Origin of the sequence: Pseudomonas sp. BN607 (assembly GCF_029871175.1) — a bacterium.
Taxonomy (GTDB): Bacteria; Pseudomonadota; Gammaproteobacteria; order Pseudomonadales; family Pseudomonadaceae; genus Aquipseudomonas.
This window is the reverse complement of record NZ_SSOE01000068.1, coordinates 1-54,708: the sequence shown is the minus strand read 5'-3', so window position 1 is coordinate 54,708 and position 54,708 is coordinate 1. Positions and strand designations below refer to the sequence as shown.

Genomic DNA, 54,708 nt, shown 5'->3' with positions numbered 1-54,708 from the left:
AGGCCGGCCACGGTCAGCACCACGCGCTGACAGCGCTCGGCCACGGCTTGGTGCAGCCAGCCGGCCAGGTCGACATAACGCCGGGTCAGCTCGCCCATGGGCACCACGCCCAGGCCGGTTTCGTTACTGACCAGAATGAGGCTGCCGGGCAACTGTTCCAGGCAAGCCAGCAAGGCATCACGCTCCTCGGCCAGGCGCTGTTCGTCTTCGAGCATCAACAGGTTGGTCAACCACAGGGTCAGGCAATCGACCAGCAAGCAGCGCCCTTCGTCCGCCTCGGCGCGCAGCACGGCAGCCAAGGCCAGAGGCTCTTCAATCAACCCCCAATCAGCAGGGCGACGCTGGCGGTGCAGCTGAACGCGTTCGTTCATTTCACCATCCAGCGGCTGACTGGTGGCAATGTAGGTCACGGGCAGCCCGCTGGCACTGGCCAGCTGTTCGGCCAGGCGGCTCTTGCCGGAACGCGCGCCGCCAAGGATCAGGTTAAGCATTTCAGGCCACCCCACACAGCTGGCGCAGGCGCGCGGTGTCCAGGTGCGTTTCCACCAGGTCGGCCAGGCGCTCGATGTCGCGCTCGCGCAGGGCCTCGTAATCAATCATCTGCACATCCTCCAGGCCAGCCCAGCGCAGCAACGCAGCGCACGACTGGCTACCTTCGAACAGACCATGCAGGTAGGTGGCAAGCACCTGCCCGTCGGCACTGATGGCGCCATCGCAGCGGCCATCTGCCAACTGCATGGCAGGCCGCTCCAGAGCCGGGCCGGTGGTGACTCCGGCATGGATCTCGTAACCGCTGACCGGCGAGGCTTCAAGGTTGAGCGTGCCCGCCACGTTGCGCAGCTGCTTCTCTGCTTCAAGCACCGTGGTGTAATCGAACAGGCCCAGCCCCGCGCTTGAGCCAGCAGCCCCCTCCAGCCCGAGCGGGTCATGCACCGCGCGGCCAAGCATCTGCAGGCCACCGCAAATACCGATCAGCTTGCCGCCATAGCGCAGATGCCGATCGATGGCCTTGTCCCAGCCGCGCTCGCGCAACTGCGCCAGATCGCCCCGCACACTTTTGGAGCCTGGCAGGATGATCAGGTCGGCAGCGGGGATCGGCTGGCCCGCGGCGATGAACTGCAGGTCTACCTGCGGGTGCAGGCGCAGTGGGTCGAAATCGGTGTGGTTACTGATACGCGGCAATACCGGCACGATCACCTTGAGCACGCGTTCGTGCTTCGCGCCCTGGCGCATGTCGATACCGTCTTCGGCCTCCAGGTGCAGGTCGGTGACGTAAGGCAGTACGCCCAGCACCGGTTTGCCGGTGCGCTGCTCCAGCCAATCCAGCCCCGGTTGCAACAGCGCGATGTCGCCACGGAAGCGGTTGATCACAAACCCTTTCACCCGAGCCTGCTCACTGGGCGAAAGCAGCTCCAGGGTGCCCACCAGATGGGCGAACACCCCACCACGGTTGATATCGGCGACCAGGATCACCGGGCAGTCCACTGCTTCGGCAAAGCCCATGTTGGCGATGTCGCCAGCACGCAGGTTGATCTCCGCCGGCGACCCTGCGCCTTCAACCATCACCACCGGCCAGGCGGCACTCAGGCGCTGGTGCGAGGCCAACACTGCCTGCATGGCGATCGCCTTGTAATCGTGGTAGGCCACTGCGTTCATGCTGGTAACGGCGCGGCCTTGGATGATCACCTGGGCGCCGGTATCGCTGTTGGGCTTGAGCAGCACCGGGTTCATGTCGGTATGCGGCGCCAATCGGCAGGCCTGGGCCTGTACCGCCTGGGCGCGGCCGATTTCACCGCCATCGGCGGTCACGGCACTGTTCAACGCCATGTTCTGCGGTTTGAACGGCACCACACCGATACCCTGGCGCAACAGCCAGCGGCACAGCGCGGTCACCAGCGTGCTCTTGCCGGCGTCGGAAGTGGTGCCTTGCACCATGAGGGTGGTCATGCCGTTTCCTTTTGATAGGCCGCCAAGGCCAGCGCCAGGCGCTGCTCATCCACTTCAGAGGCAGGCAGGCCCAGGCGCACCGCCGCAGGGTGTTCGAACAGGCGCACCAGGATGCCGCGGCGGGCGAGAAAGTCGTGCAATCGCGCAGCACGTTCGCTGCGCACGTACTGGAACAGGTCGCAGCCACCACTGGGCGCCAGGCCAGCACCGCTCAGCATCGCTGCGAGCCGGTGGCTGGCCGCGGCACAGCGTTCGATCTGCGTACGCTGCGCAGCCTGATCAGCCAGGCTGGCCTGTGCCAGCACCCGGGTCGGGCCATTCACCGTCCATGGCCCAAGCCATTCGGCCAGCCGCAGCAGCAGGCTGTGCTCGGCAGCGACGAAACCAAGGCGTACCCCGGCCAGGCCGAAGAACTTGCCGAACGAGCGCAGCACAATCAGGCCCGGGCGCTCGGCGCAGTCCATCACGCTGCCTGCCGGGGTGTTGTCCATGAAGGCTTCATCAACTACAAGCCAGCCACCCCGCGCGGCCAGACGAGCATGCCAGGCCAGCAGGCGATCACGCGGCACTCGGTGCCCGGTGGGGTTGTTGGGGTTGACCAGCACCAGCACGTCGAGGCTGTCGAGCGCCGCCTCAACCTGGCTTTCGCCCAGCTCCACCAGCTGATGCCCTGCGCGCTGCCAGGCATACGGATGCTCGGCATAACAGGGTGAAAGCACCCCGACCCGGCAGGCTGCGCGCATCAGCGGCAACGCCTGGATAGCCGCCTGCGAGCCGGCCACCGGCAGCAACTGGCTGGCGCCATAATAGGCACGCGCGCTGTCTTCCAGGCCGTCCTCGGTTTCCGGCAGGCGGGCCCAGGCATCGAGTGGAATTGCCGGAATCGGGAACGGCCAGGGCGCAATGCCGCTGGACAAGTCGAGCCACTGCTCGCGGGCAATTCCGTATTGGCGCACCGCGCGCAGCAGGCGACCACCGTGTTCAAGCATTGATATAAGCCCCCAGGCAGATCACCAGCAGCCACAGCCAGACGCCGCGCTGCACCAGGCCCCAACCGCGTTCGATGGCGTCGGCATCGGCCATCGGCCCTTCACCCAGGCGAGGCCGCTCGTGCAATTCGCCGTGGTAAACCGCCGGGCCGCCGAGCTCCACGCCCAGCGCCCCGGCGCCGGCAGCCATCACCGGCCCGGCGTTGGGGCTGTCCCACAGCGGGCCCTGCCTGCGCCAGCAGGCCAGGGCCAGGCGGGTCTTGCCGAGCAGCGCATAGGTGAGCGCCACCAGCCTTGCGGGAATATAGTTGAGGACGTCGTCGATGCGCGCCGCACACCAGCCAAAGCGCTCGAAGCGTTCGTTGCGGTAACCCCACATGGCATCCAGGGTATTGCTCAGGCGGTACAGCACCACGCCTGGTGCGCCAGCCACGACAAACCAGAACAGCGCAGCGAACACGGCATCACTGCCGTTCTCCAGCACCGACTCGGTGGCCGCCCGGGCCACCGCCGGCTCGTCCAGTTCGCGGGTTTCGCGGCTGACCAAAAAGCCGACCCGGCGCCGCGCTTCCTCCAGGTCACCCTGCCGCAAGGCGTTGGCTACCGGCAGCACATGCTCGCCCAGGCTGCGCAACCCCACCGCACAGTACAACGCCAGCACATCCACCAGCCAGCCGACATACGGCAGCCAGGACAGCACCAGCGCCACCAGGGTCAGCGGTAATACCGCCAGAACCCAGGCGCTCACGCCATGACTGCGCCAACCACGACCGCCAGCATTCAATCGGCGCTCGAGGTTGCTGGCCATCTTGCCGAAGGCCACCAGTGGATGGCGCCGCTGCGGTTCACCCAGCAATGCATCCAGGGCCACCCCGGCCACGGTCAGCAAGGCCACGCTCATTGCTGCTCTCCCCATTGGTTCTCAAACAGCATTTCACTCAAAGGCCGTGCTTCGGCCCAGTTTTCCTGCACCAGCATCGGCACTGGGTAAAACTCGGTGACCGGGCCCAGGCACAGCACCGCGACCGGCTTGGCACCCGCAGGCATACCCAGCAGCGCCGCCAGTTCAAGCGGGTCGAACAGCGACACCCAGCCCATCCCCAGCCCTTCGCCACGGGCTGCCAGCCACAGGTTCTGGATGGCACAGGCCAGCGAGGCCAGGTCCATTTCCGGCAGGGTGCGGCGGCCGAAAATGTGCGGTTCGCGGTTGTCCATCAAGGCTGCCACCAGCAGTTCGGCACAGTCGTTGATGCCTTCCACCTTCAGCTTCATGAAGTCGTCGGAGCGTTCGCCCAATGCCGCGGCAGTGCGCACGCGCTCCGCCTCAACCAAGGCCTGGATCTGCCCACGCAGCTCGCGCCGGGTAATGCGGATGAAGCGCCAAGGCTGCATGAGCCCGACGCTGGGCGCCTGGTGCGCAGCGGCCAGCAGGCGACCGAGCAAGGCAGGCTCAACCTGGCCGCCAGCGAAGTGGCGCATGTCGCGGCGCTCGCCGATGACGCGGTAGATCGCGGCGCGTTCGGTGTCGCTGAAGGCGTGTTCGCTCATGGTCGCAACAGCGCCGCCGCCGCATCCGGGTTGGAAGGGAAGTAGAAGTGCACGTAGGAGGCAGTCAACCGCCCCAGACGGTACACCGCTTCGTTGCCGCGTCCGCCATTGGGGCTCAGGCCGCGGGCAATCGGCTCCAGCCCGGTGCTGGTCAGCGAATGGTGATAGGTGTGCCCGCGCAAGGTACCTTCCGGTAACACCACCGCCTGCAGCGCCAGGGCCGCGAGGCGCTTCTGCATGGTCGCCTCGCCCGACAGCAGGCCAAGCAGTTCGGCGCGTTCGCCCGCCACATCGGTCAGGGCATCGAGCAGGTACAGCATGCCGCCGCATTCGGCCAACAACGGCTTACCCTGTGCGTGGTGGGTGCGGATCGCCTCGCACATCGATGCGTTCGCTGCCAGCGCCCGGTGATGCAGCTCCGGGTAGCCGCCCGGCAGGTACAGGCTATCGACCTCCGGCAGCTCGCGGTCGTGCAACGGCGAGAAGAATTCCAGATGGGCGCCGAGGTTGCGCAGCAGGTCGAGGTTGGCGCCATAGGTGAAGGCGAACGCCTCGTCCCGCGCCACGCCGATTCGCACACCGGCCAGCGCGGCCACGCAGGCTTGAGGCTGCGGTGCGGCAAAGCTCACCGGCGGCGGCAAGGCGGCGTCACAACTGCCACCTAGCGCCTCGGCAGCAGCATCCAGGCGGGCATCCAGGTCATTCAGCTCACTGGCCTGGACCAGCCCCAGGTGGCGGCTGGGCAGCTCGATGCCGCGCTCGCGGGACAAACCGCCATACCAGCGCAGGCCCTCGGTCAGGCTGCCCTCCAGCAATTGTGCGTGGCGCAGGCTGCCCACCCGGTTGGCCAGCACGCCGGCAAACGGTAAGTCGGCCTGGTAACGCGCCAGGCCCAGGGCCAATGCACCGAAGGTCTGGGCCATGGCTGTGCCATCGATCACCGCCAGCACCGGTACGCCAAAATGGCGCGCCAGGTCGGCGCTGGACGGGGTGCCATCGAACAGCCCCATCACGCCTTCGATCAGGATCAGGTCGGCCTCCCCGGCGGCTTCCCACAACAGCCGGCGGCTTTCCTCCGCGCCGATCATCCACAGGTCCAACTGGTACACCGGCGCGCCGCTGGCCCTTTCCAGGATCATCGGGTCAAGGAAATCCGGCCCGCACTTGAACACCCGCACCTTGCGCCCGAGATTTCGGTGCAGGCGGGCCAGTGCGGCAGTAACCGTTGTCTTGCCCTGGCCAGAAGCGGGTGCCGCGATCAACACGGCAGGGCAATGGCGCGCCTGGCTCACAGTTCGACGCCCTTCTGTGCGCGGATGCCGGCCTGGAAGGCATGCTTGAGCATGCCCATCTCGGTCACGGTGTCGGCCAGTTCGATCATCTCAGGCTTGGCTGCACGGCCAGTGACGATCACATGCTGCATCGGCGGGCGGGCCTGGATGTCGGACAACACCTGATCGAGGTCGAGGTAGCCATGCTTGAGCGCAATGTTCAGCTCGTCCAGCACCACAAACTGTACGTTCGGGTCCTGCAGCAGCTGGCGCGACACCGCCCAGGCCGCTTCGGCCGCAGCGATGTCGCGTTGACGGTCCTGGGTTTCCCAGGTAAAGCCTTCGCCCATCACGTGGTAGCGCACCTGCTCGGGGAAGCGCCGGAAAAACAGCTCTTCGCCGGTGCTGTTGCGGCCCTTGATGAACTGCACCACGCCGCACTGCATGCCATGGCCCAAAGCGCGCGCGAGCATGCCGAAAGCCGAGCTGCTCTTGCCCTTGCCATTGCCGGTTAGCACCAGCAGCAAGCCGCATTCGTTGGGGGAGTTGGCGATACGTTCGTCGATGACCGCCTTCTTGCGCTGCATACGCGCCAGGTGGCGTTCGTCGCGTTCGGTGGATTCGCTCATCAGGGTTCTCCGCTGGCTGGCACCGCGGCAACGCGCGACGACAGGTAATAGGCAGGCAGACGGAGAGCGCGCAGGGGCCATGGCAAGCGCCACGGTGCACCGCGCATCACCCTCCGTGATGCCGTTGGCAGATATCAGGCCGGTCTCCGGGCTTGTGAGCGGGCCTTGGCCCTGGCCTGCGCGCCTTCCCGGGTGTTGGCACCCAGTGGCCATGCGCGGCCGCGACTCACCTACCGTTGCGGGGGCAGCGCCGGAATCGCGCCACGCTGGCGCCCACCGGCTTCCCAGTTTCACCCTGCCCAGTCGAGGCTGGCAGGGCACCTGAAACACGCGCGAAGGTTAGAGGGTTGCACCCATAGCGTCAATCCAAGCGGCCCGTTTGCTGTCGAACAGGCGTTTTGCTTGACGGCGGGGGGCGGTATCACCGTCAGCATTCATTTTTTCAAAGGGAACCGGCGCTTTGGCTTTTGGGCTTTTGGGCTTTTGGGCTTTTGGGTTGTGGGCTTTCACATCACGCAGACATTCATTCGCGATAGTGGCGCCTACTCACCTTTCCGCCCTTACGGCGGGTCCCTTTTTGTCGTGGCAAAAAGGAACCAAAAACCGTCCGCTCCCATCATCCGGCCCCTACGCTACGCTCCGGGGTCCCCTCGCTACGGGCATGCTCCCGGGAGTACGCGCCGAAGGCCCCATCCATGGGGCCTCAGCGCTTGACGGGCATCCATGCCCGTCACCTCCCTCCGCATGCCCTTCGCTCGGCCTACTGAAGTCGCAATCTGTGTCGCCTGGGCTACCGCGCGCTTAGAAGCAAAAGCAACAGCTAGAGCCCCGCCGGCCCTGTGGCTTGCGATCGCTTGGCGCTTTTCGCTTTTCGCTTTTGATCTTGCTTCTAAGCGCGCGGTAGCTCAGGCAACGCAGATTGCGACTTCAGGAGGCCGGAGCGAGGGAACCCCGGAGCGCAGCGTAGGGGCCGGATGATGGGAGCGCAGCGTTTTTTGGTTACTTTTTGTCGCGTTGACAAAAAGTGACTCGCCGTAAGGGCGAAAAGGTGAGTCAGAGTCGCCATCGCAAATGGACTATGCGCGCCATTAAAACCAGCACTTTCCCGATTCAAGCTTCAAGGCGTGGTGAGCCAGCCTGTCAACCGAACCTGCCGCCCGCCCCTCAGGGGTTCTGAGCCAGGTGCCCTTGCGGGATCACCCGCTTGGCCTGCAGGTAAGCCTTGGCCCAGTAGCTGTTCGACAGGTAGTCCAGGCGCACCGTGCCACCCGTAGAAGGTGCATGCACGAAGCGCCCCTCGCCGACGTAGATGCCGGCATGGCTGACCTGCGAGCCGCCGCTGGTGGCGAAGAACACCAAATCACCCGACTGCAACGACTTGGCATCCACCGTGGGTGCACGCATCACGATCATTTCCCGCGTCGAACGCGGCAAGCTGATGCCGGCAGCATCTCGGTAGACGTACTTGATCAGCCCGCTGCAGTCAAAGCCAGAGTCCGGCGTGTTGCCACCCCAGCGATAAGGCGTGCCAACCAGACCGATGGCGCGAATCAACACGTCGTCTGCAATCGGCGAAGGGCTGGGCTGACTGTAGGTCACCTGCGGCTGTACCACAGGGGCCGGCGCAGGCGCACGGCTGGAGCAGGCAGCCAGCAAGGCTGCCAAGGAGAGAAATGCGAAGCGCGCCATCTTTATCATGGCCAGAACATCCTGTCTGAGACCGCTGCGCAGCAGCCGAAAAGAGTTGAGAATTTAGATTAGACGCTTTCTGTAAATGCGCACGGCGGCGAGCTTTTTTCAAAGCATCGCCGCCGCGGCAGGATATATCATTTGGCCATCAGTTGCGCGCGATATTCGTCGGCGCCATGGCCAGGGCACGCTTGGCCTCAATGAAGGTCTTGCTCCAGTAGCGATCACCGAGGCTGTCGATGCGCACGCCACCGCTACGGCGGCTGCTGGAGTGGATGAATTGGTTATCACCCAGGTAGATGCCGGCATGGCTGACGCGACCGCGGCCATTGGTGCTGAAGAACAGCAGGTCACCTGGCTTGAGCTTGTTGCGCGCCACTTTAGGGGCATCGACGTTGATCATTTCACGCGTGGAGCGTGGCAGGGTCATACCTGCCTCCTCGCGGAACAGGTAGCCGATGAAGCCACTGCAGTCGAAGCCAGACTTTTCCGAGGTACCACCAAAGCGGTAGCGGGTGCCGATCAACGACATGCCGCGCTCGAGAATGCTGTCAGCCAGGACTGGCAGCTGGTAAGGCTTGCTGCTGGAGAAGGACGCCAGGTCATCTTCGGTGGCCAGTTCTTCCGGCTCGCCGAACACCGACGAGGGCGAGGCTTTGGCCTTGATTGCCGACTGTGCGGCGATCGGGGTGTGATCCTGGGGCTGTGGCTCTGAATGAGACGCCGGGCCTTGAGCCGCGCAGCCAATAAGCAGGGTCACGAGTGCGAGTGGCACGAGGGGTGCGAAGCGCTTCAGCATGGGCACGACCGTGTCTGTAATCCTTTAGAAGGGTGAAACTATGCCCTCTATCATGGCCATTTGCAAATTTTATCGAAAAAGATGTGACTTTTTCGTTTTGCCGCTCTGGCCCAGCGTTTTCAGGGGGTTACCAGCCGAGAGTTTCCTTGAGGAAAGGAATGGTGAGCTTGCGCTGTGCCTGCAGCGAAGCCTGATCGAGGCGCTCCAGCAGGTCGAACAATGCGCTCATGCTGCGCGCGCCACGGGTAAGGATGAAATGGCCGACTTCGTCGGTGAGGTGCAGGCCACGGCGGGAAGCGCGCAGCTGCAAGGCACGCAGCTTGTCTTCGTCAGACAGACCACGCATCTGGAAAACCAACGCCAGGGTCAGGCGCGACTTCAGGTCCGGCAGCTTGATCGGCAGTTCGCGCGGCGATGCCGAGGCAGCCAGCAGCAGGCGCCGGCCGCTGTCACGCAGGCGGTTGAACAGGTGGAACATAGCCTCTTCCCAGTCGGCCTTGCCGGCGATCACATGCAGGTCGTCGATGCATACCAGTTCGTACTGGGCGAGGTAGTCAAGCAACTCTACGCCGCGGTCGAGCAACTGTGCCAGGGGAAGGTAGACAGCGGGTTCGCCGCGCTGCTGGAAGCGGTGGGTGGCAGCCTGCAGCAGGTGGCTACGGCCAACACCCTGCTTGCCCCACAGGTAGATAAGGCTCTCGGTCCAGCCGGCGTCGGCTTCGCATAGCCGCTCGACGTAGCCCAATGCCGCAGCATTGGCGCCCGGATAGTAGTTGATGAAGGTGGCGTCATCGCGCAGGCGCACACCCAGGGGCAACTGGATCGGTGGTTTCATGCTCGCGGGCGGTCGACAGGACCGCAGGGGGCCTTTGCTGAACAATGTGCAAAGTCTATACCTGCAACGCGGGGCGCACAATCACGGCAATCGATAGCACAAGTAAAATCAACAAGTTGCGCCAATGCGAGGCTGATGGTGTATGTCATTCGATCTCACAGGCGCCCCAAATCCAAGGATGAACGTGCCGGCCATCACAACTCCGGGTCAATGTCTCCGGCGTACATGTCCGATTCCTTGTACAGATCATGCACATGCCGCAACAGCACCATGATCACCGCCGCCACCGGCAGCGCCAGCAGCACCCCGGTAAAGCCGAACAGCTCACCGCCGGCAAGAATCGCAAAGATCACCGCCACCGGGTGCAGGCCGATGCGGTCGCCGACCAGCAGCGGCGTCAGCACCATGCCTTCCAGCGCCTGGCCGACCATGAACACGGCGACAATGCCCAGCATCGGGTAGAGGTCGCCGCCGAACTGGAACAGGCCGGCCACCAGCGCGGCTCCGATACCAATGATGAAGCCCATGTACGGCACAATGGCCGCCAGGCCGGCGAGCATGCCGATCAACAGCCCCAGCTCCAGCCCAACCAGCATCAGCCCGGCCGAATAGATGATGCCCAAGGCCACCATCACCATCAGCTGCCCCCGCACGAACGCACCCAGTACCTCATGGCATTCACCTGCCAGGCCCACTACCTGTGGCTCATGCTGGCGCGGCAGCAGGCCGCGCAGCTTGGCCATCATCACGTCCCAGTCCCGCAGCAGGTAAAACCCTACAACCGGAATCAGCACCATGTTGGCCAGCCAGGCAATCAGCGCCAGGCTCGAGGCCGTGGCCTGGGACAACACCACGCCGACAATGTCGGTGGTCTGGCCCATGTGTTCGCTGATGGCGGCCTTGATCTTGTCGAACTTCCAGAACCCGTCTGCCAGCCCCAACCGATGCTGCACCCACGGCAGCGCCACATGCTGCAGCCAGTCAAGCATCTGCGGTGCCAGCTCATAAAGCCGCACCAGCTGCTTGGCCAACATTGGAACCAGGACCAGCAACAGGGCCATGAGCAGCAGGGTAAAGAGGCCGAACACCACGACCACACCCCAGGTCCGCGACAACCCCCGACGCTCCAGCCAGTCAACCAGCGGGTCGGCCAGGTAGGCCAGGAGAATGCCGATCAAGAAAGGGGTAAGGATGTTGTGCAAACCATACAAAAGCACGGCAACCAGCAGCGCGGCACCCAGCCAGATCCAGCGGCGCATGTCAGACAATGTCAGTACTCCTTACCAACGAAAACGCAGGCCGTCGAACGGCTTGGGGACGGGCTGCTGCGGGGCGGTCGGCTCCTGGCCGGCAGCCGCCGGTGGCGTGGCTGGTGCTACTGGCGCCTGCTCTACCGGCACTTCCTGCAGCTTGGCCAGGCCCAGTTGAGCCCGTAGCTGCTCACGGTTGCCAGTCACCCCGTAGGTCAAGGTAGTGCCTTCGGCGAGTTGCAGGCGGGGGCCATAAGGCTCCAGTACGCGGGCCAGTTCGGCGTAGCGCTGCAGGTTCATACCCTGTACTTGCAGCTGCAACTGGCTGCTGGCGCCTGGTCGGGTGACGTAGCGCGGCGCCAGGCGGGTGCTTACCGCCAGCATTACCGCATCGGCCAGCGCAGCCTGGTCGGCGCCCTCGGCACTGCCTTGCTCACGCTGGTCACCCAGCCACAGCTGCCACTTGCCTTGCCACTTGCCATCGGCCTCCTGGGCATGTACCGCCAGCAAGGCATCGGCGCCATAGCGCTCGGCAGCCTGGCGCAGCGGCGCCGGGTCGCTTGCTTCGAGCTGCTTGGCATTGGCCACCAATTGTTCCTGAAGGTCGGCCAGCGGCAGGCGCAGCGGTAGCCCGCGGTGCTGAGCGGCGCGGCGCAAGGGCTGGGCACTGGCCTGGCCGTCACCGACCAGATTACTGCCTTCGGCGCTGTCGTACAGCCACCAGCCAAGGATCGACGGCCGGTTGCTGCCCCACAAGGCCAGGCCTGCCTTGCGCAGGGCCCGTTCGGTGCTGCCGGGGTCGAACTCGACCAGTACGGATTCAGGCGGGCCGGCTTCGCTGCCGACCTGATTGATGACTTGCTGCGGGTCTTTGCGCAGCTCGGCCAGCGCCGGGTTCTGCGCAGCCTTGGGGTCGCCGGTGAGGCGCAACACCAACGTGTCGAGCGCCTTGGCGGTCGCTGCAGTACGGGCTTCGGCGCCCTGCCCGCTGACGGGTTCGCGTACCTGATAAAGGCCCGAAACATTTTCAGCCATGACAGAGGCCGACATAAGGGCCAGGCAACCGGCTGCCACAATATTGAACAAACGCATGGAAGGTTCCTGTCCATTTACCGCAATGCCTATACCTTATACACGGGGGCGCAAGGTAACCAGTCGCGACGGGTGAAAGATTGGTTGCGGGAGATATGCGTGGGGTCTGACAGATGCCCGCGCCGAGAGGTTCAGCGCCCAACTATTTACCCATTTTCATGCCCTGCCCGTCGGCCTGAGGATGGCCGCTGCCCGGCAACCCTGATAAAATCGCGCGCCTTCACAGACCACTGACGTTTCAGGCAGCCGCTGCTTACCCGCCGGCCTTGGCCGTCATGGTCGTTTTTAAGAATCCCTCCCTCCTAAAGGCCTGGATCAATGAGCAAGCAACCCTCCCTGAGCTACAAGGACGCCGGTGTAGACATCGACGCCGGCGAAGCACTGGTCGAACGCATCAAGGGCGTGGCAAAACGCACCGCACGCCCTGAAGTCATGGGTGGCCTGGGCGGCTTCGGCGCCCTCTGCGAGATCCCGGCCGGCTACAAGCAGCCGGTGCTGGTCTCCGGCACCGACGGCGTCGGCACCAAGCTGCGCCTGGCACTGAACCTGAACAAGCACGACAGCATCGGCCAGGACCTGGTCGCCATGTGCGTCAATGACCTGGTCGTCTGCGGTGCCGAGCCGCTGTTCTTCCTCGACTACTACGCCACCGGCAAGCTCAATGTCGACGTGGCCGCCACTGTGGTCACTGGCATCGGCGCCGGTTGCGAACTGGCCGGCTGCTCGCTGGTCGGTGGTGAAACCGCCGAAATGCCTGGCATGTATGAAGGCGAAGACTACGACCTGGCCGGTTTCTGCGTCGGCGTGGTGGAAAAGGCCGAAATCATCGACGGCTCCAAGGTTGCCACCGGTGACGCGCTGATCGCCCTGCCGTCCTCGGGCCCGCACTCCAACGGCTACTCGCTGATCCGCAAGATCCTCGAAGTGTCCGGCACCGACATCGAGAACACGCAACTGGACGGCAAGCCGCTGACCGACCTGCTGATGGCGCCGACCCGCATCTACGTCAAGCCACTGCTGCAACTGATCAAGAACACCGGCGCCGTCAAGGCCATGGCCCACATCACCGGTGGCGGCCTGCTGGACAACATCCCGCGCGTCCTGCCGAAAAACGCTCAGGCCGTGGTTGACGTGGCCAGCTGGCAGCGCCCGGCGGTGTTCGATTTCCTGCAGGAAAAAGGCAACGTCGACGAGCACGAAATGCACCGTGTACTGAACTGCGGCGTGGGCATGGTCATCTGCGTGGCCCAGGACCAGGTCGAAGCCGCCCTGAACGAACTGCGCGCCGCTGGCGAGCAACCATGGGTGATCGGCCACATCGCCGAAGCCGCCGAAGGCGCTGCCCAGGTCGAGCTGCACAACCTCAAGGCACACTGATGCCGAGCAAGACCTGCAATGTAGTGGTACTGCTGTCGGGTTCCGGCAGCAACCTGCAAGCGCTGATCGACAGCAGCAAGGCCGCAGACAGCCCGGTGCGCATCCGTGCGGTGGTTTCCAACCGCGCCGATGCCTTCGGCCTGCAGCGCGCCGCAGCGGCCGGCATCGACAGCGCCGTGCTCGACCACACCCAGTTCGACGGCCGTGAAGCCTTCGATGCCGCGCTGATGGCGCGGATCGACGGCTTTGCCCCGGACCTGGTGGTGCTGGCCGGCTTCATGCGTATCCTCAGTGGCGACTTCGTGCGCCACTATCAGGGGCGCCTGCTCAACATTCACCCGTCGCTGCTGCCCAGATACAAAGGCTTGCATACCCACCGCCGAGCGCTGGAAGCGGGCGATGCCGAGCATGGCTGCAGCGTACACTTCGTGACTGAGGAACTCGATGGCGGCCCATTGGTCGTACAGGCTGTGGTACCGGTGGCGCCTGGCGACACCGTCGAAAGCCTGGCCCAGCGGGTACACCAACAGGAACACCTGATCTACCCACTGGCGGTGCGCTGGTTCGCAGAAGGTCGCTTGCGCCTTGGCGAACAAGGTGCATTACTGGATGGCCAGCCGCTGCCGGCCAGCGGTCACTTGATTCGATCCTAGGAGAATTTATGCGTCGCGCCCTGCTCTTGGCTCTCGCCGTGCTCGCCCTGCCCCTCCAGGCAGCTGATCTGAAGCCTTTCTCGGCCAGCTACACCGCCGACTGGAAGCAACTGCCCATGAGCGGCACCGCCGAGCGCAGCCTGGTCAAGAATGCCAACGGCACCTGGGACCTTAACTTCAAGGCCTCCATGATGATCGCCAGCCTGACCGAGCAAAGCACGCTGCGCCTGGATAACGACACCCTGCTGCCGCAGAAGTACCACTTCGAGCGCGGCGGCCTGGGCAAGGCCAAGAAGGTTGACCTGAACTTCGACTGGAACGCCAAGAAAGTCACCGGCAGCGACCGTGGCGACGCTATCACCCTGCCGCTGAACCGTGGTGTGCTGGACAAGTCCTCCTACCAGTTGGCCCTGCAGCATGACGTGGCCGCCGGCAAAAAAAGCATGACCTACCAGGTGGTCGACGGTGACGAGATCGACACCTACGACTTCCGCGTACTGGGTACCGAAAAGGTCACCACCAAGACCGGCCAGGTCGATGCAGTGAAGGTCGAGCGCGTGCGCGACCCAAGCCAGAGCAAGCGCATCACCGAACTGTGGTTCGCCAAGAACTGGGACTACCTGCTGGTGCAACTGCGCCAGGTAGAGACCGATGGCAAGGAGTACGTGATCGTGCTGCAGGATGGCACGGTCGATGGCAAGCCGGTGAAGGGTAACTGAGCCCGCGCTGCCAGCAGCACCCGAAGCCCCGCCCAGTGCGGGGCTTTTTTGTGCCTGCCTTGCGCAGCCTCCTGCAGGAGCGGTTCATGAAACTTGTTTCATGGCTGTTTTATTTACTTAGGCAGCTAACAAACTCTATAAAGAGGGTGTGCGACACACTGTCGCAGCCAACTGAAGAAGTGGAGTTTACCGATGACTGTCCAAGTAACCGAACGCGACGAATCGAAAATGTCCCACGAAGGCCAGGCCGCCGGCCTGCGGATCTGGGATGTGCACCAGCAAGGCCAACTGGTCGGCATGTTCCATAATGAACACGAAGCCCACCAGTACCGTGCAGAGCTGGAAAACCTGGAAAACCAGCGCACCACGCAATGATCAGTCTTCCAATGAAAAACCCCGCCAAGGCGGGGTTTTTCGTGCTTACCACATCAGATCATCAGGGATCTTGTAGGCCGCGTACGGATCGTCCTCGTCCGCTTCCTCGACATGGGTATTGAGCAGCAGGATACGGTTGGGGTCACGCTCCTGGATCTTCACTGCGGCCTCACGAGGAATGACCTCATAGCCGCCGGCATGGGCCACGACCGCCAGTGCGCCGTTACTCAACTTGGTCCGCATCAGGGCGTTGACGGCAATCCGCTTGACCTTCTTGTCGTCGACGAAGTTGTAATAATCTTCGGTGTTCAGCTTGGGCAGGCGAGTGGCTTCGATCAACTGCTTGATCTGCGCGGCACGGGCCTTCTGCTCGGCCTTCTCCTGTTGCTGACGGTTCAGCTCCTGGTCGCGCTTGACCTTTTCAGCCATGGCTTCCTTGGCAATGCGCTGCTGGCTGTCGTCGACTTCGACCTGGCCTTTGTGCTCCATGCGCTTTTGTTTCTTTTCAGCTTTGTTGGTCTGCGAGACCTGTTTCTGGTTGACCAGACCGGCTTTGAGCAATTGGTCGCGAAGGGAAAGGCTCATGAATGTTCACTCACTTATGCAACAGCTCAGCCGCAGCTGGGCAGGTTCTTTTCCTGACGCTTGGCTTCACCCCAAAGGGCGTCCAGCTCGTCAAGGTTACAATCTTCAATGGGACGACCGCTGTCGCGCAATGCCTGCTCGATGAACCGGAAACGTCGTTCGAACTTGCGGTTGGCGCGGCGCAGCGCATGCTCTGGGTCCTGCTTGAGGTGGCGGGCCAGGTTGACCGCAGCAAACAGCAAGTCGCCGACTTCATCTTCCAGCGCATCGGCATCGCCGTCGGCCATGGCCTGCAGCACTTCATCCAGCTCTTCGCGGACCTTGTCCAGCACCGGCAACGCCGCCGGCCAGTCGAAACCGACCGTGGCCGCACGTTTTTGCAGTTTGGCTGCCCGCGACAGCGCCGGCAAGGTTGCCGGCACGTCATCAAGCAGCGACAGCTGTTCGGGCTGGCTCTTCTCCGCGCGCTCTTCGGCCTTGATTTCTTCCCAGCGCGACTTGACCTGGGCTTCGCTCAGGCTGGGCGTGTCCACCGGCGCGTACAGCTCGCCCGTGGGGAAAACATGCGGGTGGCGGCGGATGAGCTTGCGGGTGATGCTGTCGACCACGCCATCGAACTCGAAACGCCCTTCTTCGCGGGCCAGCTGGCTGTAGTAGATCACCTGGAACAGCAAGTCGCCCAGCTCGCCTTGCAAGTGCTCGAAGTCGCCGCGCTCAATGGTGTCAGCGACCTCGTAGGCCTCTTCGATGGTGTGCGGGACAATGCTGGCGTAGTTCTGCTTCAAGTCCCACGGGCAGCCGTACTGCGGGTCGCGCAGGCGGGCCATGAGGTGCAGCAGGTCTTCGAGGGTGTAGGTCATTCAATCAAGTCCTTCGGTGGAGCCTGCTCCGCGGGTGAACCCGCGAAGCAGGCGCCGCGGTCTCAAGGGGTACGATTACGCCGCGTCTCGATGATGTTCGGCAACTGCGAGATACGCCCCAGCAGGCGCCCCAGCGCGTCCAGGCCTGGAATCTCGATGGTCAGCGACATCAGCGCGGTGTTGTCTTCCTTGTTCGAGCGGGTATTCACCGCCAGCACGTTGATCTTCTCGTTCAGCAACACTTGCGACACGTCGCGCAGCAGCCCCGGGCGATCGTAGGCGCGGATGACGATGTCGACCGGGTAGGTCTGCACCGGGATCGGCCCCCAGCTCACCTGGATCATCCGCTCCGGCTCCTTGCCCGCCAGCTGCAGCACCGAGGCACAGTCCTGGCGGTGGATGCTCACGCCACGACCCTGGGTGATGTAACCGACAATCGCATCGCCCGGCAGCGGCTGGCAGCAGCCGGCCATCTGCGTCAGCAGGTTGCCGACACCCTGGATCTGGATGTCGCCACGCTTGCCGGTACGCGGGCCGCTAGGCTTGCGCGGCACCAGCTCGATCTGCTCGATGCGCTCGGGCTCCAGCAACTGCTGAGCGGCGTTGACCAGATGCGCCAGGCGCAGGTCGCCAGCACCGAGCGAGGCGAACATGTCCTCGGCGGTTTTTACGTTGGTCTTTTCGGCCAGGCGCTCGAAGTCCACCTGTGGCAAGCCCAGGCGGCTGAGCTCGCGCTCGAGCAAGGTCTTGCCGGCGGCGACGTTCTGGTCGCGCGCCTGCAGCTTGAACCAGTGGACGATCTTGGCCCGCGCCCGCGAGGTGGTGACGTAACCCAGGTTGGAGTTCAACCAGTCACGGCTGGGGTTGCCGTGCTTGCTGGTAATGATCTCGACCTGCTCGCCGGTCTGCAGGCTGTAGTTCAGCGGCACGATACGGCCGTTGATCTTCGCACCGCGGCAGTTATGGCCGATTTCGGTGTGCACGCGGTAGGCGAAGTCCAGCGGCGTGGCGCCCTTGGGCAAGTCGATGGCATGACCGTCCGGGGTGAACACATAGACCCGGTCCGGCTCGATATCGACCCGCAGCTGCTCGGCCAGGCCACCAATGTCGCCCAACTCTTCGTGCCACTCCAGCACCTGGCGCAGCCAGGAGATCTTTTCTTCATAGTGGTTGGAGCTGGGCTTGACGTCGGTGCCCTTGTAGCGCCAGTGCGCACACACGCCAAGCTCGGCTTCCTCGTGCATGCCGTGGGTGCGGATCTGCACTTCCAGCACCTTGCCCTCGGGGCCGATCACAGCAGTGTGCAGCGAGCGGTAGCCGTTCTCCTTGGGGTTGGCGATGTAGTCGTCGAACTCCTTGGGGATGTGCCGCCACAGGGTGTGGACGATACCCAACGCGGTGTAGCAGTCGCGGATTTCCGGCACCAGTACGCGCACTGCGCGCACATCGTAGATCTGGCTGAACTCCAGGCCTTTGCGCTGCATCTTGCGCCAGATCGAATAGATGTGTTTTGCCCGGCCGCTGATGTCGGCCTTCACGCCGGTAGCCAGCAGCTCGTTCTGCAACTGGTTCATCACGTCGCTGATAAAGCGCTCGCGGTCCAGCCGGCGCTCGTGCAGCAGTTTGGCGATCTGCTTGTACTGGTCGGGCTCCAGGTAGCGGAAAGACAGGTCTTCCAGCTCCCACTTGATGTGGCCGATACCCAGGCGATGCGCCAGCGGCGCATAGATGTCGAACACCTCGCGCGCGACACGCAGGCGTTTTTCGTCGTCGGCAGACTTGACCGCACGGATCGCGCAGGTACGTTCGGCCAGCTTGATCAGCGCCACGCGCACGTCGTCGACCATGGCCACGAGCATCTTGCGCAGGTTCTCGACCTGCGCCTGCGAGCCCAACACCAGCGACTGCCGCGGGCTGAGGCTGGCACTGATGGCGGCCATGCGCAGCACGCCGTCGATCAGCTTGGACACCACCGGGCCAAAGCGCTGGCTGACTTCGGCCAGGGTCACCTTGCCCTCGCGCACCGAGCGATAGATGACCGCCGCCACCAGCGAGTCCTGGTCGAGCTTGAGGTCGGCGAGAATTTCGGCGATCTCCAGCCCGGCCTGGAAACTGGACGTACCGTCCGCCCAGGAATGCTTGGCCGGGTTGCCCTTTTTCTCTACTTCATGGGCAAACTCGCAGGCCTCTTTCAGCGCTGCGCGATCCAGTGCCGAATCGACGCTTACCACATGGTCCAGCCATGCATCGAGATTGATACTGCCGTCGGTATTGACCGGCTGGTGCACTCTCACCTGTACCATCTTTGTTTTACCTTTCCATACAGCGCACCACGCGGGTGCACTGGCGATCACCGTGCGACTGCCCTTCCGTGGCAGCCGCACCAAGGGGCCAGTCAGCTAGCCCGCTTCGAATAACGCCATGGCCTCGACATGCGCCGTTTGAGGAAACATGTCGAGAATCCCGGCCCTTTTTAACCGGTACCCCTGGCCGACCAACACCTGGGCGTCTCGCGCCAGCGTGGCCGGGTTGCACGATACATAGACCAGCCTGCTGGCCTTGAGGCGGGCGATGCCTTGCACCACCTCGTAAGCACCGTCGCGCGGTGGATCCAAGAGTACCGCAGAAAAGCCCTCGGCGGCCCATCCGGTGCCTGCCAAAGGCTGCGATAAATCGGCCTGAAAAAACCGTGCGTTATGCACATTGTTGTTTCGGGCATTGGCCGCGGCGCGGTCGACCATGGCCTGCACGCCTTCTACTGCCACCACCTCACGCGCCTGGCGGGCCAGCGGCAGCGCGAAGTTGCCCAGGCCGCAGAACAGGTCGAGCACCCGCTCATCGGCCTGCGGCGCAAGCCAGGCCAGCGCCTGCTCGATCATTGCCGTGTTGACCTGGGCATTGACCTGCACGAAGTCGCCTGGGCGCCAGGCCAGTTCCAGTTGCCACGGCGCCAGGACAAAGCCCAGTTGCGCAGCCGGTTCCACGGGTTCCGGCTCACCTTCACCTTGTAGCCACAGCTGGGCATTGGCCTGCTCGCAAAACGCCTGCAGCCTGGCCAGGTCTTCTGCCGGCAGCGGCGCTACATGGCGCACCAGCAGCGCTTCAGCCGTTCCGCTGAAGAGTTCCACATGGCCCAGCGCCTGCGGTTTGCTCAACGAGCGCAGCACGGTCGGCAAGTGACGCAGAATCGACTGCAAGGGCTGTACCAGCACCGCGCAATCGTCGATGGCGATGATGTCCTGGCTGGCTTCGGCGCGGAAGCCCACCTCCAGCTGACGTGTCTTGACGTCCCAGCGCACGGCCACACGTGCGCGGCGCCGGTAGCCGAATTCGGGCCCGCTCAGCGGGGCGGCCCACTCTTCAGGCTGCACGCCGGCCACCCGCTGCAACTGCTCGGCGAGGGTGCGCTGCTTGAGCGCCAGTTGCGACGCGTGCGGCAGGTGCTGCAGGTTGCAGCCACCGCAGCGGTCGTAATGCCGGCACGGTGCTTCCCTGCGCTCCGGGCTGGCCTGCAGCAAGCGCTCCAGCCGGGCTTCTACCACTTTGCCACGGGCGTTGAGCACCCGTGCCTCCACGGCCTCACCGGCCAGGGCGCCACTGACGAACCAGGTACGCCCTTCGAGGAACGCGATACCCCGGCCGTCACCAGCCAGGCGCTCGATATCCAGGCGCTGCTTCTTGCCCACCGGGACCTGGGGGCTGCGGTTACCGCCGGCCGGCTGGAAGCGCAGGCCGCTGTTGGGTTTTTTCTTGGACATTTAGCTCGGATCGAACAGGCCGGTGGACAGGTAACGGTCGCCGCGGTCGCAGATGATCGCAACCATCACGGCATTTTCCACCTCGCGGGACAGGCGCAGCATGGCAGCGACCGCACCACCGGAAGACACGCCACAGAAAATGCCCTCTTCACGGGCAAGGCGACGGGTGGTGTCTTCGGCTTCCTGCTGCGACATGTCGACCACGCGGTCGACGCGGGTGGCGTCGAAGATTTTCGGCAGGTACTCCTCGGGCCAGCGGCGGATGCCCGGAATGGCGGAGCCTTCCATCGGTTGCAGGCCAATGATCTGCACCGCCGGGTTCTGTTCCTTGAGGTACTGCGAGCAGCCCATGATGGTACCGGTGGTGCCCATCGAGCTGACGAAATGGGTGATGCTGCCCTGGGTCTGCTGCCAGATCTCCGGGCCAGTGCTGTTGTAATGGGCGATTGGGTTGTCGCCGTTGGCGAACTGGTCAAGCACCAGGCCACGGCCTTCGGCTTGCAGCTTCTCGGCAAGGTCCCGGGCGCCTTCCATGCCCTCTTCCTTGGTGACCAGGATCAACTCGGCACCGTAGGCGGTCATGGCAGCCTTGCGCTCGGCGGTGGAGTTGTCGGGCATGATCAGGATCATCTTGTAACCCTTGATTGCCGCCGCCATGGCCAAGGCGATACCGGTGTTGCCGGAGGTGGCCTCGATCAGCGTGTCGCCGGGCTTGATCTGGCCACGAAGCTCGGCGCGAGTGATCATGGACAGTGCCGGGCGGTCCTTCACCGAGCCGGCAGGATTGTTACCTTCCAGCTTTAGCAGGAGGGTATTGCTGGTTTCGCCAGCGATGCGCTGCAGGCGAACCAGAGGCGTATTGCCGACGCAATCGGCGATGGTTGGGTACTGCAAGGTCATGGCGTATTTCACAATCCGGACGGCAGGGGCGCCTATCATACCGGCAAACCCTTCCCGGCCATATCACGCAATCTGTGGTGGATATAGCTACAAGCTATATCGCTGATTTGATCCACACCCTTCGCAGGCACCACCGCTCCCGCAGGGATCGCGTTGCCCTCAAGATAAATGCTGTACCTGTGGAAGCGGGCGTGCCCGCGAAGGGGCCGGCACATGTATCGGCAACCTCATCCACAACCGCAGCCCATGCTTGCCATTCTGCGCCCACAAGGTCCCACCCTGGCGCTGAATGGCACTGCGGGCGATGCTCAGCCCCAGGCCAAAACCACCATCCCCGGGCCGCGAACCGTCCAGCCGCGAGAACGGCGCGAAGATCCGTTCCAGGTCGTCTTCCGCTACCCCGCCGCCCTCATCCTCCACCCACAGCCACCAGTAACTAGCCTCACGCTGCCCACCTAACCGCACAACCCCTTCGGCCGGCGAGTGACGGATGGCATTGCGCAATATGTTTTCCAGCGCCTGAGCCAAGTGGTTGAGGTTGCCCTGCACCCAGCAATCAGCCGGTACTTCGCAACGCAACCGCGCAGGCGACCAGCCACTTTCATAGCAGGCATTCTCGGCCAGCAATTCCCACAGGGCGTGGACCTCGATCGGCTCCAGGTTCATCGGCGCGCGCTCGGCATCCTGCCAGGCCAACTGCAGGGTGTCCTCGACCAACTGCTGCATGCAGTCCACCTCGCGGGTAAGGCGCTCGCGCAGGCGTTGCAGGTCGGTCTCTCCGTCGCCTGCCACCCGCAAGCGGCTCAGCGGGGTACGCATTTCGTGGGACAGGTCGCGCAGCAACTGCTGCTGCATGGCGACCGTGCCCTGCAAGCGTTCGGCCATTTGGTCGAACGCCCGCGCCAGCTCACCCAATTCGTCATGCCGGGCGATGGTGCGCGAGTCCAGGCGTGCCGACAGCTGGTCGGCGCGCCAGGCATTGGCCTGCTCACGCAGTTGGTTCAGCGGAACGATCAACATGCGGTACAGGCCCACGCAGAGCAGCAAGGTGAACAGGCCTGGGATGATGCCGTTGGTGACCATACGCCACAGCAAGCGATACTGGCCCGGATTGAAACGCTCCGGCAGTTCGATCACCAGCATGCCCTGCTCCGGCGCCCCCGGAAATGGAATGCGCACCCATGGCTGATGGACACTGCGCCGACTCATCGGCCAGTCGACACCGCGCAGGCGAGTCAGCCGCTGCATGATCTGCGGGTTGAGGGTGGCACTATCGAGCGGTCGCAGGTTCATATCGAGCACGCCCACCCAGCCGCGTTCGCGCTGGTGCATCACCGCCACCCACTGGTCCAGCCCTGCCCGCCCGCCACTGCGCCAGGCCTGCTCGGCCTCGCTGGCATAGCCACGCAAGGCTTGCCGTGCCGGTTCGGAGAGAAAGGCGTTCTGGGTTTCCATGTGGCGGCCCCAGGTGTAGCTGAGGCCGATCATCAGCAGGCAAAAACCCACCAGCAGGATGGCCAGCTTCCAGAACAGCGAATGGCGATTGAGCATGCCTATTCCGCCTCGCTGGCACTGAGCACGTAGCCCTTACCCCATACGGTGCGGATCTGCCGATCGTGATAGCCGATGCCCTTGAGCTTGCGGCGTATCTGGCTGACGTGCATGTCCAGGCTACGGTCATGGCGCGAATAGCCGCGCTGCAAAACCTGCTGGTAAAGGAACGGCTTGCTCAACACGTCGTCAAGGTTGCGGTTGAGGATGTCGAGCAGGCGGAATTCGCTGGGCGTCAAACCGGCCAGGTGGCCATTGAGGCGCACGTCGCACACCCCCTCATCGAATTGCAGCTCGCCGTAGCCGGCTTGCTCCAGCGGCGCTTGATGACGACGCTCAAGCGCCACGCGGCGCAGGATCGCTTCGATGCGCACCTGCAGCTCGGCCATGCTGAACGGCTTGGGCAGGTAATCGTCGGCGCCACGCTGGAAACCGCTGATGCGGTCGGCCTCCGCCCCCAGTGCCGACATCAGGATCACTGGCGTGGCGCTGCGCTGGCGCAGTTGCGCCAAAGCGTCCAGGCCATTGAGCCCGGGCAGCAGGATGTCCATGAGCACCACATCGAACACCTGGCGCCCAGCCGTTTCCAGCCCTTCCAGCCCACTGCGGCACCAGGTTACGCGGAAGCCACCGCGCTGGAGCTCTTCGTGCAGGTACGCACCCAGCACCGGATCATCCTCGATGGCGAGGATATTGGAGTTGTAAATAGCTACAGGATTCATTGGCAACTGCCATGCATTCTCAATTACGTGATTATTGAGCATCCCGAGCCCGCCAGGCAACCGCCCTGCGACCAATGCCATGGCATCGAAATAAAACACCTACTAAAGAGGTGCAATGGTGCGGCAGGCGGAGTAACTTCCCGGCTTGGCCGTCAGCACTTGACGGTATCCAGGCACATCACAGGAGGCGAATGTGCTCGATCGCTTGGGAATCCGCAGCCGGGTCCTGCTACTGGCGCTGCTGCCGGCCGGCCTGATGGCGCTGGTGCTGGGCAGCTACTTCACCTGGCTACAACAGAATGACCTGCGCACACAGTTGCTGCAGCGCGGCAAAATGATCGCCGAACAGCTGGCGCCGTTGGCCGCGCCCGCCATGGCCCGGCTGGCGCCAGCGCAACTGGAGCGGATCGCCGCGCAAACCCTGGAACAGTCGGACGTACGCGCGGTGGCTTTCCTCGCCCCGGATCGCACGCGCCTGGCCCATGCCGGCCCGAGCATGCTCAACCAGCCGCCCAGCGGCGGCACCGGCACCCAGCTGCTGCAACGCAGCGGCAATGACGCCACCCGGTACCTGATGCCAGTGTTCGGCCACCACCGCGACCTGGCCACCGATGCCGTGCCGGCCGAAGCCGAGCGCCTGCTGGGCTGGGTCGAGATCGAGCTGTCGCACGATGGCACGCTGCTGCGCGGCTACCGCAACCTGTTCACCAGCCTGTTGCTGATCCTCGCCTGCCTGGTGCTCAGCGGCCTGCTGGCGCTGCGCATGAGCCGCACCATCAATGATCCCATCGAACGCATCAAGCATGCAGTCAATCAGCTCAAGGACGGCCACCTCGAAGAACGCCTGCCGACCATGGGCAGCCATGAGCTGGACGAACTGGCGCGCGGCATCAACCGCATGGCCGAGACCCTGCAAAACGCCCATGAAGAGCTGCAGCACAGCATCGACCAGGCCACCGAGGACGTACGCCAGAATCTGGAAACCATCGAAATCCAGAACATCGAGCTGGACATGGCGCGCAAGGAGGCGCTGGAAGCCAGCCGCATCAAGTCCGAATTCCTGGCCAATATGAGCCACGAGATCCGCACACCGCTCAATGGCATCCTCGGCTTTACCCACCTGCTGCAGAAAAGCGAGATGACGCCGCGCCAGCTGGACTACCTGAGCACCATCGAGAAGTCTGCCGACAACCTGCTCGGCATCATCAACGAGATCCTCGACTTCTCCAAGATCGAGGCCGGCAAGCTGGTGCTCGACAGCATTCCGTTCAACCTGCGCGACCTGATCCAGGACACCCTCACCATCCTCGCCCCGGCCGCACACGCCAAGCAGCTGGAGTTGCTCAGCCTGATCTACCGCGACACCCCGTCGTCGCTGATCGGCGACCCGTTGCGGCTCAAGCAGATCCTGACCAACCTGGTCAGCAATGCCATCAAGTTCACCCGCGAAGGCACCATCGTCGTACGCGCCATGCTCGACGACGAGCACGAGGACTTCGCCCAACTGCGCATCAGCGTGCAGGACACCGGCATCGGCCTGTCACCGCAGGATGTGCGCACGCTGTTCCAGGCCTTCAGCCAGGCCGACAACTCGCTGGCCCGCCAGCCTGGCGGCACCGGCCTGGGGCTGGTGATTTCCAAGCGCCTGATCGAGCAGATGGGCGGCGAGATCGGCGTCGACAGCACACCGGGCGAAGGTTCGCAGTTCTGGATCAGCCTCAACCTGCCCAAAGCCCACGACGATATCGAAGAGCTGCCGTTGCAACCCTTGCTGGGCCGCCGCGCCGCGATCGTGGACAGCCACGAACTGGCACGCCAGGCGCTGGAACACCAACTGGAAGACTGCGGCCTCAGCGTCAGCCTGTTCACCTCCTATGAACAGTTGCTGCAAGCCGTGCAAGCCGCCAGCCAAGCCGGCCAGCCATTCGAGTTCGCCGTGCTCGGGGCCAACCTGGGCAATCTGTCACCCGAGCAACTGGGCCACTACCACCAGCAGCTCGAGCGTTACCACTGCCAGTGCGTGGTGCTGTGCCCTACCACCGAACAGGCGCTTTACCATCCTTATCTGCCCAACGGGCATGGCCAGTTGCTCTCCAAGCCTACCTGCACCCGCAAGCTGCGCCGGCTGCTGCTGGAACTGCTGCAACCGCGTCGGCCGCAAGGCGAAGTGAACAAGGTCAACGGCCAGCGCCAACCGAAGGTCCTGTGCGTCGACGACAACGCCGCGAACCTGCTGCTGGTGCAGACCCTGCTTGAAGACCTGGGTGCCGAGGTGCTGGCGGTCGACAACGGCTATGCGGCAGTGAAGGCCGTGCAGGACGAGCCGTTCGACCTGGTGCTGATGGACGTGCAGATGCCGGGCATGGACGGCCGCGCCTGCACCGAGCAGATCCGCCTGTGGGAAAACACCCAGAGCGGCAACCCGCTGCCGATCGTTGCCCTCACCGCCCATGCCATGGCCAACGAGAAACGCGCGCTGCTGCACGGCGGGATGGACGACTACCTGACCAAGCCGATCAGCGAGCGCCAACTGGCCCAGGTGGTGTTGAAATGGACCGGCCTGAGCCTGGGCATGCCCCAGCAGGGGCAGGCCGAGCAACCACCCAACAGCGATGAGCTGAAGGTGCTCGACCACGAAGAAGGCCTGCGCCTGGCCGCTGGCAAGGCCGACCTGGCAGCCGACATGCTGAGCATGCTGCTGGCCTCGCTGGACGCCGACCGCGAAGCCATACGCGCCGCCCGTGAGGCCGAGGACCACAACGGCCTGATCGAGCAGGTGCACCGCCTCAACGGGGCCTCGCGCTATTGCGGCGTGCCGCAATTACGCGCGGCGTGCCAGCGGAGTGAAACCCTGCTCAAGCAGGAGAGTCCGCAGGCGCAGCAGGCGCTGGATGAACTGGACGCGGCGATCAACCGCCTGGCTGCCCAGGCACGCCTAAGCGCCTGAGTGGGCTCGTGAGATCGGGCGGCGCCCGATCTCACGGGCAGCGGCCAACAGAAGACATGCACCACAAAGGAAACCATCACCATGCGCGCCCTGTTGTTCAGCAGCCAGCACTACGACCAGGAAAGCTTCAGCGAGGCCGCCAGGGGCAGCAGGCTGGACCTGCATTTCCAGCCCGCCCGGCTTACCCTCGACACCGCCGCCCTGGCCGATGGTTACGAGGTCGTCTGCGCCTTCATCAATGACGAGCTCGACGCTCAGGTACTGCAACGCCTGGCCACCGGGGGCACGCGCCTGATCGCCCTGCGTTCGGCCGGCTACAACCACGTCGACCTGGCCGCTGCCAAGCGCCTGGGCCTGGCCGTGGTGCGCGTACCGGCCTATTCGCCACACGCCGTGGCCGAGCACGCCGTAGCGCTTATCCTGGCCCTGAACCGGCGACTGCACCGGGCCTACAACCGCACCCGCGAAGGCGATTTCACCCTGCACGGGCTAACCGGCTTCGACCTGCACGGCAAAACCGTCGGGGTGGTCGGCACCGGCCAGATCGGCTTGGCCTTCGCCCGCATCATGGCTGGCTTCGGCTGCCAGCTGCTGGCCTACGACCCCTACCCCAACCCAGAGCTGCTGGCCCTCGGCGCGCGCTATCTGCCACTGCCCGAGCTGCTGCGCGAAGCCCGCATCATCAGCCTGCACTGCCCGCTTGACGAGCACAGCCGGCACCTGATCAACGCGCAAAGCCTGGCCCAGCTGCAGCCCGGCGCCATGCTGATCAATACCGGCCGCGGCGCGCTGGTCGACACGCCAGCGCTGATCGACGCGCTAAAAAGCGGCCAGCTCGGCTACCTGGGCCTGGACGTCTACGAAGAAGAAGCCCAGCTGTTCTTCGAAGACCGCTCCGACCTGCCCCTGCAGGACGATGTGCTGGCCCGCCTGCTGACCTTCCCCAACGTGATCATCACCGCACACCAGGCCTTCCTTACCCGCGAGGCGCTGGATGCCATTGCCGCGACCACCCTGGAAAACATCAACCGCTGGGCGGCAGGGAATCCCCAGAATCTGGTGATGGGTTAGTGCTAGGATACGCGGCATTTCTGGAGGACCCATGGTCGAGCACGATTTTCGCTACACCCTTTTCAACCCGCAACACACCCTGATCGAGTGCCGCGCGCTGGTGCCGGGCCGTTACCAGGTCACTGGCAACGGCGGCTCGATGCATAAAGGCGACACCCTGCTGGTCACCCTCAAGGGCAGCAAAGACCTGTCCATGCGACTGACCGTGGAAAGCGTGCGCCACCTGATCAACCCGCGCGGCCAATGGGTCGCCGTGGCCAGCGGCCCGGTGTTCAACGAGCTGGAAATCCTCACCTGGCAGGTCGAATGCGACAGCTGCGACGCCGTGCTGGACTTCGAGTTCGCGGTGGACGCCAAGCTCGGCAAGCAAGCCCGCCAGCCTGCGGCCAGCGCGCGTATCGCCGAGCTGGGCTGGGCCAGCCGTGGCGAAAAACACCTGTGCCCGCGTTGCCAGGAGAGCGCCGAGTGAAAAATCTGCTGACCGGCGCGCTGATTGCCACCGGCCTGCTCGGTTGTGCCGCCGAACCTTCCAGGCTGCAGCAGGAACGCAGCTATGTGCTGGAGTGGATTGGCGAACGCCCGCTGATCGACTACAGCCACCTGACCCTGACCCTGGCCAGCGACGGCCGCGCCTATGGTAACGGTGGCTGCAACCACTGGTTTGCACCCTACACGCTGGAGGGCGAACACCTTAGCTTCGGCAAGGTGGGCAAAACCCGCAAGCTGTGTGCACCGGCGTTGATGGAGCAAGAAAAACGCTTCTTGCAGGCGCTGGAAACGGTACAGCGCTGGGATGTGTCGGCAGTGGAGCAAATACGCTTCTGGCCGGCCGAAGGCAAGCCGCTGCGATTCTGGCCTGAGGAAGGCTGAGGATTGCCGGGGCCGCTTTGCGGCCCCGAATGCATCAAGCGCCTTTCAGGGCCTTGATCTTGGCCTGCAACCCTTCCAGGGTCTGCTCGCCCATCAACTGCTCACGCACCTTGCCCTTGTCGTCGATGATGTAAGTCACCGGCAACGCCTCGCTACGCGGCAGGTCATAGCGCTCGGCCGGGTCCTGGGCCAGCACGGTGAAACCGATACCCAGGGTTTCGGCAGCCTGCTTCAGGTCCTGCCCCTGCAGGCCATCGAAGTTCACCCCCACCACCTTGATGCCGTCAGCCGCCCACTGCTTGGCCGCTGCGTTCAGTTCCGGGATTTCGGTACGGCACGGCCCGCACCATTCGGCCCAGTAATTGAGCACCAGCCAGTGCCCTTCGATCTGTTCGGCCTCAACCGTATTACCGTGTTGGTCCACGCCATAATCGGCACCGCAACCACCGAGCAACAGGCTCGCGGTGATGGCCAGTACTGCTGCCAGACGCCTTGCCATGGGTCAATCCTTCTCGAGTTTTAAAGCAAATTGGTCAGTCGCTGCGGTTAGAATAGCCGCCACACCCTGCTGGATGCGACCCGACATGACCGACCTCACGCTCTATCATAACCCGCGCTGCTCGAAATCCCGCGGCGCGCTGGAACTGCTCGAAGCCCGCGGCCTGACCCCGGCCATCGTACGCTACCTGGAAACCCCACCCGACGCCGCTACCCTCAAAGCCCTGCTCGGCAAGCTGGGCATTGCCCCGCGCCAACTGCTGCGTACTGGCGAAGACGAGTACAAGGCTCTGGGCTTGGCCAGCCCGGCATTGACCGACGCGCAGCTGATCGAAGCCATGGTCCAGCACCCCAAGCTGATCGAGCGGCCGATCCTGGTAGCCGGTGATAAAGCCGTGGTCGGCCGCCCGCCGGAAAAAGTGCTGGAGATCCTGCCGTGAGCCAACCTTACATTCTGGTTCTGTACTACAGCCGCCACGGTTCGACCAGCGAAATGGCCCGGCACATCGCCCGCGGCATCGAGCTGGCGGGCATGGAAGCGCGCCTGCGCACGGTGCCGGCGATTTCCACCGAATGTGAAGCAGTGGCCCCGGACATTCCAGCCAGTGGCGCGCTGTACGCGACCCTCGACGACCTGCGCCACTGCGCCGGCCTGGTGCTGGGCAGCCCGACCCGCTTCGGCAACATGGCGGCGCCGCTCAAGTACTTCCTCGATGGCACCAGCAGCCTGTGGCTGGGCGGTGAACTGGTCGGCAAGCCGGCTGGGGTGTTCACCTCCACCGCCAGCCTGCACGGCGGCCAGGAAACCACCCTGCTGTCGATGATGCTGCCGCTGATGCACCACGGCATGCTGGTGATGGGCTTGCCCTACAGCGAGTCGGCACTGCTGGAAACCCGCGGCGGCGGCACCCCATACGGCGCCAGCCACCACGCCGGTGCCGACGGCAAGCGTGAACTCGACCCACATGAAATCGCCCTGTGCCGCGCCCTCGGCCAACGCCTGGCGACCACGGCCAAGGCCCTGGAGGCGGCGCGTGGCTAAGAAGCCCAAGGTGTTGCCGCCGCTGGATTGGCTGGCACCGCGCCTGCGCCTGACGCGGGCGCTGAGCCTGGCGTTCTTCGTGGGGCTGATCACCCTACTGGTGGTGAACAACCTGTGGTTCGCCAACCTGCATGGGGCGCGGGTCGAGGTGATCCTGGCGATCGAGCTGCTGCCACTGGTGTTGCTGCTGCCGGGCATGCTGCTGGGCAGCGCCCGGGCGCATGCCTGGACCTGCTTCGTGGTGAATATCTATTTCATCAAGGGCGTGCTGGCAGCGTTCGACCCGGCGCGGGCAGTGTTTGGCTGGATCGAGGTGGCGATCAGCCTGGGGCTGTTCATTGCCGGGCTGCTGTATGTCCGCTGGAAGTTCCAGCATGAACGGCGCATGGCGGGCGAAGGGCATTAGGAGTGGGGGCTGCGGTGCAGCCCCGCCGACCTCAATGGTTGACGGTATGCGCCAGCATCACCGACAACTGGCACAGCGGCCGCCCGCTTTCGGCATGCCACTGGTTGAACGCCTGCTGCACCAGGGCCAGGTCGCGCTGGCTGGTCGGCTGTTTGTCGATCACCTTCTGCGCAATCAACGCCGCTGCCATGTCATCGGTCGGGATGAACGTGTCTTTGCCGACCATGCGCAAGAACCGTGGCGCCGACAACCCGCCCAACTGGTTGCCATGCTTGGCCAGGTACTTCCACAAGCCGACAATGTCGGTCACTGGCCAGTCGGCGATGAAGGCCCCAAAACTGCCCTGTGCCTTGGCGATATCCAGCACCATTTGCGCATTGCGCGGCACGCTCTTGAGCTTGCCCAGGTGGCGGATAATGCGCTCATCCTGCATCAACCGCTCCAGATGCTCGGCGCCCATCAACACCACTTTCTCCGGATCGAAGCCGAAGAACACCTGCTCGAACGCCGGCCACTTGGCGTCCACCAGGCTGTGCTTGAGGCCCGCGCGGAACACACGCAGGGCCAGCGTCGACAGGTAGCGATCGTCGCTGATGGCGCGCAATTGCGCTGGCGTACGTGGCTGCGGCAGAAAGGCCTCAAGGGCCTGGGCCGAGCCAAAGCGGTTCAGGCAGTACTCATGCAGCCACTGGTAATCACGCATGGGTTCAGATGTTCACCACGTCGAGGAAGCGCGGGGTGGCGTTCTCGTCGATCTTCAGGCTGGTGAAGTCGAACAGGTTGCGGTCGGCCAGCTGTGAGGGCGCCACATTCTGCATGGCACGGAAAATACTCTCGGTACGGCCTGGGTGCTTGCGCTCCCACTCCACCAGCATGTCCTTGACCACCTGGCGCTGCAGGTTTTCCTGCGAACCACACAGGTTGCACGGGATGATCGGGAATTCCTTCATGTCCGAGTAGGCCTGGATGTCCTTCTCGCTGCAGTAGGCCAGCGGGCGGATCACCACGTTGCGGCCATCGTCGGCGCGCAGTTTCGGCGGCATACCCTTGAGTGCACCGTTGAAGAACATGTTGAGGAAGAAGGTTTCGACGATGTCGTCGCGGTGGTGCCCCAACGCCATCTTGGTCGCGCCGATTTCGTCAGCGAAGGTGTACAGGGTGCCACGGCGCAGGCGCGAGCACAGCGAACAGGTGGTCTTGCCCTCGGGTACCAGCTCCTTGACCACCGAGTAAGTGTCCTTCTCGACGATGTGGTACTCGACGCCCAGTTCCTTCAGGTACGCCGGCAGCACGTGCTCAGGGAAGCCCGGCTGCTTCTGATCCATGTTCACCGCGACGATCTCGAACTTGATCGGTGCAACCTTCTGCAGGTGCAACAGAACGTCGAGCATGGTGTAGCTGTCCTTGCCGCCGGACAGGCAGACCATGACCTTGTCGCCATCCTCGATCATGTTGTAGTCGGTGATGGCTTCGCCAGCGAGACGACGCAGGCGTTTTTGCAGTTTGTTCTGGTTGACCGAGAGGGTGCCCATAGCGCTTGAATCCGCGAGGTGTGACAAAAGGCGGCTATTTTACGCACAAACGGGCCGCAGCTGTAGGCATTCCGATAAAGACTTCAAGGTAATCAACAGCGCCGTATACAGCGCAATTTGCTCTAAAAAGCACGGTTTATGCCGGTAACGGCTTCCTATACTGCGACATAAGGCCACATTACCGCTTGCATCGGTGTTCGGGCCTCGGGCCGCTTGCGCTCCATCTGGGGGGCGTTTGGCAACATTGAGAGGAGTGACGGCATGATCCATCACGTTGTGGGGCTGTTTACCCATCCCGACCAGGAATGGCGGGAGATTCGTGGCGAAGAAGAAACCATCAGCCACATGTACCTGACACACACCCTCATCCTGGCGGCGATCCCCGCCGTTTCCGCGTTTATCGGCACCACACAGGTCGGCTGGGTGATCGGCGACCGGCCAGCAGTGATGCTGACCATGGAAAGCGCCATCTGGATGAGCATCATGTCGTACCTGGCGATGCTCGCCGGGGTGGCCGTGATGGGGGCGTTCATCCACTGGATGGCTCGCACCTACGACGCCAACCCGTCCATGGCGCAGTGCATTGCCTTCGCTACCTACACCGCCACACCGTTGTTCATCGGCGGCCTGGCGGCGCTGTACCCGCACCTGTGGCTGGGCATGCTGATCGGCACTGCCGCCATCTGCTACACGGTGTACCTGCTGTATGTCGGCTTGCCGACGTTCATGAACATACCCTCTGACGAAGGCTTCCTCTTCTCCAGCTCAGTGCTGGCAGTAGGCCTTGTGGTACTGGTGGCGATCATGGCTGCCACGGTGATCATCTGGGGACTGGGCGTGGGGCCCGTCTACACCAACTAGAACAGACTGAACCAACACTGGGGCATCAACCAGGGGCCGCCGCAAGGCGGCCTCTGGCTGTGCGCTGACCGGTGGCTCGGCAAGCCGCCCACGGTTACGGCATAATGCCCGGTCAGGAGAACCACCCCGCCATGCCCGAGCTGCTCCGACAACGCGTCGAAACCTGTTACCAGCAAGCCGAAACCTTTTTCAAGCGCCCCTTCCCGCGCCCGGAAGTCAGCTTCAAGCTGCGCGGGCAAAAAGCCGGGGTCGCTCACCTGCACGAGAACCTGCTGCGCTTCAACCTGCAGCTGTACCGCGAAAACCAGGATGACTTCCTGCGCCAGACCGTCGCCCATGAAGTGGCACACCTGGTGGCCCACCAATTGTTCGGTGACCGTATCCAGGCCCATGGCGAGGAATGGCAGTTGATCATGCGCGGGGTGTACGAACTGCCGCCCAACCGTTGCCACAACTACGAGGTGCAACGGCGCGTGGTCACCCGCTATATCTACCGATGCCCTTGCCCGCAAAGCGATTTCCCGTTCACCGCCCAACGGCACAAGCTGGTGCACCAGGGGCGGCGTTACCTGTGCAAGCGCTGCCGGGAGATTCTGGTGTACAGCGGTGAGACGCGCATCGAATAGAGTGTGTATTACCGGTGCAGGCCCTTCGCAGGGCAACCCGCTGCCCCAGGGATACCCTGGATCCTGGGAATTGATGCCCTTGTGGAAGCAACTGTCTTGCTCAACTTCTAGAATCTAGCGCAATCCCCTGTGGGAGTGGCTTTAGCCGCGAACACCGGCGGAGCCGGTGCCATGCACCGTGTTGGATTCTTCGCGGGGCAAGCCCGCTCCCACAGGTATCCCGCAGGCTTGAGGCTGATGCAGTACCTGGGGAAACAACTGGCCGGCTCAAAACCTGAAAGCTGGCCCGATTATGGTGGGAGCGGGCTTGCCCCGCGAAAGGGCCGGTGCAACCACTAGACAACTGTCAGGCATAAAAAAGGCGACCCGAGGGTCGCCTTCCTGTACCAGCCTGCGCCTTACTTCTCGACGAAGGCACGCTCGATCAGGTAGTCACCCGGCTCGCGCATGCGGGCAGAGACTTTCAGGCCGAAGCTGTCCAGTACTTCGCTGGTCTCGTCGAGCATGCTCGGGCTGCCGCAGATCATCGCGCGGTCGTCCTGCGGGTTGATCGGTGGCAGGCCGATGTCACTGAACAGCTTGCCGCTGCGCATCAGGTCGGTCAGGCGGCCCTGGTTCTCGAACGGCTCACGGGTGACGGTCGGGTAGTAGATCAGCTTGTCGCGCACCGATTCACCGAAGAACTCGTTCTGCGGCAGGTGCTCGGTGATGAACTCGCGGTAGGCCACTTCGTTCACATAGCGCACACCGTGCACCAGGATCACTTTTTCGAAGCGCTCGTAGGTTTCCGGGTCCTGGATGACGCTCATGAACGGCGCCAGGCCAGTGCCGGTGCTCAGCAGGTAGAGGTGCTTGCCCGGGTTCAGGTCATCGAGGACCAGGGTGCCGGTAGGCTTCTTGCTGATGATGATCTCATCGCCTTCCTTCAAGTGCTGCAGCTGCGAGGTCAGCGGGCCGTCCGGCACCTTGATGCTGAAGAACTCCAGGTGCTCTTCCCAGTTCGGCGAAGCGATGGAGTACGCACGCATGAGCGGACGGCCGCTTTCCTGCTGCAGGCCGATCATCACGAACTGACCGTTCTCGAAGCGCAGGCCCGGGTCGCGGGTGCACTTGAAGCTGAACAGGGTGTCGTTCCAGTGGTGCACACTGAGGACACGTTCGTGGTTCATGTTGCTCATTGATGGGGCTCCTGAAGAAAAACGCAGCGCGTGCAACACGCACAGTTGCGCGATAGTTTAGGGGCAGCGACAATATCTGTTAACTGGATTATCAAGATATGTGTTATCGGTTATATCGATATGCGATTTACACTTCGTCAACTGCAAGTCTTCGTCGCCGTGGCCCAGCATCAAAGCGTCTCCCGGGCCGCCAGCCTGCTGGCGTTGTCGCAGTCGGCCGCCAGCACTTCGATCACCGAACTGGAGCGCCAATCGAGTTGCCAGCTGTTTGACCGTGCCGGCAAACGACTGGCCCTCAATGCCCTAGGCCATCAACTGCTGCCCCAGGCGGTGGCCTTGCTCGATCAGGCCAAGGAAATCGAAGACCTGCTCAACGGCAAGTCCGGTTTCGGTTCCCTGGCGGTCGGCGCCACGCTGACCATTGGCAACTACCTGGCCACCTTGCTGATCGGCAGCTTCATGCAGACGCACCCCGAAAGCCAGGTAAAGCTGCATGTACAGAACACTGCGCATATCGTGCAGCAGGTTGCCCATTACGAAATTGATCTGGGTCTAATCGAAGGCGACTGCAACCACCCCGACCTGGAAGTCCAGCCATGGGTCGAGGACGAACTGGTGGTGTTCTGCGCACCACAGCACCCGTTGGCCAGGCTGGGCCGCGCCGATATCGAAAGCCTGTCGCAAGAAGCATGGATCCTGCGTGAACAAGGTTCGGGCACGCGCCTGACCTTCGACCAAGCCATGCGCCATCATCGCGCCAACCTCAACATCCGCCTGGAACTGGAGCACACCGAGGCGATCAAGCGCGCGGTGGAGTCAGGGCTTGGAATCGGCTGCATTTCACGACTGGCCTTGCGCGACGCTTTTCGCCGGGGCAGCCTGGTGCCGGTAGAAACCCCGGAGCTAGACCTGATGCGCCAGTTCTACTTCATCTGGCACAAGCAGAAGTACCAGACCTCTGCCATGCGCGAATTTCTCGAACTCTGCCGCAACTTCACTGCGGGCTTTACCCGCAGCGACGAAATCGTGCTGCCGCCGATCGCTTAAAGCAGGATCACGCCCCATACCAGCGCCACCATGGTCAGTGCCACCAGCTGTGCGGCGCTGCCCATGTCCTTGGCGTTCTTGGACAGGGGGTGGCGCTCCAGCGAAATGCGGTCGATGGCGGCCTCCACGGCCGAATTGAACAGCTCGACAATCAGCCCCAGCAAGCACACGGCAATCATGATCGCCCGCTCCGCGCGGCTAACCGGCAGCCAGAAGGCGATCGGGATCAGCAGTACGTTGAGCAGTACCAGCTGACGGAATGCTGCCTCGCCCTTGAAGGCCGCGCGCAGGCCGTCCAGCGAGTAGCCGGCGGCGTTGAAGATACGTTTCAGGCCGGTCTGGCCTTTGAATGGCGATGTCATGTGAGTCACTTCACAACGGAAAGGCCAGCAGACTAGACCGGCCCGGGTAAAAAAAGCGTGAAGCCGCAAACAGTCAGTTGCTGGCAACCGATTCAAGTTGTTGCAACAGCAGTGCAGCCTGAGTCCGGGTACGCACGCCCAGCTTACGGAATATCGCCGTCACGTGCGCCTTAATGGTGGCTTCCGACACGTTCAGCTCATAAGCGATCTGCTTGTTCAACAGGCCTTCGCAGACCATGGTCAGGACCCGGAACTGCTGCGGCGTCAGGCTGGCCAGGCCTTCGCTGGCGGCCTTGGCTTCGGCCGAGACATCGACCTTTTCGAACGCCTGCGGCGGCCACCAGACTTCGCCGTCGAGCACTTTGCGTACAGCATCCTGGATCACTTCCAGGGGGCTGGACTTGGGAATGAACCCACTGGCGCCAAATTCCCGGGACTTGACCACCACGGCGGCTTCTTCCTGCGCCGAAACCATCACTACCGGAATCTGCGGGTATTGCCCGCGCAGCAGCACCAGCCCGGAAAAACCGTAGGCACCCGGCATGTTCAAGTCCAGCAGCACCAGGTCCCAGTCGGCTTTTTCGCTCAACCGGACTTCCAGTTCGGCAATGCTCGCAACTTCGACCAGGCGCACATCCGGGCCCAGGCCGAGGGTAACGGCCTGGCGCAGGGCGCCACGGAACAGTGGGTGGTCATCGGCAATCAGGATTTCGTAAGTGGCCATCGATCTAAGGATCCTGTTCTGTGCCAGGCACTCGGGGGTTGGGGAAGTGCACGGCGGGGAATCGGCGCCAAGGATGCCGAGCACGGTCAAGGATGGTCAAGCCAACGCCCTGCCGTCTCGCCCACCCTGGCTGCCAGCTCCGTCATTATGAACCAAAGCAGGGGCTATGCCCCTTGGACTATAGGAAGGTATGCAAACGCTGGTGAGTGTCATCCTGATCGTCCAGCGGCAGGCGCCGCTTGCCGCTCAGGTAATGCAGGCTGAACACATCCAGGTAGGCATCCAGCGCCTGCGAAGCCCGGCTATCGCCGGCAAGGTCCAGGCACATGGCTGCGACTTCGGCCGTGCAGAAGTGATCGTCGCGCTTGGAGCGGCGCAGGCGGTAGCGCGACATCTGTTCAGCTTGCAGGCTCAACACCGGGAAACGGTCCAGGTACGGGCTTTTGCGGAACATCTTGCGTGCTTCGGTCCAGGTGGCATCCAGCAGGATGAACAGCGGGCGCTTGCCCGGCACGCGCACCACCTCGCTCACCACCCGCTCCTGGGCGACGAATTCGCCCGGGAACACGATATAGGGCTGCCACTGCGGGTCGTCGAGCAAGGCCAGCAAGCGCTCGTCAACCGAGGTGCGCAGCCAGCCGAACGCCGAGGTATCTTCGATCAGGTCGGCAATCAGCCAGCCGGTGTTGGTTGGCTTGAGCGGCTCGGTGTCGTGCATCAGCAGGCACATGCCGGCGTCGGCCTGCACCCGAGGCTTCCAGGCGCACAGGCAATGGGTGGCAATCACCCGACAATCCGGGCAACGCTCGGCACGCGAGCCACGGGCGATGAAAGGCTTGTTGCTGCGGGCCAGACGTTCGGCACGCAGGCGCGCTACCGCATGGCTCATGCCGGTAGGCCTCTGGACAGGTTGGAAATGGGCACAAGGATGACTCTGGAAAAACAAGGGCATCAGTCTATCAGAACAGCGGGCAATTGCTGTGCAGGTGGCAGGCCGGTCTTTATAATCGGGTATTTTCCGTGCTCGGCCTGCAGGCCCGCACGATTCTACGGAACGCCGTCGACGGGCGCATGTCAAAGCGCCAGTCATCGAACCAGGAGAGATTCATGCTGCGCCTTATCGCCCCCGCCCTGAGCCTGTTGCTCACCCTGCCCTTGGCAGCCCAGGCGGCTTCCAAGCAGGATTACGACCTGAACAAGATGCTCGACAAAGTCGCCAAAGAGAGCAGCGTCGGCACCCCGCGCGCGATAAACGAAGACATTCTCGACCAGGGCTACACCGTGGAAGGCAAGGCGCTGGTCAATCACCTGAGCGTGCGCCAGAGCCATGCCGAGCGCATGCAGGCCAACCCTGAGCAGGTGCGCAGCCAATTGGGCGACAGCGTGTGCCGCAACAGCGGCTTCCGCAATCTCATGTCCAAAGGCGCCGTGATGGTCTACCGCTTCACGGTCTACAAGACCAACCAGCCCATCATGGATCAGGCTTTCGACAATGCCAGCTGCGTAGCCGGCAACAAGAAGAAGTAAGCACTGGGTCGCACTCACTCCTTCTCGTCTTCACGGGCGCGCCAGTGCCCTTCGGCGGCTTCGGCACGCATCTCGGCCAATAGCGCTTGCAAGTAGCGCGACTGGCACTCCAGCCCTGCCAGCCTGCGCTGGCACTCGGCCTCCAGGCTCAGGTGATGCACCTGGGCCGCACTTTCCAGCTGCTGCAAGAGTTGCCGGTCCACTTCGATGATCAAGCGATGCATACCGCCACCTCCCGCATCGACACGTTTCGCTTTACCAGTTAACCAAACCCGTACCGCCGTTGGCCGCATGCCGACGGGCGGCGTCGGCAAACTACCCGGCACAATCGGTCGCGAGGGTCTAGATTGAGGTCAGAGGTATTGGTGCATAAGGAGACGTTGCATGCCTTACCAATCGAACGAACAGCTGTTCAGCCACTTCCGCGACAACAACATCGACCTGAGCCACATCGATGCACAACTGCAACTGGTAGCACCCGATAGCCCCAACCTGCCGCTGTACCGCGACATGATATTGACCATCCTGCGCATGGCCCACGACGACAGCGACCGCTGGAGCGCCAAGATAACCCTGCAGGCCCTGCGCGAACTGGATCATTCGTTCCGCGCCCTGCAGCGTTACAAGGGCCGGCGCAAGGTGACCGTGTTCGGCTCGGCACGCACCCCGCTGGAACACCCGATGTACGCCTTGGCCCGCGAACTCGGCGCCTGCCTGGCACGTTCCGAGCTGATGGTCATCACCGGTGCCGGCGGCGGCATCATGGCGGCTGCCCACGAAGGTGCCGGCAGCGCCCACAGCCTGGGGTTCAACATCACCCTGCCCTTCGAACAGCACGCCAACCCGACTGTGGATGGCACCGACAAACTGCTGCCGTTCCATTTCTTCTTCATCCGCAAACTGTTCTTCGTCAAGGAAGCCGATGCCCTGGTGCTTTGCCCGGGTGGTTTCGGCACCCTTGATGAGGCGCTGGAAGTGCTGACCCTGATCCAGACCGGCAAGAGCCCGCTGGTGCCGGTGGTGCTGCTGGACTCACCGGGCGGCAGCTTCTGGCGTGACTGCCTGGACTTCATCAGCCGCCAGCTGGAAGAAAACCGCTACATCCTGCCCACCGACTTGAAGCTGGTGCGCCTGGTGCACAGCGCTGACGAGGCGGTTGAGGAAATCAACCAGTTCTACAGCAACTACCACTCCAGCCGCTGGCTGAAGAGCCAGTTCGTTATCCGCATGCACCATGCGCTGAGCGAGGCAGCGTTGTATGACATCCAGGAAGGTTTTGCCGATTTGCGCCTGAGCGGCAAATATCACCAGCAACCGGATAGCAGCGCCGAGCATGAGGTAGGCAACTACAGCCACCTGACCCGTTTGTCATTCGCCTTCAATGGCCGCGACCAAGGGCGGTTGCGCGAGCTGGTGGATTTCATCAACCTGCCGGAGAACTGGGCCAAGCCGCAGCCCATGCATACCACACAGCGAGCCAGGGAGGCGCTGAAGGTCAATTGATGGCGCTTGCCGGCTAACCGCCCTCACGGGGAATCACGACGCCCTGTGCAAGCGCCAATGCGTCACGACAGGACTGCAAAGTGGCCCCAGCCATCATGCAGTGGAGCTGAAATACCAGAGCTGCCATGCAGCCCTGTCGCGATCAGCACGGTCGGTCAGTAATCGTCCAGATCACGCCCGTTCAGCAGCCGACCGATCATGTCCATGGGGAACCCACGGTAAGCCAGAAAGCGGGTTTGCTGAGCACGGCTACGCGGATCCTGCGGGCGTTGACCGGCAAATTTGCGCTGCCAAACATCACGCAGGCGCTCAGCCCAATTCACCTCGCTTTCGCGAAGCGCCTGTTCAATGTCGGAACGCGCCAAACCGCGCTGACCAAGCTCTTCGCGAATACGCGCAGGCCCATAGCCAGACCCAGAACGGTAGCGGATAAAACTTTCAAGGTAGCGGGCTTCACTCAGTAGCCCCTCTTCGGTAAGCCGGTCGAGCTCAGGCTCGATCAGCTCATCCGAAGCGCCGCGCTGACGCAACTTGCGCGTCAGCTCGACGCGACCATGCTCACGTCGCGCAAGCAGGTCCATGGCTGTCCGCCGGATGGCGACGGGAGTGTCGAGTACGGCGGACATGTTCAGCTATCTACCGCGCACTCAATAACCGGCGTCAGCATCGGCCATGTCGTCGGCATCGGCTTCGGCAGCAGCAGCCTTGCCAGCCTCAGCAACGGCACCCGCCTTCAGCAGCTTGTCACGAATCTGCTTCTCGATCTCGGCACCGATAGCCGGGTTCTCAGCCAGGTACTTGGCAGCGTTGGCTTTACCTTGGCCGATCTTGTTGCCCTGATAGGCATACCAGGCACCGGACTTCTCGACCAGGCCCTGAGATACACCGAGGTCAATGATCTCACCGTTACGGTAGATACCCTTGCCGTAGAGAATCTGGAACTCGGCCTGACGGAACGGAGGCGAAACCTTGTTCTTGACGATCTTGACGCGGGTTTCGCTGCCGACCACTTCGTCGCCTTCCTTGACCGCGCCGGTGCGGCGGATATCCAGACGGACCGAGGCGTAGAACTTCAGGGCGTTACCACCGGTGGTGGTTTCCGGGCTACCGAACATCACGCCAATCTTCATACGGATCTGGTTGATGAAGATGACCAGGCAGTTGGCGTTCTTGATGTTACCAGTGATCTTGCGCAGCGCCTGGGACATCAGGCGAGCCTGAAGGCCCACGTGCATGTCACCCATTTCGCCTTCGATCTCGGCCTTTGGTACCAAAGCGGCCACGGAGTCGACGATGATCACGTCAACGGCGTTGGAGCGCACCAGCATGTCGGTGATTTCCAGGGCCTGCTCGCCAGTGTCCGGCTGGGAAACCAGCAGGTCGTCGACGTTGACGCCCAACTTGCCGGCGTATTCAGGATCGAGGGCGTGTTCGGCGTCGACGAAGGCGCAGGTGGCACCGTTCTTCTGGGCTTCGGCGATGACCGACAGGGTCAGCGTGGTTTTACCCGATGATTCCGGGCCGTAGATCTCGACGATACGGCCTTTTGGCAGCCCGCCGATGCCAAGCGCGATGTCCAGGCCCAGGGAGCCGGTGGAGATGGCCGGGATGCCTTGACGCTCCTGGTCACCCATGCGCATGACCGCGCCTTTACCGAATTGACGTTCGATCTGGCCCAGGGCCGCAGCCAAGGCGCGCTTCTTGTTGTCGTCCATTGAAATCCTCACGTGTTCGACTTGGCCCTGACGGCCGGAATACCTGTATAAGTAGCCAGTATTATTCCACAGGCAGACGCTTGAGCAAACCCCTGTCGTCGATTTACTCGGCACCAAGCTGTAACAAGCCGTCTAACGCGGCGATCACCGTCTGTCGGCGCACCGCTTCGCGGTCACCGTCGAACTGGCGGCGCTCACTGAACACTCGGCTACCGTCACCCCAGGCCAGCCACACTGTGCCCACCGGTTTGGCTGGCGAACCGCCGTCCGGGCCGGCCACACCGCTAACCGCCACGGCGAAGCGCGCGCCACTGGCTGCCTGGGCGCCGCGGACCATGGCCTCGACCACTTCCTGGCTGACCGCGCCCACCTCGCCGAACAGCACCTCGGGCACGCCCAGCTGGCGGGTTTTCTGGGCGTTGGAGTAGGTCACGTACCCGGCCTCGAACCAGGCAGAGCTACCGGGCACACGGGTAATGGCTTCGGCGATCCCGCCGCCGGTGCAGGATTCGGCAGTGGTCACCTGAGCATTGAAACGGCGCAGGTGTTCACCCAGGCGGGTGGCAAGCGTGGTGATCGGGTCCATGCAGGGCTCCTTCAAGGCAAGCCTCTACCCTAGCATCTTGTGGGCGGGGTGTTCTCCACTGTGCTTCTCGATGACATGAAAGACTAAATGGTATCAACATGCCTTCAGCGCAACCCGGTGCGCGCCTGACTGACAGGTTCTGCCTGCCAGGCAGCCGTGTTAACCTATGCGGCTTGAAAATCCGGTGGGTCTCGGCGTCGAGCATGCAACACAGAACGCCCCAAAATTGCCCCACAATATTGAGACCTACTTTCTAAGCCATTGATGAATAAAGCAATCTCTGACCTCTCCGCACACACCCCGATGATGCAGCAGTACTGGAAGCTGAAGCACCAGCACCCGGACCAGCTGATGTTCTATCGCATGGGCGACTTCTACGAAATCTTCTACGAAGATGCGAAAAAAGCCGCAAAACTGCTGGATATCACGCTGACTGCGCGCGGCCAATCGGCTGGCCAGTCCATCCCCATGTGCGGTATTCCGTTCCACTCGCTGGAGGGTTACCTGGCCAAGCTGGTCAAGCTCGGCGAGTCGGTGGTCATCTGCGAGCAAATTGGTGACCCGGCGACCAGCAAGGGCCCGGTGGAGCGCCAGGTGGTGCGCATCATCACCCCCGGCACCGTCAGTGACGAAGCCCTGCTCGACGAACGCCGCGACAACCTGATTGCCGCGCTGCTGGGTGACGAGCGCCTGTTCGGCCTGGCGGTGCTGGATATCACCAGTGGCAACTTCAGCGTGCAGGAGATCAAGGGCTGGGAAAACCTGCTGGCCGAACTCGAACGCCTGAACCCGGTCGAGTTGCTGATCCCCGATGACTGGCCACGCGACCTGCCGGCCGAAAAGCGCCCGGGCGCCCGCCGCCGTGCACCGTGGGACTTCGACCGCGACTCTGCGCGCAAGGCCCTGTGCCAGCAGTTCGCAACCAAGGACCTGAAAGGCTTTGGCTGCGACAAGCTGACCCTGGCCATTGGCGCTGCGGGCTGCCTGCTGACCTATGCCAAAGAAACCCAGCGCACCGCCCTGCCGCACCTGCGCAGCTTGCGCCACGAGCGCCTCGACGACACGGTCATCCTCGATGGCGCCAGCCGGCGCAACCTGGAACTGGACGTCAACCTGGCCGGCGGGCGTGACAACACCCTGCAATCGGTAGTGGACCGTTGCCAGACCGCCATGGCCAGCCGCCTGCTGAGCCGCTGGCTGAACCGCCCGCTGCGCGACCTCAAGGTGCTGCAGGCGCGCCAGGACTCGATCCGCTGCATGCTCGACGGCTATCGCTTCGAAAAGCTGCAGCCGCAGTTGAAGGAAATCGGCGACATCGAGCGCATCCTCGCCCGCATCGGCCTGCGCAATGCCCGCCCCCGTGACCTGGCGCGCCTGCGCGATGCGCTGGGCGCGTTGCCCGAGCTGCAAAACGCCATGACCGAGCTGGAGGCGCCGCACCTGGCGCGCCTGGCCGCCATCACCGGCACCTACCCGGAGCTGGCCAGTCTGCTGGAGCGGGCGATCATCGACAACCCGCCAGCGGTGATCCGCGATGGCGGCGTGCTCAAGGCCGGTTACGACAACGAACTGGACGACCTGCTGGCGATCAGCGAGAACGCCGGCCAGTTCCTGATCGACCTGGAAGCCCGGGAAAAAGCCCGTACCGGCCTGGCCAACCTCAAGGTCGGCTACAACCGCGTGCACGGCTACTTCATCGAGTTGCCGACCAAGCAGGCCGAGCAGGCGCCAGGCGACTACATCCGCCGCCAGACCCTCAAAGGCGCCGAGCGCTTCATCACCCCCGAGCTGAAGGCGTTCGAGGACAAGGCATTGTCGGCCAAAAGCCGCGCCCTGGCCCGCGAAAAGATGCTCTACGACGCGCTGCTGGAAACCCTGATCAGCCACCTGGCGCCGCTGCAGGACAGCGCCGCCGCCCTGGCCGAACTGGATGTGCTCAGCAACCTGGCCGAGCGCGCGCTGAACCTCGACCTGAACTGCCCGCGCTTCGTCGACGAGCCTTGCCTGCGCATCGAGCAGGGCCGCCACCCGGTGGTGGAACAGGTACTGACCACGCCGTTCGTGGCCAACGACCTGGGCCTGGACAACAGCACGCGCATGCTGATCATCACCGGCCCTAACATGGGCGGTAAATCGACCTACATGCGCCAGACAGCACTTATCGTGCTTCTGGCCCATATCGGCAGTTTCGTGCCCGCAGCCAGCTGCGAGCTGTCGCTGGTCGACCGCATCTTCACCCGCATCGGCTCCAGCGACGACCTGGCCGGCGGCCGCTCGACCTTCATGGTCGAGATGAGCGAAACCGCCAACATCCTGCACAACGCCACCGACCGCAGCCTGGTGCTGATGGACGAAGTGGGCCGCGGCACCAGCACCTTCGACGGCCTGTCGCTGGCCTGGGCCGCCGCCGAGCGCCTGGCCCAGCTACGTGCCTATACGCTGTTCGCCACCCACTACTTCGAGCTCACCGTGCTACCGGAGAGCGAGCCGCTGGTGGCCAACGTGCACCTGAACGCCACCGAGCACAATGAACGCATCGTGTTCCTGCACCATGTGCTACCCGGCCCTGCCAGCCAAAGCTACGGCCTGGCCGTTGCACAGTTGGCCGGCGTGCCGACGGCAGTGATCCAGCGTGCCCGCGAACACCTTGGCCGGCTGGAAACCACCAGCCTGCCCCATGAGCAGCCTGCGGCCCACAAGGCCAAGGACGCGCCGCAAGTGCCGCACCAGAGCGACTTGTTCGCCAGCCTGCCTCATCCGGCCATCGAGAAGCTGGGTAAGCTGCAACTGGACGACATGACCCCGCGTCAAGCTATCGAAATGCTATATCAACTAAAGAACCTGTTATAACGGCGCCCATTACAAGCTGGTAGAATCCGCCGCGGTTTGCTGGTGCTGCAGGTTATTAGCCTGGCCTGCAGCCACATACCCGTAAACCGCGCGGCCCTGAGAGGAAGGGCCGCCGCCGTCGCCTGAGGAGAGAATTAGAAATGACCTTCGTCGTCACCGACAACTGCATCAAATGCAAATACACCGACTGCGTGGAAGTCTGTCCGGTGGACTGCTTCTACGAAGGCCCGAACTTCCTGGTCATCCACCCGGACGAGTGCATCGATTGCGCACTGTGCGAGCCGGAGTGCCCAGCGCAAGCCATCTTCTCGGAAGACGAAGTGCCTTCGGGCATGGAAAACTTCATCGAGCTGAACGCCGAGCTGGCGGAGATCTGGCCTAACATCACCGAGCGTAAGGACGCCCTCCCGGACGCTGAAGAGTGGGATGGCAAGCCTGGCAAGATTGCCGACCTGGAGCGCTGATAGCGCCCAGACGCGAAAAAGGCCCTTCGGGGCCTTTTTTGTTTTTCTGCGGGCAAAAAAAGGGGCGGTTTGACCCGCCCACATTTTTTTCCGTAGTCCCTGCTTGTCCCAAACATCATCCTGATGAAATCGCTTCGTGCGATGTCCCTGGCCTTCGTCCTGAAGGCCTGTGCATGTCCGTGTGCACAGTTCGAATACTAGCGGGTTCACCCGAGCGAGCAAGGGATGGAGCTTGCAAGGTATTTCCGCGGACACATTTACTCACCGGTGAATAAACCATGCTTTTCAAAGGGTTGTGAAAATTCAGCCTTTGGAAACGACATTGATTTACTGCAGGTTGCATGGAAAGCTTACACAACGAGTAAGCAAAGGCTTACACGCGGTGTTACTGAGGTAGCGCGGTACACATTTGATATGTGTCTTGCCTGGCTGACTCTGGGCGCTACGCGCCGCGGCTATCTCAAAGGGAAACTCGCTTTACGCCACAAACAAAAACGCCCCGAGGACATCGGGGCGTTTTTTGTTGCAGCGCTAGCTACTGGAACAATGACTCGCTGGACAGGCCGTTCTTTTCAAGGATCTCGCGCAAGCGCTTGAGGCCTTCCACCTGGATTTGCCGCACGCGTTCACGGGTAAGGCCGATCTCCAGCCCAACATCCTCGAGGGTGCTGCTTTCATGCCCGCGCAGGCCAAAGCGGCGTACGACCACTTCGCGCTGCTTGTCGGTCAACTCACCCAGCCACTGATCAATGCTCTGCGACAGGTCGTCATCCTGCAGCAGCTCGCACGGATCGGTCGGGCGGTCGTCGGTCAGGGTATCGAGCAGGGTCTTGTCCGAATCCGGGCCAAGCGACACGTCTACCGAAGACACCCGCTCGTTCAGGCCGAGCATGCGCTTGACCTCGGCGACCGGCTTTTCCAGCAAGGTGGCGATTTCTTCCGGCGACGGCTCGTGGTCGAGTTTCTGCGTCAGCTCGCGCGCGGCGCGCAGGTAGACGTTCAGTTCCTTCACCACGTGGATTGGCAGGCGAATGGTACGGGTCTGGTTCATGATCGCCCGTTCGATGGTCTGGCGAATCCACCAGGTCGCATAGGTCGAGAAACGGAAACCGCGCTCCGGGTCGAACTTCTCGACCGCACGGATCAGCCCCAGGTTGCCCTCCTCGATCAGGTCGAGCAGCGACAGGCCACGGTTCACGTAACGACGGGCAATTTTCACAACCAGGCGCAGGTTGCTTTCGATCATGCGCTTGCGGCCGGCCGGGTCGCCTTTTTGCGACAGCCGTGCGAAGTGCACTTCCTCTTCCGGTGAAAGCAGTGGCGAGAAACCAATCTCGTTGAGGTACAACTGGGTGGCATCAAGCGCCCGGCTGTAATCGATGTACTTGTGTTGCTTGAGCGAAGAGCCTGATTTGGCCCTCGTCCGAACCGAAGATACAGCAGGTTCGTCTGACACCACATCCGTTTCCAAAACGATACCCGTCTCCATCAGGAGGACGTCATCGTCGATGTCAAACTCCGGCACTTCTTTACTGAGAGCCATTGTTATAGTCCTTTGCTGAGTTCGAACTCAGACTCGAGCGGCACCTTTATCCCTGGCAGCGCTTGAGCCTGTCCCCTCTACATCGCAGGAACAGGCCGGGTACAACGGTCAACGACGTGGCAGGAACTGGAGCGGATCGACGGGTTTGCCCTGGCGGCGAATCTCGAAATGCAGCTTCACCCGATCAGTGCCCGTGGACCCCATTTCAGCAATCGACTGCCCTGCCTTGACCTGCTGCCCCTCCCGAACCAACAGCCTGCGGTTATGGCCGTAGGCACTGACGTAGGTATCGCTGTGTTTGATGATGATCAGCTCGCCGTAGCCCCTTAAACCACTCCCGGCGTAAACCACCGCACCATCAGACGCAGCAAAAACAGGCTGTCCCAAATCACCGGCGATATCAATGCCTTTATTCAAACTACCGTTTGAAGCGAATTTTCCAATCAGCACACCGTTGGCGGGCCAGGTCCAACCACCTACCGCGCGCTCTGCAGCGGGTACGGTAGCGACTACCGGGGCAGTGGTGGACGGCGCCGACGTGGCCGGTTTGCTGGGGTTGGCAGGCGCCGTGACAGTGCCGCCCACAGGCCGCCGCGTGACCGTGGTGCGGCTTGACGACGATGGGCTGGACACCACCGTGGTGCTACTGCCGGAACCGCTGCTGAAACGAATCGCCTGGCCCGGGCGAATGGTATAGGGCGCGGCGATGCCGTTGCGTGCGGCCAGCTCCTTGTAGTCCCAGCCATAACGGAAGGCGATGGAGAAGAGGGTGTCGCCAGGCTTGACGATGTACTGCCCGGAAGTCACCGCCGGGCGCTTGGGCGCACTGTTGTTGCGGTCGACCACCCGCGCGCTGGTGCTGCTGGTGCTTGAGCAACCCACCAGTAGCGTGCCCATGGCCAATGCAATCACCAGAAGCTTGAAACCTGACCCGTCCTTGCGCTGCCGAATGACTGTGTGACCCACCCGCGCTCCCCTCATGGTGCCGAAAAACGATATGAAGACAAGAAATGCAATATTGTTGCAATTATAACCAAGCCAGCCAGTGTTGGCAGGCCGGTGGGAAAGGCTATTGCAAAGCCCCGCTCCACGCGATGCGCCAGCGCTTCACCCCGCCAGATAGACAGGACGAAACTGCAGGAATTCGCCGACCGCGCAAAAATACCGCGAGACTCATGCCGGCACACCTCAGGCCAGCGGACCATTGAGCAGCGGTACGAAACGCACGGCGCCCAACACGCGGCGAGAGAACCCATGCTCCTCGCGCACGATCAGCATCAGTTGCTGCGTTTCGCCAGCCGGCCCCACGGGAATGACCAGGCGGCCACCGGGTGCCAACTGGTCGAGCAGTGCCTGCGGCACCTCCGGCGCAACGGCGGTGACGATGATGCCGTTGTAAGGCGCCAGCGCCGGCCAGCCTTCGCAACCGTCGCCCCAACGGAACACCACGTTGCGCAGGTTCAATTCCACCAGGCGTTCCTTGGCCCGGTCCTGCAGCACCTTGATGCGCTCCACCGAGAATACCCGCTCGACCAGTTGGGCCAGGATCGCCGTCTGGTAGCCGGAACCGGTGCCGATCTCCAGCACCTTGTCCAGCGGCCCGGCCTCGAGCAGCAGCTCGCTCATGTGGGCAACCATGAACGGTTGCGAGATAGTCTGGTTGTGGCCGATCGGCAGCGCGGTGTCTTCGTAGGCGCGATGCGCCAGGGCTTCGTCGACGAACAGGTGGCGCGGGGTACGGCGGATCACGTCGAGCACCTTGGTGTTCGACACGCCCTCTTCGCACAGGCGCTGGATCAACCGCTCCCGGGTCCGCTGGGAAGTCATGCCGATGCCGCGCCGCAGCATATCGTCCTCGCGCATCAGAGCAGGCCCTCCAGCCAACCGTCGAGCTGCTCGAAGGCATCATTGAAGGTGCGGTCGAGTTGCAGCGGGGTGATCGATACGTAGCCCTGCATCACGGCGTGGAAGTCGGTGCCCGGGCCGCCGTCCTCGGCATCCCCGGCCACGGCGATCCAGTAGCCTTCCTTGCCGCGCGGGTTGACCACTTTGGTCGGCGCCGCAGCACGCGCCCGGTGACCGAGGCGGGTGAGCTGTATGCCGCGGATGTGCTCCAGTGGCAGGTTGGGAATATTGACGTTGAGTACGGTACGGGGCGGCAGGGCCAAGCGCGACTGCGCCTCGACCAGGCGACGGGCGATATGGGCCGCCGTCGGCAGGTTGTCCGGCAGGCGCGACAACAACGAGAAGGCCAGCGAGGTGCCGCCGAGGAAGCGGCCTTCCAGCGCCGCGGCAACCGTGCCGGAATACAACACGTCGTCGCCCAGGTTGGCACCCAGGTTGATCCCCGACACGACCATATCCGGCGTGTGCGGCAACAAGCCATTCAGCCCCAGGTGCACGCAATCAGTCGGCGTCCCGTTGAGGCTGATGAAGCCATTGGCCAGAGTCTGCGGGTGCAGTGGCCGGTCCAGCGTCAGCGAACTGCTGGCGCCGCTCTTGTCTTGCTCCGGGGCGATCACCGCGCACTCGGCGTAATCCGCCAGCGCAGCATGCAGCGCGGCGAGGCCGGGTGCGGTAACACCGTCGTCGTTCGAAATCAGAATACGCATGGGCTGTCCGTCTGCCCTGCCGACACCAGATCCACGACTTCACGCACCACCACGGTGGCGAAGCATCCGGCCGGCAGGACGAATTCCAGTTGCAGGATATCAGGCTCGGGATAATGCCACGTCAGGCCGCCAATAGGGAGCCGCAGAATGCGTCGTTCGTGATCCATGCCCGCCTGGGCCAGCCACTGGCAAAGTGCCGGCTGGCGTGCGCCGACGGCATTTTCCAGCGCGGCGGTGGTAGCGCCGGCAGGTGAAGCGCCCTCGCCCCACATCGGGCCGGTCGGGTGCAGGTCGAGAATCGCCAGGCGCGGGTCGGCACACTCCGCCTCACCTGCCGGGAAGAAGCTACGGCTGTCGGTGAATGCCAGCAGGTCGCCGACCTGAGCCCGATTCCAGCTACCTTCGGCGACACGTGCCGCCAGCAGTTGGTTGAACAGGTAGCTGCGCCCGGCCGACAGCAGCCGCGAGCGTACATTGCGCTGCTCGGGCAATGCCTTGCGCCCGGCCCAGTCGAGGGCATCGTGAACATTGCCGCCGCCGTGGCCGAAGCGCTGGGTGCCGAAATAGTTGGGCACACCTTGCTGCTTGAGCTGTTGCAGACGCGCATCCACGGCTTGGTGATCGGCGCTCAAGGCCGTCAGACGCAAGGTGAAACCGTTGGCAGAGTGCGCGCCCCGTTGCAGCTTGCGCTGGTGGCGCACCTGCTTGAGCACGCGCAGGCTGGCATCCTCGGCACGGGACAGGTCAGGGTCGGCTTTGCCCGGCAGGTGCAGGCTGAACCATTGGCGGGTCAGCGCCTGGCGGTCCTTGAGCCCGGCGTAGCTGATGCTGCGCACCGGCACGCCAGCGGCACGGGCCAGGCGGCGGGCGGCTTCCTCGGTGTTCAGGTCACGCTTCTCGACCCACAACCACAGGTGCTCGCCCTGCCCCGACAGCGGGATATCCAGCACTTCGTCGACCTGGAAATCTTCGGCCACTGCCTTGAGTACCGCAGTGCCCAGCGATTGGCCCGATGCGCGCGGGCCCAGCAGTTCCAGTTCGGTCATGCTGGCAGCAGCAGGGCGACCGAATGCACGGCAATACCCTCCTCGCGGCCACAGAAGCCCAGTTTCTCGGTGGTGGTGGCCTTGACATTGACCTGGTCCAGCTCGACCTGCAGGTCTTCGGCGATCAACTGGCGCATGGTTTCGATGTGCGGGGCCATTTTCGGTGCCTGGGCGACGATGGTGGCGTCGACATTGCCGACTTGCCAGCCCTTGGCCTTGACGATAGCGACCACGTGACGCAGCAGGACGCGGCTGTCGGCACCTTTGAACTGCGGGTCGGTGTCAGGGAAATGCTTGCCGATGTCGCCCAGCGCGGCCGCGCCAAGCAGGGCATCGCTCAGGGCGTGCAGCAGCACGTCACCGTCGGAGTGGGCCAGCAGGCCGAATTTGTGCGGGATACGCACCCCGCCCAAGGTAATGAAATCACCGTCGCAGAAACGGTGCACATCGTAGCCATGGCCAATACGCATAGAAAAACGCCCTGAATGAGTCAGGGCGTGATTCTACCTGCTTTTGAGGCATTGGGGCGTGAGGTGATTGACGCTGTATTGGCGGCGCCAGATCGAGCGCCGCGCGGGCGGCGCTCGGTATCACAAACGCTGAAAATGCTACGGCTTACACCCGCCCCAGCGCCACCGCATGATGGCGCAGGTGGTCTTCGATGAAGCTGGCGATGAAGTAGTAACTGTGGTCATAGCCAGGCTGCAGGCGCAGGGTCAGTTCATGGCCGCCCTTGCGTGCCGCCTGCTCCAGCACTTCGGGCTTGAGCTGCTTCTCGAGGAAGTCATCGCGGTCGCCCTGATCTACCAGCAACGGTGGGCACTCGCCAGCAGGCGTCTCGGCCAGCAGCACGCTGGCATCCCACTCGCGCCAGCGCGCACGGTCGTCGCCCAGGTAGCGACCGAACGCCTTCTCGCCCCACGGGCAATCCATCGGGTTGCTGATGGGTGAGAACGCCGAGACCGAGCGGTAGCGCCCCGGGTTGCGCAAGGCGCACACCAGCGCGCCATGCCCGCCCATGGAGTGGCCGCTGATGCTGCGCTCGGCCGACGCTGGGAAGTGTGCCTCGATCAGCGCCGGCAGTTCTTCCACCACATAGTCGTGCATGCGGTAGTGCTGCGCCCAGGGTTGCTGGGTGGCGTTGAGGTAGAAGCCAGCGCCCAGGCCGAAGTCCCAGGCGCCGTCCGGATCGCCCGGCACCTGCTCGCCACGCGGGCTGGTGTCGGGGGCAACGATGATCAGCCCCAGCTCGGCGGCCAGACGCTGGGCGCCGGCCTTCTGCATGAAGTTCTCGTCGGTGCAGGTGAGGCCGCTGAGCCAGTACAGTACCGGCAGCTTTTCACCCTGCTCGGCCTGCGGCGGCAGGTACACAGCGAACACCATGTCACAACCCAGCACCTTGGAGTGATGCCGGTAACGCTTGTGCCAGCCGCCGAAGCTCTTTTGGCAGGAGATATTATCCAGGCTCATGGCACACCTCAGAAGTGGATCACGCTGCGGATGCTCTTGCCTTCGTGCATCAGGTCGAAGGCCTTGTTGATGTCCTCCAGGCCCATGGTGTGGGTGATGAAGGTGTCCAGCGGAATCTCGCCCTTTTCGGACATTTCCACGTAGCTTGGCAGCTCGCTGCGCCCACGCACGCCGCCGAACGCCGAACCACGCCATACCCGACCGGTCACCAACTGGAACGGGCGGGTGGCGATTTCCTGGCCGGCACCGGCCACGCCGATGATGACCGACTCACCCCAGCCTTTGTGGCAGCATTCCAGGGCGGCGCGCATCAGTTGTACGTTGCCGATGCACTCGAAGGAGAAGTCCACGCCACCGTCGGTGAGGTCGACGATCACTTCCTGGATCGGGCGGTCGTACTCTTTCGGGTTGATGCAGTCGGTGGCGCCCAGCTGGCGGGCGATCTCGAACTTGGCCGGGTTGATGTCGATGGCGATGATCCGCGACGCCTTGGCCTTCACTGCACCGATCACGGCCGACAGGCCGATGCCGCCGAGGCCGAAGATGGCCACGGTGTCACCCGGCTTGACCTTGGCGGTGTTGAGCACTGCACCGATACCGGTGGTGACGCCGCAGCCCAGTAGGCAGACCTTCTCCAGGGGGGCTTCCTTCTGGATCTTGGCCACGGAAATTTCCGGCAGCACGGTGTACTCGGAGAACGTCGAGGTGCCCATGTAGTGGAACAGCTGCTGGCCCTTGTACGAGAAGCGCGTGGTGCCGTCCGGCATCAGGCCCTTGCCCTGGGTGGCGCGAATGGCCTGGCACAGGTTGGTCTTGCCCGAGAGGCAGAACTTGCACTTGCCGCATTCCGGCGTGTACAGCGGGATCACGTGATCCCCCACGGCCACCGACGTCACTCCCTCGCCTACCGCTTCGACGATAGCCCCACCTTCGTGGCCGAGGATCGATGGGAAGATGCCTTCCGGGTCGGCGCCGGACAAGGTGTAGGCGTCAGTGTGGCAGACACCGCTGGCGACCACGCGCAGCAGCACCTCGCCGGCCTTGGGCATGGCCACGTCGACTTCGACGATTTCCAGGGGTTTCTTGGCTTCGAAGGCTACGGCAGCACGGGACTTGATCATCAAAGGTCTCCAGACAGAGGGTCGATTCAGTCTTGCAGTGTAATTCAGCGCCTTTTAATGAATAATCAGGCCAAAGACAAAACATTATTGCCATACAGGGATAATCCATGAGCAGCCGCTGGGAAGGGATCGACGAATTCGTCGCCGTGGCCGAGTCGGGCCAGTTCACCGCCGCCGCCGAGCGCCTGGGGGTGTCCTCGTCGCACATCAGTCGGCAGATCGCCCGGCTGGAGGAGCGCTTGCAGACCCGTCTGCTGTATCGCAGTACCCGCCGGGTGACGCTGAGTGAAGCCGGGCAGACCTTCTTGCAGCATTGCCAGCGCCTGCAGGATGGCCGCGAGGAAGCCCTGCGTGCCATGGGCGATCTGGCCAGCGAGCCGAAGGGCTTGCTGCGCATGACCTGCGCTGTGGCCTATGGCGAACGTTTCATCGTGCCGTTGGTGACGCGGTTCATGGCGTTGTATCCGCAGTTACGGGTGGACGTGGAATTGAGTAACCACACCCTCGACCTGCTGCATGAAGGCATGGACCTGGCGATCCGCCTGGGCCGGCTGGCCGATTCTCGCCTGGTAGCCACCCGCCTGGCGCCACGGCGCATGTATCTGTGCGCCTCGCCGGCCTATCTGGAGCGATATGGCCGGCCGCATAGCCTGTCGGAGCTGGCGCGTCACAATTGCCTGGTGGGCAGTTCGGACTTATGGGCGCTGCAGCAGGACGGCCGCGAAATCAGCCAGCGGATACAGGGCAACTGGCGCTGCAACAGTGGCCAGGCAGTGCTGGATGCGGCGCTGCAAGGGATAGGGTTGTGCCAGTTGCCGGATTACTACGTATTGGAACACCTGAACAGTGGCGCGCTGGTGTCTTTACTCGAAGCGCACCAGCCGCCGAATACGGCGGTATGGGCGTTGTACCCGCAGCAGCGACACCTGTCGCCGAAGGTACGGCGGTTGGTGGATTACCTGAAGGAAGGGTTGGCGGGGCTGCCGGAATATCGTTTCGGGTGAAGGGATGTGCTGCCTGTACTGGCCCATTCGCGGGTAAACCCGCTCCCACAGTCACTCAACAGATTTCAGACCCGGTGAAGATCCTGGACTGCCCCCAAGAAGTTGGACACCAATCCAACCCTTGGGGGATCTATGGGTAAGTACACCGAGCAATTCAAGCTCACAGCGATCACAGCCTACCTGGATGGCAGCAACGGTTTCCGAAAGGTGGCTCAACACTTAGGTATCGATTTCAGCCTGCTTCGACGCTGGGTGGCCAGATATCAGGCCAATAATGGCATTGGTCCAGGCTCGCATGGGCGGCGCTATACCAGTGATTTCAAACAGCAGGTGCTTAGCTATATGCACGAGCATCGGCTTTCGCTGCGCCAGACCGCTGCCCACTTTGGTCTTGGGCAGTCCTCTCAGATAGGCATTTGGCAGCGGCAGTACTACAGTGGCAGTCCTGCACCCTCTATTGCCATCAAGCCAAGAAAGCCAATCGACGTGTCGAAGAAGATCAAGCCTGCCAAACCCACCGATACCAATGATGATCAGAAGTCTCGAGATCAGCT

58 protein-coding genes and 1 riboswitch (1 of these 59 only partly in view) are annotated in these 54,708 nt (G+C 63.2%); of the genes, 20 read left to right on the top strand and 38 right to left on the bottom strand.

What is annotated here, in order from left to right:
* The 12 genes from cobU to E8E68_RS25790 all read right to left on the bottom strand — a co-directional run.
* A protein-coding gene (gene cobU / locus E8E68_RS25845; protein ID WP_266031359.1) for a bifunctional adenosylcobinamide kinase/adenosylcobinamide-phosphate guanylyltransferase crosses the window boundary here: on the bottom strand, positions 1-491 show its 5' portion. The gene continues 31 nt to the left of window position 1, outside the view; 491 of the gene's 522 nt are visible here — the first part of the coding sequence; it begins with the start codon at positions 489-491; the stop codon falls past the left edge of the window.
* Position 492: 1 nt separating this feature from the next.
* The gene (locus E8E68_RS25840; RefSeq protein WP_266031357.1) at positions 493-1,947 is read right to left on the bottom strand and encodes a cobyric acid synthase; all 1,455 of its coding nucleotides are present in this window, start codon (positions 1,945-1,947) and stop codon (positions 493-495) included.
* Positions 1,944-2,936 (bottom strand): threonine-phosphate decarboxylase CobD, encoded by a 993-nt coding sequence (gene cobD, locus E8E68_RS25835; protein WP_266031355.1) that lies wholly within the window; start codon positions 2,934-2,936, stop codon positions 1,944-1,946. Before cobD ends, E8E68_RS25840 begins: the two co-directional genes overlap by 4 nt.
* Positions 2,929-3,837, bottom strand: coding sequence for an adenosylcobinamide-phosphate synthase CbiB (gene cbiB / locus E8E68_RS25830; RefSeq protein ID WP_266031353.1), 909 nt, complete (start codon positions 3,835-3,837; stop codon positions 2,929-2,931). Before cbiB ends, cobD begins: the two co-directional genes overlap by 8 nt.
* The gene (bluB, locus tag E8E68_RS25825; protein WP_266031352.1) at positions 3,834-4,484 is read right to left on the bottom strand and encodes a 5,6-dimethylbenzimidazole synthase; all 651 of its coding nucleotides are present in this window, start codon (positions 4,482-4,484) and stop codon (positions 3,834-3,836) included. The genes cbiB and bluB overlap by 4 nt, the downstream gene beginning before the upstream one ends.
* The gene (locus tag E8E68_RS25820) at positions 4,481-5,776 is read right to left on the bottom strand and encodes a cobyrinate a,c-diamide synthase (protein ID WP_280346079.1); all 1,296 of its coding nucleotides are present in this window, start codon (positions 5,774-5,776) and stop codon (positions 4,481-4,483) included. The genes bluB and E8E68_RS25820 overlap by 4 nt, the downstream gene beginning before the upstream one ends.
* Positions 5,773-6,384 (bottom strand): cob(I)yrinic acid a,c-diamide adenosyltransferase, encoded by a 612-nt coding sequence (cobO, locus tag E8E68_RS25815; protein ID WP_110746106.1) that lies wholly within the window; start codon positions 6,382-6,384, stop codon positions 5,773-5,775. Before cobO ends, E8E68_RS25820 begins: the two co-directional genes overlap by 4 nt.
* Before the next feature lie 119 nt (positions 6,385-6,503).
* Positions 6,504-6,724: riboswitch (cobalamin riboswitch) on the bottom strand.
* An 824-nt stretch (positions 6,725-7,548) separates the two neighbouring features.
* On the bottom strand, positions 7,549-8,082 hold the full coding sequence (locus tag E8E68_RS25810) for a C40 family peptidase (protein ID WP_110746105.1): 534 nt from the start codon (positions 8,080-8,082) through the stop codon (positions 7,549-7,551).
* 139 nt (positions 8,083-8,221) lie between these two features.
* Positions 8,222-8,872 (bottom strand): NlpC/P60 family protein, encoded by a 651-nt coding sequence (locus E8E68_RS25805; RefSeq protein ID WP_110746104.1) that lies wholly within the window; start codon positions 8,870-8,872, stop codon positions 8,222-8,224.
* A 127-nt stretch (positions 8,873-8,999) separates the two neighbouring features.
* A complete protein-coding gene (hda, locus tag E8E68_RS25800; RefSeq protein WP_003252443.1) occupies positions 9,000-9,707 on the bottom strand; it encodes a DnaA regulatory inactivator Hda in 708 nt (235 codons plus the stop codon).
* Between the two features lie 194 nt (positions 9,708-9,901).
* Positions 9,902-10,975: an AI-2E family transporter gene (locus tag E8E68_RS25795; RefSeq protein ID WP_266031346.1), complete on the bottom strand. Its 1,074-nt coding sequence runs from the start codon at positions 10,973-10,975 to the stop codon at positions 9,902-9,904.
* 12 nt (positions 10,976-10,987) lie between these two features.
* The gene (locus E8E68_RS25790; RefSeq protein WP_266031344.1) at positions 10,988-12,049 is read right to left on the bottom strand and encodes a DUF2066 domain-containing protein; all 1,062 of its coding nucleotides are present in this window, start codon (positions 12,047-12,049) and stop codon (positions 10,988-10,990) included.
* 318 nt (positions 12,050-12,367) lie between these two features.
* Between E8E68_RS25790 and purM the strand changes: the two genes are divergently transcribed.
* The 4 genes from purM to E8E68_RS25770 all read left to right on the top strand — a co-directional run bounded on the left by purM (position 12,368) and on the right by E8E68_RS25770 (position 15,173).
* Positions 12,368-13,426 carry a phosphoribosylformylglycinamidine cyclo-ligase gene (gene purM / locus E8E68_RS25785; RefSeq protein ID WP_110746101.1) on the top strand — a complete coding sequence of 353 codons (1,059 nt, stop codon included), beginning with the start codon at positions 12,368-12,370 and terminating at the stop codon, positions 13,424-13,426.
* The gene (gene purN / locus E8E68_RS25780) at positions 13,426-14,079 is read left to right on the top strand and encodes a phosphoribosylglycinamide formyltransferase (RefSeq protein WP_110746100.1); all 654 of its coding nucleotides are present in this window, start codon (positions 13,426-13,428) and stop codon (positions 14,077-14,079) included. Before purM ends, purN begins: the two co-directional genes overlap by 1 nt.
* 8 nt (positions 14,080-14,087) lie before the next feature.
* Complete coding sequence (locus E8E68_RS25775; protein ID WP_266031339.1) at positions 14,088-14,798, top strand: DUF3108 domain-containing protein; 711 nt, start codon at positions 14,088-14,090, stop codon at positions 14,796-14,798.
* A 192-nt stretch (positions 14,799-14,990) separates the two neighbouring features.
* Positions 14,991-15,173 carry a hypothetical protein gene (locus E8E68_RS25770; RefSeq protein ID WP_110746098.1) on the top strand — a complete coding sequence of 61 codons (183 nt, stop codon included), beginning with the start codon at positions 14,991-14,993 and terminating at the stop codon, positions 15,171-15,173.
* Positions 15,174-15,218: 45 nt separating this feature from the next.
* On the opposite strand, the gene E8E68_RS25765 is transcribed toward E8E68_RS25770, so the two are convergent.
* From E8E68_RS25765 to E8E68_RS25735, 7 genes are all read right to left on the bottom strand, one after another.
* The gene (locus E8E68_RS25765; protein ID WP_110746097.1) at positions 15,219-15,758 is read right to left on the bottom strand and encodes a DUF2058 domain-containing protein; all 540 of its coding nucleotides are present in this window, start codon (positions 15,756-15,758) and stop codon (positions 15,219-15,221) included.
* A 26-nt stretch (positions 15,759-15,784) separates the two neighbouring features.
* Positions 15,785-16,618, bottom strand: coding sequence for a nucleoside triphosphate pyrophosphohydrolase (gene mazG / locus E8E68_RS25760; RefSeq protein ID WP_280346065.1), 834 nt, complete (start codon positions 16,616-16,618; stop codon positions 15,785-15,787).
* Positions 16,619-16,680: 62 nt separating this feature from the next.
* On the bottom strand, positions 16,681-18,921 hold the full coding sequence (gene relA, locus E8E68_RS25755; RefSeq protein WP_110746095.1) for a GTP diphosphokinase: 2,241 nt from the start codon (positions 18,919-18,921) through the stop codon (positions 16,681-16,683).
* Between the two features lie 96 nt (positions 18,922-19,017).
* Positions 19,018-20,376 carry a 23S rRNA (uracil(1939)-C(5))-methyltransferase RlmD gene (gene rlmD, locus E8E68_RS25750; RefSeq protein ID WP_280346060.1) on the bottom strand — a complete coding sequence of 453 codons (1,359 nt, stop codon included), beginning with the start codon at positions 20,374-20,376 and terminating at the stop codon, positions 19,018-19,020.
* On the bottom strand, positions 20,377-21,276 hold the full coding sequence (gene cysM, locus E8E68_RS25745; RefSeq protein WP_024717686.1) for a cysteine synthase CysM: 900 nt from the start codon (positions 21,274-21,276) through the stop codon (positions 20,377-20,379).
* Positions 21,277-21,435: 159 nt separating this feature from the next.
* Positions 21,436-22,827, bottom strand: coding sequence for a sensor histidine kinase (locus E8E68_RS25740; protein ID WP_266031332.1), 1,392 nt, complete (start codon positions 22,825-22,827; stop codon positions 21,436-21,438).
* A gap of 2 nt (positions 22,828-22,829) precedes the next feature.
* Positions 22,830-23,549: a response regulator transcription factor gene (locus E8E68_RS25735; protein WP_110746091.1), complete on the bottom strand. Its 720-nt coding sequence runs from the start codon at positions 23,547-23,549 to the stop codon at positions 22,830-22,832.
* Between the two features lie 193 nt (positions 23,550-23,742).
* On the opposite strand from E8E68_RS25735, the gene E8E68_RS25730 reads away from it, so the two are divergent.
* The 4 genes from E8E68_RS25730 to E8E68_RS25715 all read left to right on the top strand — a co-directional run bounded on the left by E8E68_RS25730 (position 23,743) and on the right by E8E68_RS25715 (position 28,437).
* Positions 23,743-26,496, top strand: coding sequence for a response regulator (locus E8E68_RS25730; protein ID WP_110746090.1), 2,754 nt, complete (start codon positions 23,743-23,745; stop codon positions 26,494-26,496).
* Positions 26,497-26,577: 81 nt separating this feature from the next.
* Positions 26,578-27,567 (top strand): 2-hydroxyacid dehydrogenase, encoded by a 990-nt coding sequence (locus tag E8E68_RS25725; RefSeq protein WP_266031327.1) that lies wholly within the window; start codon positions 26,578-26,580, stop codon positions 27,565-27,567.
* A gap of 31 nt (positions 27,568-27,598) precedes the next feature.
* Positions 27,599-28,036: a hypothetical protein gene (locus E8E68_RS25720; RefSeq protein ID WP_110746088.1), complete on the top strand. Its 438-nt coding sequence runs from the start codon at positions 27,599-27,601 to the stop codon at positions 28,034-28,036.
* The gene (locus tag E8E68_RS25715; RefSeq protein WP_110746087.1) at positions 28,033-28,437 is read left to right on the top strand and encodes an META domain-containing protein; all 405 of its coding nucleotides are present in this window, start codon (positions 28,033-28,035) and stop codon (positions 28,435-28,437) included. Before E8E68_RS25720 ends, E8E68_RS25715 begins: the two co-directional genes overlap by 4 nt.
* Before the next feature lie 34 nt (positions 28,438-28,471).
* Here E8E68_RS25715 and E8E68_RS25710 read toward each other — a convergent pair whose 3' ends face one another.
* Positions 28,472-28,936, bottom strand: a complete 465-nt coding sequence (locus E8E68_RS25710) for a TlpA disulfide reductase family protein (RefSeq protein ID WP_280346047.1) — start codon at positions 28,934-28,936, stop codon at positions 28,472-28,474.
* 85 nt (positions 28,937-29,021) lie between these two features.
* Here E8E68_RS25710 and arsC point away from each other — a divergent pair, with 85 nt between their 5' ends.
* The 3 genes from arsC to E8E68_RS25695 are packed head-to-tail and all read left to right on the top strand — an operon-like array spanning position 29,022 to position 30,383.
* The gene (gene arsC, locus E8E68_RS25705) at positions 29,022-29,375 is read left to right on the top strand and encodes an arsenate reductase (glutaredoxin) (protein ID WP_280346043.1); all 354 of its coding nucleotides are present in this window, start codon (positions 29,022-29,024) and stop codon (positions 29,373-29,375) included.
* On the top strand, positions 29,372-29,977 hold the full coding sequence (wrbA, locus tag E8E68_RS25700; RefSeq protein WP_110746085.1) for an NAD(P)H:quinone oxidoreductase: 606 nt from the start codon (positions 29,372-29,374) through the stop codon (positions 29,975-29,977). Before arsC ends, wrbA begins: the two co-directional genes overlap by 4 nt.
* Positions 29,970-30,383 (top strand): DUF2069 domain-containing protein, encoded by a 414-nt coding sequence (locus E8E68_RS25695; RefSeq protein ID WP_280346041.1) that lies wholly within the window; start codon positions 29,970-29,972, stop codon positions 30,381-30,383. The genes wrbA and E8E68_RS25695 overlap by 8 nt, the downstream gene beginning before the upstream one ends.
* A 31-nt stretch (positions 30,384-30,414) precedes the next feature.
* On the opposite strand, the gene E8E68_RS25690 is transcribed toward E8E68_RS25695, so the two are convergent.
* Together E8E68_RS25690 and ttcA are read right to left on the bottom strand one after the other, a co-directional pair.
* Positions 30,415-31,086: a DNA-3-methyladenine glycosylase I gene (locus tag E8E68_RS25690; RefSeq protein WP_110746083.1), complete on the bottom strand. Its 672-nt coding sequence runs from the start codon at positions 31,084-31,086 to the stop codon at positions 30,415-30,417.
* Positions 31,087-31,090: 4 nt separating this feature from the next.
* On the bottom strand, positions 31,091-31,915 hold the full coding sequence (ttcA, locus tag E8E68_RS25685; protein ID WP_027918067.1) for a tRNA 2-thiocytidine(32) synthetase TtcA: 825 nt from the start codon (positions 31,913-31,915) through the stop codon (positions 31,091-31,093).
* A 261-nt stretch (positions 31,916-32,176) separates the two neighbouring features.
* On the opposite strand from ttcA, the gene E8E68_RS25680 reads away from it, so the two are divergent.
* Both E8E68_RS25680 and E8E68_RS25675 read left to right on the top strand, forming a co-directional pair.
* Positions 32,177-32,776, top strand: a complete 600-nt coding sequence (locus tag E8E68_RS25680) for a Yip1 family protein (RefSeq protein WP_003252385.1) — start codon at positions 32,177-32,179, stop codon at positions 32,774-32,776.
* Positions 32,777-32,907: 131 nt separating this feature from the next.
* Positions 32,908-33,402 (top strand): SprT family zinc-dependent metalloprotease, encoded by a 495-nt coding sequence (locus tag E8E68_RS25675; protein ID WP_266031321.1) that lies wholly within the window; start codon positions 32,908-32,910, stop codon positions 33,400-33,402.
* A 398-nt stretch (positions 33,403-33,800) separates the two neighbouring features.
* Here E8E68_RS25675 and fpr read toward each other — a convergent pair whose 3' ends face one another.
* Positions 33,801-34,580, bottom strand: a complete 780-nt coding sequence (gene fpr, locus E8E68_RS25670) for a ferredoxin-NADP reductase (protein WP_016501130.1) — start codon at positions 34,578-34,580, stop codon at positions 33,801-33,803.
* 120 nt (positions 34,581-34,700) lie between these two features.
* Between fpr and finR the strand changes: the two genes are divergently transcribed.
* On the top strand, positions 34,701-35,627 hold the full coding sequence (finR, locus tag E8E68_RS25665) for a LysR family transcriptional regulator FinR (RefSeq protein WP_110746081.1): 927 nt from the start codon (positions 34,701-34,703) through the stop codon (positions 35,625-35,627).
* Here finR and E8E68_RS25660 read toward each other — a convergent pair.
* From E8E68_RS25660 to E8E68_RS25650, 3 genes are all read right to left on the bottom strand, one after another.
* Positions 35,624-35,989, bottom strand: a complete 366-nt coding sequence (locus tag E8E68_RS25660; RefSeq protein ID WP_010952700.1) for a diacylglycerol kinase — start codon at positions 35,987-35,989, stop codon at positions 35,624-35,626. The genes finR and E8E68_RS25660 overlap by 4 nt on opposite strands.
* A 73-nt stretch (positions 35,990-36,062) precedes the next feature.
* A complete protein-coding gene (gene erdR, locus E8E68_RS25655) occupies positions 36,063-36,713 on the bottom strand; it encodes a response regulator transcription factor ErdR (protein ID WP_110746080.1) in 651 nt (216 codons plus the stop codon).
* A gap of 178 nt (positions 36,714-36,891) precedes the next feature.
* The gene (locus E8E68_RS25650; protein WP_266034700.1) at positions 36,892-37,602 is read right to left on the bottom strand and encodes a tRNA-uridine aminocarboxypropyltransferase; all 711 of its coding nucleotides are present in this window, start codon (positions 37,600-37,602) and stop codon (positions 36,892-36,894) included.
* 218 nt (positions 37,603-37,820) lie between these two features.
* Here E8E68_RS25650 and E8E68_RS25645 point away from each other — a divergent pair, with 218 nt between their 5' ends.
* Positions 37,821-38,240, top strand: a complete 420-nt coding sequence (locus E8E68_RS25645; RefSeq protein ID WP_266034696.1) for a quorum-sensing-regulated virulence factor family protein — start codon at positions 37,821-37,823, stop codon at positions 38,238-38,240.
* Between the two features lie 14 nt (positions 38,241-38,254).
* Here the strand turns inward: E8E68_RS25645 and E8E68_RS25640 are convergent, their stop codons facing one another.
* A complete protein-coding gene (locus tag E8E68_RS25640) occupies positions 38,255-38,464 on the bottom strand; it encodes a hypothetical protein (RefSeq protein WP_110746077.1) in 210 nt (69 codons plus the stop codon).
* 160 nt (positions 38,465-38,624) lie between these two features.
* On the opposite strand from E8E68_RS25640, the gene E8E68_RS25635 reads away from it, so the two are divergent.
* A complete protein-coding gene (locus E8E68_RS25635; RefSeq protein WP_110746076.1) occupies positions 38,625-39,743 on the top strand; it encodes an LOG family protein in 1,119 nt (372 codons plus the stop codon).
* A 155-nt stretch (positions 39,744-39,898) separates the two neighbouring features.
* Here the strand turns inward: E8E68_RS25635 and recX are convergent, their stop codons facing one another.
* The 3 genes from recX to E8E68_RS25620 all read right to left on the bottom strand — a co-directional run bounded on the left by recX (position 39,899) and on the right by E8E68_RS25620 (position 42,044).
* Positions 39,899-40,369, bottom strand: coding sequence for a recombination regulator RecX (gene recX / locus E8E68_RS25630; RefSeq protein ID WP_110746075.1), 471 nt, complete (start codon positions 40,367-40,369; stop codon positions 39,899-39,901).
* A gap of 21 nt (positions 40,370-40,390) precedes the next feature.
* Positions 40,391-41,458 (bottom strand): recombinase RecA, encoded by a 1,068-nt coding sequence (gene recA / locus E8E68_RS25625; RefSeq protein WP_110746074.1) that lies wholly within the window; start codon positions 41,456-41,458, stop codon positions 40,391-40,393.
* Between the two features lie 103 nt (positions 41,459-41,561).
* A complete protein-coding gene (locus E8E68_RS25620; RefSeq protein ID WP_266034692.1) occupies positions 41,562-42,044 on the bottom strand; it encodes a CinA family protein in 483 nt (160 codons plus the stop codon).
* Positions 42,045-42,320: 276 nt separating this feature from the next.
* On the opposite strand from E8E68_RS25620, the gene mutS reads away from it, so the two are divergent.
* Both mutS and fdxA read left to right on the top strand, forming a co-directional pair.
* Positions 42,321-44,894 carry a DNA mismatch repair protein MutS gene (gene mutS / locus E8E68_RS25615; RefSeq protein ID WP_110746121.1) on the top strand — a complete coding sequence of 858 codons (2,574 nt, stop codon included), beginning with the start codon at positions 42,321-42,323 and terminating at the stop codon, positions 44,892-44,894.
* 140 nt (positions 44,895-45,034) lie between these two features.
* A complete protein-coding gene (gene fdxA / locus E8E68_RS25610) occupies positions 45,035-45,358 on the top strand; it encodes a ferredoxin FdxA (protein WP_003252355.1) in 324 nt (107 codons plus the stop codon).
* 535 nt (positions 45,359-45,893) lie between these two features.
* Here fdxA and rpoS read toward each other — a convergent pair.
* The 8 genes from rpoS to E8E68_RS25570 all read right to left on the bottom strand — a co-directional run bounded on the left by rpoS (position 45,894) and on the right by E8E68_RS25570 (position 53,150).
* Positions 45,894-46,901, bottom strand: coding sequence for an RNA polymerase sigma factor RpoS (rpoS, locus tag E8E68_RS25605; RefSeq protein ID WP_003252351.1), 1,008 nt, complete (start codon positions 46,899-46,901; stop codon positions 45,894-45,896).
* A 108-nt stretch (positions 46,902-47,009) separates the two neighbouring features.
* Positions 47,010-47,867, bottom strand: coding sequence for a peptidoglycan DD-metalloendopeptidase family protein (locus E8E68_RS25600; protein ID WP_110746071.1), 858 nt, complete (start codon positions 47,865-47,867; stop codon positions 47,010-47,012).
* 222 nt (positions 47,868-48,089) lie between these two features.
* Positions 48,090-48,728, bottom strand: a complete 639-nt coding sequence (locus tag E8E68_RS25595) for a protein-L-isoaspartate(D-aspartate) O-methyltransferase (protein ID WP_162241111.1) — start codon at positions 48,726-48,728, stop codon at positions 48,090-48,092.
* Positions 48,729-48,763: 35 nt separating this feature from the next.
* Complete coding sequence (surE, locus tag E8E68_RS25590) at positions 48,764-49,513, bottom strand: 5'/3'-nucleotidase SurE (protein ID WP_110746070.1); 750 nt, start codon at positions 49,511-49,513, stop codon at positions 48,764-48,766.
* On the bottom strand, positions 49,501-50,559 hold the full coding sequence (gene truD, locus E8E68_RS25585) for a tRNA pseudouridine(13) synthase TruD (protein ID WP_266034688.1): 1,059 nt from the start codon (positions 50,557-50,559) through the stop codon (positions 49,501-49,503). The genes surE and truD overlap by 13 nt, the downstream gene beginning before the upstream one ends.
* On the bottom strand, positions 50,556-51,029 hold the full coding sequence (ispF, locus tag E8E68_RS25580; RefSeq protein WP_110746068.1) for a 2-C-methyl-D-erythritol 2,4-cyclodiphosphate synthase: 474 nt from the start codon (positions 51,027-51,029) through the stop codon (positions 50,556-50,558). The genes truD and ispF overlap by 4 nt, the downstream gene beginning before the upstream one ends.
* A gap of 145 nt (positions 51,030-51,174) precedes the next feature.
* Complete coding sequence (gene fghA / locus E8E68_RS25575) at positions 51,175-52,029, bottom strand: S-formylglutathione hydrolase (RefSeq protein ID WP_280346025.1); 855 nt, start codon at positions 52,027-52,029, stop codon at positions 51,175-51,177.
* Between the two features lie 8 nt (positions 52,030-52,037).
* The gene (locus E8E68_RS25570; RefSeq protein ID WP_110746066.1) at positions 52,038-53,150 is read right to left on the bottom strand and encodes an S-(hydroxymethyl)glutathione dehydrogenase/class III alcohol dehydrogenase; all 1,113 of its coding nucleotides are present in this window, start codon (positions 53,148-53,150) and stop codon (positions 52,038-52,040) included.
* 107 nt (positions 53,151-53,257) lie between these two features.
* Here E8E68_RS25570 and E8E68_RS25565 point away from each other — a divergent pair, with 107 nt between their 5' ends.
* Both E8E68_RS25565 and E8E68_RS25560 read left to right on the top strand, forming a co-directional pair.
* The gene (locus tag E8E68_RS25565; protein ID WP_280346021.1) at positions 53,258-54,154 is read left to right on the top strand and encodes a LysR substrate-binding domain-containing protein; all 897 of its coding nucleotides are present in this window, start codon (positions 53,258-53,260) and stop codon (positions 54,152-54,154) included.
* Between the two features lie 132 nt (positions 54,155-54,286).
* The coding region (locus E8E68_RS25560; RefSeq protein WP_280339046.1) for a transposase at positions 54,287-54,708 on the top strand (422 nt) is incomplete at its 3' end.

Excerpts from the sequence above, each read along its gene's own strand:
- E8E68_RS25805 (WP_110746104.1), bottom strand. The coding sequence starts at position 8,872 with ATGCTGAAGCGCTTCGCACCCCTCGTGCCACTCGCACTCGTGACCCTG.
- E8E68_RS25735 (WP_110746091.1), bottom strand. The coding sequence starts at position 23,549 with ATGAATCCTGTAGCTATTTACAACTCCAATATCCTCGCCATCGAGGAT.
- E8E68_RS25650 (WP_266034700.1), bottom strand. The coding sequence starts at position 37,602 with ATGAGCCATGCGGTAGCGCGCCTGCGTGCCGAACGTCTGGCCCGCAGC.
- hda (WP_003252443.1), bottom strand. The coding sequence starts at position 9,707 with ATGAAACCACCGATCCAGTTGCCCCTGGGTGTGCGCCTGCGCGATGAC.
- fdxA (WP_003252355.1), top strand. The coding sequence starts at position 45,035 with ATGACCTTCGTCGTCACCGACAACTGCATCAAATGCAAATACACCGAC.
- rpoS (WP_003252351.1), bottom strand. The coding sequence starts at position 46,901 with ATGGCTCTCAGTAAAGAAGTGCCGGAGTTTGACATCGACGATGACGTC.
- E8E68_RS25790 (WP_266031344.1), bottom strand. The coding sequence starts at position 12,049 with ATGCGTTTGTTCAATATTGTGGCAGCCGGTTGCCTGGCCCTTATGTCG.
- E8E68_RS25660 (WP_010952700.1), bottom strand. The coding sequence starts at position 35,989 with ATGACATCGCCATTCAAAGGCCAGACCGGCCTGAAACGTATCTTCAAC.
- purM (WP_110746101.1), top strand. The coding sequence starts at position 12,368 with ATGAGCAAGCAACCCTCCCTGAGCTACAAGGACGCCGGTGTAGACATC.
- ttcA (WP_027918067.1), bottom strand. The coding sequence starts at position 31,915 with ATGGGCACCCTCTCGGTCAACCAGAACAAACTGCAAAAACGCCTGCGT.
- cobO (WP_110746106.1), bottom strand. The coding sequence starts at position 6,384 with ATGAGCGAATCCACCGAACGCGACGAACGCCACCTGGCGCGTATGCAG.
- E8E68_RS25690 (WP_110746083.1), bottom strand. The coding sequence starts at position 31,086 with ATGCGTGATTACCAGTGGCTGCATGAGTACTGCCTGAACCGCTTTGGC.
- E8E68_RS25680 (WP_003252385.1), top strand. The coding sequence starts at position 32,177 with ATGATCCATCACGTTGTGGGGCTGTTTACCCATCCCGACCAGGAATGG.
- rlmD (WP_280346060.1), bottom strand. The coding sequence starts at position 20,376 with ATGTCCAAGAAAAAACCCAACAGCGGCCTGCGCTTCCAGCCGGCCGGC.
- E8E68_RS25725 (WP_266031327.1), top strand. The coding sequence starts at position 26,578 with ATGCGCGCCCTGTTGTTCAGCAGCCAGCACTACGACCAGGAAAGCTTC.
- E8E68_RS25595 (WP_162241111.1), bottom strand. The coding sequence starts at position 48,728 with ATGACTTCCCAGCGGACCCGGGAGCGGTTGATCCAGCGCCTGTGCGAA.
- cobD (WP_266031355.1), bottom strand. The coding sequence starts at position 2,936 with ATGCTTGAACACGGTGGTCGCCTGCTGCGCGCGGTGCGCCAATACGGA.
- E8E68_RS25765 (WP_110746097.1), bottom strand. The coding sequence starts at position 15,758 with ATGAGCCTTTCCCTTCGCGACCAATTGCTCAAAGCCGGTCTGGTCAAC.
- recA (WP_110746074.1), bottom strand. The coding sequence starts at position 41,458 with ATGGACGACAACAAGAAGCGCGCCTTGGCTGCGGCCCTGGGCCAGATC.
- fghA (WP_280346025.1), bottom strand. The coding sequence starts at position 52,029 with ATGAGCCTGGATAATATCTCCTGCCAAAAGAGCTTCGGCGGCTGGCAC.
- E8E68_RS25710 (WP_280346047.1), bottom strand. The coding sequence starts at position 28,936 with ATGGCAAGGCGTCTGGCAGCAGTACTGGCCATCACCGCGAGCCTGTTG.
- E8E68_RS25840 (WP_266031357.1), bottom strand. The coding sequence starts at position 1,947 with ATGACCACCCTCATGGTGCAAGGCACCACTTCCGACGCCGGCAAGAGC.
- purN (WP_110746100.1), top strand. The coding sequence starts at position 13,426 with ATGCCGAGCAAGACCTGCAATGTAGTGGTACTGCTGTCGGGTTCCGGC.
- arsC (WP_280346043.1), top strand. The coding sequence starts at position 29,022 with ATGACCGACCTCACGCTCTATCATAACCCGCGCTGCTCGAAATCCCGC.
- cysM (WP_024717686.1), bottom strand. The coding sequence starts at position 21,276 with ATGACCTTGCAGTACCCAACCATCGCCGATTGCGTCGGCAATACGCCT.
- fpr (WP_016501130.1), bottom strand. The coding sequence starts at position 34,580 with ATGAGCAACATGAACCACGAACGTGTCCTCAGTGTGCACCACTGGAAC.
- cbiB (WP_266031353.1), bottom strand. The coding sequence starts at position 3,837 with ATGAGCGTGGCCTTGCTGACCGTGGCCGGGGTGGCCCTGGATGCATTG.
- E8E68_RS25740 (WP_266031332.1), bottom strand. The coding sequence starts at position 22,827 with ATGCTCAATCGCCATTCGCTGTTCTGGAAGCTGGCCATCCTGCTGGTG.
- E8E68_RS25675 (WP_266031321.1), top strand. The coding sequence starts at position 32,908 with ATGCCCGAGCTGCTCCGACAACGCGTCGAAACCTGTTACCAGCAAGCC.
- E8E68_RS25770 (WP_110746098.1), top strand. The coding sequence starts at position 14,991 with ATGACTGTCCAAGTAACCGAACGCGACGAATCGAAAATGTCCCACGAA.
- mazG (WP_280346065.1), bottom strand. The coding sequence starts at position 16,618 with ATGACCTACACCCTCGAAGACCTGCTGCACCTCATGGCCCGCCTGCGC.
- E8E68_RS25565 (WP_280346021.1), top strand. The coding sequence starts at position 53,258 with ATGAGCAGCCGCTGGGAAGGGATCGACGAATTCGTCGCCGTGGCCGAG.
- ispF (WP_110746068.1), bottom strand. The coding sequence starts at position 51,029 with ATGCGTATTGGCCATGGCTACGATGTGCACCGTTTCTGCGACGGTGAT.
- E8E68_RS25570 (WP_110746066.1), bottom strand. The coding sequence starts at position 53,150 with ATGATCAAGTCCCGTGCTGCCGTAGCCTTCGAAGCCAAGAAACCCCTG.
- finR (WP_110746081.1), top strand. The coding sequence starts at position 34,701 with ATGCGATTTACACTTCGTCAACTGCAAGTCTTCGTCGCCGTGGCCCAG.
- E8E68_RS25620 (WP_266034692.1), bottom strand. The coding sequence starts at position 42,044 with ATGGACCCGATCACCACGCTTGCCACCCGCCTGGGTGAACACCTGCGC.
- E8E68_RS25640 (WP_110746077.1), bottom strand. The coding sequence starts at position 38,464 with ATGCATCGCTTGATCATCGAAGTGGACCGGCAACTCTTGCAGCAGCTG.
- truD (WP_266034688.1), bottom strand. The coding sequence starts at position 50,559 with ATGACCGAACTGGAACTGCTGGGCCCGCGCGCATCGGGCCAATCGCTG.
- surE (WP_110746070.1), bottom strand. The coding sequence starts at position 49,513 with ATGCGTATTCTGATTTCGAACGACGACGGTGTTACCGCACCCGGCCTC.
- E8E68_RS25775 (WP_266031339.1), top strand. The coding sequence starts at position 14,088 with ATGCGTCGCGCCCTGCTCTTGGCTCTCGCCGTGCTCGCCCTGCCCCTC.
- E8E68_RS25645 (WP_266034696.1), top strand. The coding sequence starts at position 37,821 with ATGCTGCGCCTTATCGCCCCCGCCCTGAGCCTGTTGCTCACCCTGCCC.
- recX (WP_110746075.1), bottom strand. The coding sequence starts at position 40,369 with ATGTCCGCCGTACTCGACACTCCCGTCGCCATCCGGCGGACAGCCATG.
- E8E68_RS25810 (WP_110746105.1), bottom strand. The coding sequence starts at position 8,082 with ATGATAAAGATGGCGCGCTTCGCATTTCTCTCCTTGGCAGCCTTGCTG.
- E8E68_RS25720 (WP_110746088.1), top strand. The coding sequence starts at position 27,599 with ATGGTCGAGCACGATTTTCGCTACACCCTTTTCAACCCGCAACACACC.
- bluB (WP_266031352.1), bottom strand. The coding sequence starts at position 4,484 with ATGAGCGAACACGCCTTCAGCGACACCGAACGCGCCGCGATCTACCGC.
- relA (WP_110746095.1), bottom strand. The coding sequence starts at position 18,921 with ATGGTACAGGTGAGAGTGCACCAGCCGGTCAATACCGACGGCAGTATC.
- E8E68_RS25635 (WP_110746076.1), top strand. The coding sequence starts at position 38,625 with ATGCCTTACCAATCGAACGAACAGCTGTTCAGCCACTTCCGCGACAAC.
- erdR (WP_110746080.1), bottom strand. The coding sequence starts at position 36,713 with ATGGCCACTTACGAAATCCTGATTGCCGATGACCACCCACTGTTCCGT.